Raw genomic sequence first — 57,671 nt, forward strand, 5'->3', positions numbered from 1 at the left:
AGCAATCTCATGGCTACTACATTAAGAACCATCATATTTGTATTACTGTTTGCATTAATTACTCAAATCCAATTTAATTTAGATGCCGATAAAACCGCCATTAGGCAGCTGAAAAACGCTACCGAAATAGCAGTCCACGATTCAGGTTTGGCTGTTGAACAGGAAGCTCTTTCGGAAGGTAAGATTGTTTTCGACCAAAACAAAGCGATGGAAAACTTTAAGGCTAGTTTGGAAAATAACCTAGATTTATCGAGTACTGCAGGATATGTTTATAACCCAACTGATTCCTCCTTTTTCAAACAAGATCTTTATCTTGTTGACTTAGAGTTTATTGATGACAGCAACACAGATAGCTACCCTTTTGTTTATTCTAATTCTAATTATCACATATTAGAAAATATAGAAGGTCCCTCTATTATTGCAGTAATGACTACCGAAAGTCCTCGCTGGTTTAAAGGTAATCTATCCATGATTAGACAAGCAGCGGTTTATCAATATAAAAATAATTAACGTTATCGTTATATGTATGAACTAGTTGAATTTGCGCTAAATATATATTGATTTAACAGTTAAATTGCTATAGAATTAATATATAGCAAAATTACATAAAACTAATGGGAACAACCCAAGAATTATAGATAGAGTCTCTCTATCTATAGTTTCTTGGGTTGTTTTTTTTTTTCTAAATCTAATCTAGGAGAGTGAGGAAATTTAATGACACAACTGCCATTAAAAAAGCCTACCTTTCGAAAGTAGGAGGCAAATGAGATATTTAAGATTCATATATGTAATGCCACTAGTAGTATTCTTTAGCTTGTTTCTTTTCGTTATTCCAAGTGCTTATGCAGCTCCAGGGGATGATGATATTTACAATGTACCTTCAAAAGTAAAAACTAATTGGAATTCCACTGTTGGAGATAAAGAGTTTCCAAATACAACAGGTAGAAGAATTATCTCAGATGTTTACATGAATAAGTATGTTGAGAACGGATATGAGGTAGTCAACAAAGATTTCGGTAAGGGAAAGCAACCCTATATTCATTTTAGTGGTTGGTCAGTAATAATGGGTTATAAAGAACATACTTCAACTAATCAAGATACTTATATCGCAGCAAAGAAAGTTGCAGGGGAACGTGATTTAAACTCAGTAAAGATTTATAAAACAATCCAATGGGAAGCTGATGCAACTGAGGATCTTGAATATAACAACCAAGGGTCCGGTGTTTGGAATGAATGTCCTGCTGGTTCAACAAATAAAAATGTTGACGATTGTAATATGAGATACGCAGATGTTAATTATCAAGCGTACTTACCTTTAGAAGAACTATTTGCCGAAGATGAAAATTCTAAATACCAACTGTTTATTGTAAAAAGAGTTGATGATCACATTGTATATTCTCCTTTAATACTGCCATTTGACTTCACTGATAAGGAATATAGTGGAGGGAAACTTTCATTATCAAGTGGACAAAATACAGATTTACTTAGAATGAATAATACTGGTGTTTTAAGACGAAAAGAACCTAGAGAGTCAGCACCTAGTGTTATTGCAGACTTAGGTGATGACCGTTATTTTAACTTAGGTGAAAAGTACACTACAATCGATTATGAAGAATCACAAACTGCAATTTGGTATGGCGTAACTAGCCCCGTTGATAAAAATAAAAAGAAATGGGCTCAAACATCCTATTGGACCTTCCAAGGATCTCAAGCTATTCTTGACTTCCAAGCAAATAGACCACCAGTTGCTAAGTTTTCCTTTGACCCAAGCAACACGGTCTATAATGATACCTCTGTAGGATTAATAAATGACTCTTCTGATCCAGATGGAGATACATTAACCTATAAATGGGAGAGGAAACCTTATGGGTCGGACGATTCGAACTATGAAGTGTTCTCTACATCTAAAACGCCTAAAACGTTTAAACTGGCTAAAGGAAGATACACTTTCCAACTAACTGTTTCTGATGGGAGATTAGAGTCATCCGTTAGGCATTACCTGTATGTAAACAACAGACCGCCAGAAGCTAAATTTTCGTTTGATCCAAGCAATACAGTATACAACGATTCCTCTATAGGAATAGTTAATACTTCTTCTGACATTGATGGAGATTCCCTTACGTATAAATGGGAAAGGAAGCCTTATGGATCGGATGACTCCAACTATGAAGTCTTTTCAACGGATAAAACACCAGAAAACTTCAAAATGAAGAAGGGAGATTACACCTTCCAATTGACCGTTTCAGATGGGGAAGAAGAGGCATCGGTTAGAAGATACTTATATGTCATAAATAGACCGCCGGTTGCTAAATTCTCTTTTGATCCTAGTAACACCGTCTATAATGATACTTCTATTGGCATCATTAATACTTCCAGTGACGTGGATGGAGACTCTCTTACGTATAAATGGGAAAGGAAACCTTATGGTTCAGATGATTCGAATTACCAAGTATTCTCGACTGACCAAACTCCGGATAAATTCACTTTGGAGAAAGGAAACTATACCTTCCAGCTAACTGTATCGGATGGGGAAGAAGAAGTATCCGTTCGCCACTATTTATATGTCATAAATAGACCGCCGGTTGCAGACTTCACTTGGAATCCTACAGCCATTTATAACAATACAGAGGTCACTTTTATCAACAAATCGAATGATTTAGATAAAGATACACTTTCTTATACTTGGGAATATCAAAAATCGGGAACGGACAGTTGGAATAACTTATCAAAAGAAAAAGATCCACGGAAAGTGTTCGAGGAACGTGGAGACTGGAAAATCCGTTTGACTGTAAATGATGGTGAAGCTTCTACTTCTGTTACAAAAACTCTAACAGTAGATAACAGACCGCCGGTAGCCAAATTCAACTACAGCCCTGACACCATTTATAATGATACGAATGTTCGTTTCCAGAACTTATCTACCGATGAGGATGGGGACACGCTCACCTATAAATGGGAGGCTCAAGAACCAAACTCTACGACTTGGACGGAATTCTCGACATCTAAGGATCCTAATCGTATTTTAAACAAAAAGGGCAGCTGGAAAGTGCGCCTAACTGTCACAGATGTAACGGGAGCTAGTGATAATGTAACCAAGACTATAAATGTAGGAAACAGACCTCCTACAGCTGTCTTTACTTATAGTCCTAAAACTATTTATAATGATACGGTAGTTAAAGCTTCCAATGCTTCAACGGATAAAGACGGAGATCTTTTGACATATAAATGGGAGTATCAAGCACCGAATACAACTACTTGGACGAGCTTTTCGACGGATAAAGAACCCAGCAGAGTACTCCCTCAAAAAGGAGATTGGAAAATTCGTTTAACGGTTACAGATGGGGATGGCGCAAGTGACAGTGTCACTCAAACGGTTAAAGTATTAAATAGGCCGCCAGTTGCTAATTTTACCTACAGTCCACAAGACATATATAACGAAACCAATGTAGTATTTAAAAATACCTCAACAGATGTTGATGGGGATAAACTAACTTATAAGTGGGAGGTTCAAAAACCAAACACAACTACATGGTCTCAGATTTCGACGGAGAAAGATACGAGTAAAGTTCTTGAGATAAAAGGCGATTGGAAGGTTCGTTTAACCGTTATGGATGACAACAAAGCGAGCGATTCGATGACAAAAACAGTGACAGTTGGAAATAGACCGCCAAAAGCGGATTATATCTATAATCCAACAACCGTTTATAATGACACGAATCTTACGTTTACAAACAAATCTAGTGATGAAGATGGAGATACCCTTACGTATAAATGGGAAATGCAGAAACCAAATGAAACCACTTGGACGCAAATCTCCACCGTTAAGGATATTACCAAGGTCCTTAATCAAAAAGGAAGTTGGAAAGTGAAACTAACCGTTACAGATAGTAGTAACGCAAGTGATTCGATTAGTAAAACAATCGAAGTGAAAAACCGACCACCGGTTGCGGATTTCACGTTTAGTCCTTCGACTATCTATAACAACACAAATGTTACATTTAAGAACCAATCAAATGATGTAGACAAAGATCCATTAACATATCAGTGGGAATACCAAGCACCAAATTCCTTTACCTGGAATAGTTTTTCAACTGGTGTAAATCCTTCTAGGGTATTTGATACCATCGGAGAGTGGAAAATTAGATTAATAGTGAAGGACGACAGTGGGGAAACAGCTAGTAAAACAAAATCACTGGTGGTAAAAAACAGAGTACCTGAAGTGACATTATCGTATAATCCTGATGATGTTTTTGAAGGTGATACAGTAAATATCTGTGTTGATGTGAAAGACCCTGATGGACAAAAAATGGATGTAAAGCTTTATATTAATAAAAATTATACGACAAAATCGTTAGTCCTCCAGAAAAATGGAGTAATCTCTGGTAGTACGGTATGTTATGAACAACAAGAAAGCGAAAAAGGTCGGTATGATCTATCGGTTGAAGTGAACGATAGATATGATACGACAGAGGTGGAAACCTGGTTTTACGCCAAACCTTTAATCATAATTGGGCATGTGAACCATGCGGAAGATTGGTTAGAAAAGCACAATGAATTAGGTCATTCTTTAGATAAATTCTATAGCGGCGAAAAGTTTTTCCTGCAGGCAGATGTTTCTAGTTATCCTATTGAGTATGTTAAAACAACACTTATAGCGGAACAAACCGATAACACTCCTGTTAAGATTACAAAGACCTTATCTTCATTATCGGATGTTCTATATGATGGTTTCATCTACGATGAAAAGCATCAAGAGTATCCAACCAATTTAAAGAAAGGTCCCGCTCAGTTTGATTTTGAGGTTAAGTATACCAATGGAGTCATCAAGCAAGATACTGTTGACATTGAGATAATAGATGATGTTTTAAAAGTTTACAAATATCATAGAGTGTATTAAAAGGAAACCTTCTGTTTTTGACAGAAGGTTTTTCTTTTATTATGTTTACACGTAAACAGTAAACACGTAAACATGTAAACGAAAAAACACATCTAAAGGATGTAGGATGTGTCAATTTGCTAATTCATTATCATTTTCAACGGGTAATAGTTGTAATTTAGAGGAAGCTAAGGTTTTCATTTCTTTATAATGAAGCTTTCTATCCTTTTCAATAGTAGTTTGGGCCTTTTCTAATTCTTTTTCTAGAGAGGCAATAATCTTTTCAGATTCCTCATGTTTCATTTTATATATCAAGAGAGCGTCTATTTGTTGTTCGTATCTTTCCGATTCGAATTCTGCCGCAGATTTAACTGCTTTTATCTCCATTTCATGTTCATAGGATAACCTATTAATAGCATCCCAAGAGGTCTCATAAGCCCTCTCCACGGATAAAACTGCTTCTTTTCGAAACCCTGTTAACTTTTCTATGTCCATTCTTCTTTTGAATAGAGGAAAGCAAATTTCAAGCATTTCTCCGTAATCTTCGATATGTCCTTGGGCCTTCAACAGAGAGAGATAAGAATCGATTTCCTTCTTTAACTTAGGTCTTATCCTGTAGCTGGCTGGTTCTTTTGTCATCTAAATTCTCCTTTCTGTTTACTTTTTATTAAATATCTTTGTGTCAAAACAAAAAAAATTATACATTTCGGAACTTTTTTTGAAAAACCTGTTAATTTCTTTGCCTTTCAAACACATAGAAAGTGAAACCTTCTCGTGGATACCTGTAAAACATACAGGTTTTAAGCCCTCTTTAATAAGGAGATATTTTAAATTCTCTAAAAAAGTGCAACAAACAGTAAAGCTATTGCTATATATAGTGAAGGGGTTACTTAAAATGGAATCGATCAGTTAGCAACATATATGAGAGAGGAGAAGAGTTGATTTTAAATCAGCTCTTTTTTTGTTGCTCTTTAGTAAATGAATGTCTGAAAACAGAGTGTTTACTGTTTAAGGTTTGCAAGAAGGAAGTTAACAGTGAAATTAGCATAAACAAAAAATCCAGGGAATCTAGCGTCATAAATAAGCAGATTCCCCGTTACTAGAGTGAAAATCAAATCTATTAATAAATTACTAAAAGGAGAACTTGTAGATGAAAACAGAATTAGATTTTAATTTTACAAAAACAAAAGAGGTTACTGAATTAGGGATCAAATTAAAGGTGAACTGGAGAATGCCAGGAAAATTAGTTGAAAAACTATTGATTGGATTAGGAGAGATGTTGTTAGGGGCAGTAATAGAATACTTGCTTAAAGAAGATGTACAAGGATTTGTACAAGCAGCTATACAAGGATTAATCAATAATATGTAATAAAAAATAAAACCCGCCAGCAAATGCTGGTGGGTTAATTGCTTTAGCTCCTACATTTCGATTAGCGGAATGGGGTATCTGCTACTATTCTTATAGATTGCCTTACCTATTTATCTAAGATCAATAAATAGGTTGATAACCAACACATATCCCAGAAGTTTGTTTTATAGTATAATTATCCCATATTTATAAATTATTATCTGATTATAAGTTATAAGTTATAACTTATAAGTCATAGTAAAAAGAATTCAAAGGATAGTAAAATCTAAAATAATTAAGATTAATTCTCCATTTTGATTAGAAAGGAAAAAATAGAATAATGGTATTACTCATAAATATTTTTCTTACTATACTAGTGAACTATTTGATATTAAAAAAAGAAATCATGACTTTAAAACAAAATTTTATTTTTGTATTTTTATTGGCTCTTTTTCCTACTATTGTATTTTTAATAAATGATCTTACTACTTATAGCAATGAATACTTTTCAATTATAAATGCAGGGCATGCAATTTATTCAATATTCGGGTTGTTTCTACTCTTGGGTTCTTTAATAACTTACATATTTATTTATGTATTTACTGTACTGATTTTATTGCTTCAACGATTCATATATCGAAAATTAATGAAATAAAAAAACTGCCGTTATCCAGTTGGGGATATTGGCTTTACGAGTCATATAAGAATTAATTATAATTTTAACAATGTAGTAAAAGATTTTTATTCCTTTTTAATATAATACTGACATAATTGACACAAAGTGATAGTCTTTCTGCCTTAAAATGAAATTATAACCGAGTTGAAAACTACTTGAAAATGAAACGAAAGATAAAAATATTAAAGGATTGATACTATGTTATTACATAATCATTTGCTTATTAATGGTGAACAAAGCGTAAATTACTATACGAAAAAGTCTTATTTCCATTCAGAAGGGAATTTAGTCGAGATTTATTCTGTAAACAAACAAATTTTCTATTCCAATTCTTCCATCGTGGAAGATGAAGTCATGGCTGCTAAGTTAACAGAAACACCAATAGAACAACTTACAAGTGAATATAAATTAGTTTTGGAAATGGGAACTTATGATGATCTAGCTTCTTCCGAGAATATTAGTGAAAAGAAAGCCTATGAGCTCGTTAAACAAATTGAAATCGAGACAACAATTCATTAATTAAATACACTTATTGAAACAAGTAAATAAAAAAGGTAAAATGAACCTATAGATTTTTTTACATTTTGTTATTTTTTCTTTGGTTATTTACTAAATTTAGAGCCTTTGGGTTCAGTCTAAGCAAACTTGCTTTATTAAAGACTGTCCTAAAGGCTCTTTTTGTGTTTTAAAGAAGAAAAAGAGATAGGAGAGGAATTTGATGTACAAACTTACTTGTTTTGTCCCTATGGAACCCAATGAGTTAGAAAATGCATTAAAAGGATTAAGGTTTACAAAAAAGAAAAATGATTTGGAATGGAATATGGATGGAAGTACCTTTCGTATAGAACCTTTTCAAAATCAATCTAGAGAGTTACTAAAAGGTTACCGGGTATATTTTAACGGAGATATTTCAGGAGGTTACCATTTATTCAACTTATCTATAGGATGTCTGGGGGCACAAGTAACTAATATTGATTGTATCCTGGACTATCCATTCAAGACTTCCCAAGATTGGATAAATGAATTAATGAAGAGGCCTTCTTGTAAAATGATTGATGCCAGAGGATTATTCGTGTTAGGAGATATTTTTTTGACTGTGGTCAATGACTCCTTAATTATTCAGAAGAGAATTAGAAAGAATCAAAAATTAAAATTAAAAGAGACTTTAAAACAAATCGATTTTATTAGGGAAGATCTATCTCCTAAAGAATTCGATTTGTTTTCGTTTGGGGAGGAAGTTATAGCATGAGTATTACATTTTTTACTCAAAAAAACATGTACCGAATAGAACCGTATTGTATATACATGGATGGGCATCAAATAGCTTCTGGCAAAACGACCATCATAAATATACTTCAAGACGAAAATGCCTTAATAGAAATAGAATCTGGAGAGCTACTAACCTATCTACATACAGAACAAGTTAGAATCGTGAATCCAAGAGATGAAAGATACAAAGGGAGAGCAACAGAAAGGAAACATTATATCGTTTCATTCTTTGTGCAATTTGCTGATCAAAAACTAATAAAGGAAATCGAGGTATTAGCAATGGAGGAAAACCATGCTAGAAACTTGGTACAGGAAAGATTTAAGGGCCTTGGTATTAGTGTAAATATAGCTAAGTTACGTAGCATTATAAACTAATCAATGGGAGGAAGAGGAAAGGATGAGAAGAATGAATTTTTTTAGTATTTCTAATCTCGAACACCAAAATGTACTTATTAAAGAAGAGTTTCTTCCTGTTTTATGGAAGGAAGGAACTCTTTCTACATTGGTAGTTAAAGATAATACAAACATGTTAGTGACGAAGGGAAAATTCTCAGGAATTTCGAACAAGAATATTAATTTAAGCTTATATGCAGCTACACTCAATGTTGTAGGAATAGAAGAGGAATTTTTATTATTTTCTACCTCTTTGCCGCAAGCTTATAAGGATTTTAAAGAATGGTGTATTTTTGAGCCATTAAACATTAAACCAGTAAAATAATGGAGAGACCTAGAAGCATTCGCATTATCAAGATCAAGCTAGGTCTCTTTTTTTATTCTCATAGATTAGAGGAGTACTAGATTATAAACTATCAACCAGGATTTATTAGAGGAGATGAATATATGAGTAATCAAAATACTAACTATCATACTTCACTAGAACGGATTTCCAGTGAAGTAGATCCTGTTTTAAGAAAAATACAAAGAATTAATAGAAGGATAGACGCAGAAAGTGGTAGGATACCACATTTGATTACTCTTCTATTTAAAGACATGAAAAAATTATTAAAGATTTTTAAAGGCATTAAGAATGTAAATATTACTGTTATTCCAGTGATCGGGAGTATCCTAGCTGGTTTTTCCACTGGAATATTAACAGAGTGGCCAATTTATTTGAAGGGATTGTTTATATTGGGCGTACTGATCGTGTTATTTGCATTGTTAGTCCCCTCTTATTTGAAAAGAATGTTGATATTTAACGATCCTGCATTTCATCTACCTTCCTACAAAAAGCAACGAAAACAGGAATATGACTTAATAAGTTATGCAGTAGAAAATGACATTTCGTATGCAGGACTCTATGATTATGTGACGGGAGTTCTGACAAAACAAGAGAATGTCTCTCAGACTATTAGTGTTGTTACAGAACAGTATAATCGGGACAAAGCCGAGTTAAAACAGGAGAATCAATTATTAAAAGAACAATTTACTGTTAAGATAGAAAAATCGAAACAGTTCATAAGAGAAATCAGAGATAAGGCAACCGAAACAGACATAATTCTCCGCTACTTAATCGAGTTACAAGCCGATGTGAATGTAATTCTATTTAGAATTGCAAATGGTGTTTATGATATAACAGATCTACGATTTATTTCTGGTTTTACTATTTATGAGGAATTGGGAAAAAAAGAATTGAAAAAGATTTATGACGTTGGTACAACAGGTGCCAGTCCTGAAACAATCAATATAGACAATAATAAGTACAAGGATTATTCCGTAGTAGCTGTTTCTAAAGGAAAGTTAAAAGAACCCAGGACTAACCAACCTCGAAATAATTATAATATTATTTCTTTTCGAATGAAGTTAGGAGTGGACGGAAAAAAAGCCTGGATAATGAACTTTCACATGTACGATGACATTAATCGTAAAGCATGGTATTTGTTAAGAAATAGTGATATCATTAATAATGAAGAAATATTTCGGCTATTCCATGCTTTAAGTCTTATCTTTTATCAACAGAAAGAAGGAGGCGTTCCTAATGTCCACCGTACAAGTAGAAAAGAAGGATACTATGCAAGAAACTAATGCAGTTCAAACGATCCATTTTAAAAGTCAACTTGAACTAAACGAGAAGCGTCGTCAAGAAAGAGATCATAAAGTGGCTCAAATATTTAAAGAACTTGATGGAATGTTGGATGAATTAAACTTAAATAACAAAAGTAACAATTAATGATAGAAGAAACTCGAAACACGAGTTTCTTTTTTTATTTTACCGTATGTTTGAATTGGACTACGTGAATATACTGTTACTCCAGAAGTGATACTAGAGTGTTCAACAAAAAATATAAAAGTATAGCATTTAAAGGATATTGACTACATATACAATAGTTGCTATGCTTTATTTAATAAAAAATTAGACTAATGGGACTCCCCAAACTTAGCGAAGGTTATCTTTGCCATGTTTGGGGAGTCTTTTTTTCTGAAAGAAGGGATAAGAAATGAATAAATTAGAAAGGATTCATTCCATTGATGTCATAAGAGGCTTTGCTATATTAGGTATTGCATTTGCTAATATACTGCCTCTAAGTACTCCGATTTTATATGATAGCTTTCCAAGTAGCCTATGGACATCAAGTCATGACCGGTTAATTGAAAAGTTATTATTTATCTTGGCGGAAGGGAATTTTTACTCTCTGTTTGCCATGTTATTCGGATTCAGCTTTATCATATTTATGGAACGATCTGCAGCAAAGGGGAATAACCCTTACATACTTTTTTCTAAGAGACAGTTTATATTGCTGGGGATAGGAATACTCCATGCTTTATTTATATGGTATGGCGACATATTAATCGTTTATGCATTATTTGGATTTTTATTATTACCGCTTTATAAGGCCCCAAAATGGATTATAAGTTTAATGATAGCCATTGTTTTACTGCCTAATGTCGTAATTCTCTATAACCTTATTGGCTATAACTATGATCCGGCTGAATATCTTGATTACAATTATATAGTTTCGGTTATAATGAATTACCAATCAGGCGGAACAGTAGGATTTCTACAAAATTTATATGATTGGCTAAATACCTACCAGCCAGGAAACTTACCATATCTCTATATGAGCATATTCCCTATGTTCTTAATTGGCGTATTGATTGCTAAGAGTAAATCCATTCTATTGAATATAACTAAAAAACACTATGTGTTTTGGGTAGTATTTGGGCTTGTGGGATTAACTATTAAACTACTCCCAGTTGTTAAGCCGAATTCATTACTATACTTGCAAGCAGCTGAATCTATTGGTAATCCGCTTATGTCTTTATTTTACGGACTGAGTATTTTATTGATGATAACCAAGCTCAAAGGGAGTCTTTCCTTAATTGGCAATATCGGTAGAACTTCTATGAGTAATTACTTACTGCAAAACATAATAGGGTTCGTCATTTTTAAGGTATTCCATTTGTATGGAACATTGCCTCCAACTAAGTTAATAATAATTTCCTTTATAGTGGCTGTGTTCCAAATCTGGTTAAGTTACATTTGGTTACTCTTATTTAAACAAGGCCCAATTGAATTTTTATGGAGAAGATTAACGTATATTAAGATAGACACATTAAGAAATAAAAAATCTATATCTTCATCTTCTCAATAATTCATTAGTTAACATAAAAAGAGATACCAGTTTAGTTCAGGTATCTCTTTTTCTTAATAAGACCTACGATAGTATCTAATGAAAATTAATGCCACAAATGAAATTATTATTCCCCAAATCCCGTAAGGCTCTATTTTATTAAATATTACTGCAGCCTCTCCATAAATATAACTAATATCCATCGTAGTTGAATTACCATCAGGATGTGGTGCTTCTACTTTCATATTAGTTAAATAGCTTAAAATAACAGCTATAATCGATACTACCAGTGCTGATATTGAAATATTTTGTAATTTATCCATAGAATCCTCCTTATATACATATTTTATAACGAACAGTTTCACATTTACAGTGGGAAAACTTAAATTCTTAGGTACCCATAATTATTTAGTTGAATATCACAAATTTAGATAGTAATATTAGTGTATAAATATATTTTTATTTTTAATTTTTCAGCAACCACTTTTGGTTAGCAGGTTACTTAATAAACGCAGCGTCCTTTGGGATCGAAATTAATGGCATTGTTATGCTTATTAAACGATCTCTCTGGGCGCTTTTTTGCGTTTTATAAACAAATTTTATAAATGAGAGGAATGAAGAAGAATGAACACAACTACTAATAAATTATCAATCAATCATGAGGTATTTGAGGATTGTAGAAGGCATATGGAGACAGTTAATGTTTATGAAAGAACTACACGAATGAGTGCAGAGATAATCTTTAAAAATGGAGATCGTCGCATTTATCATGCTAAATCGGACTCAAAAAAATACGCAGTTAAGGAAGTCATTAATTTTGTAAAATCTATTGAAGAAGCAATTGGTGACAAAGTTATGTGGAGGTTTAAAGGAGATAAAAATTATAATATGAGCACAAATTATCAAAAAGACGTAAGTTTATTAGTTCGAATAAAAAGAGATTTCTTAGGTTATTTCTTCGATATTTAATTAGAACCTACAAAAGAGGAAAGAGAAACGTTCATTCTGTTTTAGAATGAACGTTTTTCTAATTACAGAGTACTTAGAATTTAGGAGGAAATTAATAATGAACAATGTAGGAAGTAAAGTAAGCAGCGGTTTCTTTGAAATGTCAGAAAAACAAGGGGATAAGCTATTAAAGTTATTAAGTGTAACAGGTAGTGGAGTATGGTTTGATTCCAATTGCGGAGAAGGAAAAATTCTTCATCAGCTTGCACAGCCTTTCCAGAATGATAATTGTAAGATTACAACGTATGGGATAGAAACAAACACACAGAGAGCTTTAAAGGCACAGGAGATCCTACAGCATTGTATAAATGCTCCCATAGAAAGCATGATTATCCAAAACGAAGCTGTATTGCTACTATTTTTAAATCCTTCAAATAGTATGAATATCAGGGAAGATGACTCTTCTGATCAGAAGGAATGGAACGATTTATATCGCAATACTCGGTACTTATCTAAAAGAGGCATAATGATTTATATTATTCCTTCCTATCGATTTGCAGATAACCAGATTGCCCAATTTCTAGCATCCCATTTTTTCGATGTTGGGATTATGCGATTTTTGGATGAAGACTACGACGATTATAATCATTGTATTTTCATTGGAAGAAAGAAGAGTGGTAAAGATAAGGAAGTTAATAAGGATTTATATAAATTTCTACTTCAAATGGAATCAAAGGTTTTTGTTCAAACAAAGGTGAACTCAATTGCCCATATTATAAGAGCTAATAAAAAATGGGAAGTTCCCGCTGGTATTCAAGAATTAAAGACATTCTACACGAAGCTTGGGAATAAAAGTGATTTTGTAGAAGGAATAAAGAATAGTAAAGTCTTTACCGCTTTTATTAATCGTACCAAGCCAAGACAATTGGTCATTGGAGGAGATCCTATTCTACCCTTAAATCAAGGTCAGCTGTCCCTTTTAATGGCCAGTGGAGCTATTAATGGAGAAATAGGTGAAGGAGATAATTATCATCTTGTACAAGGAATCGAAGTCGTCTCTAAAGTTGTCGAGAGTGAAGTGAAAAATCATGATAATGGCGGAAAAACAACTATTACTAAAACCAAGACCAAAAGGGATGTTTCTGTAAAACTAATCAGTCCTAAAGGGGTAATAAAAAAGTTAGTGTAGTTACTAATCAAAGAGGAATATCAATCTTACTAATATAAAGAATTTGAGAGGATTAGCGGTAAAGCCACTAGTCCTTTTTATATAGGAGGAAAAATAAATGACTAATCAATTAAGTTTATTTATGGATCAGACAACTGAGATAAGAGATATTAGAACAGAGAAACAAGCTACAAATAAGGTTTCTTATGATGTAGGAGAGCTTATAGGAGGTTCGAGAAAAGAGCTTGCAGAGCTGCGAAAAGCATTTGAAGAAAAGCAAAGCTCAGAACTATTAGAGATAATAGAAAAAATTAATCCTATGTTATCTGAAGAACTAATTTCTAAAAAACAATTTTTTAAGTATTTCTCTTTCGAGGCAGAAAAGGAAAAAGGAACTCAACCGGCTATTGCGAAACTAAAGCAATTAATCCTTCATCGTGTTGATAATATACCGGCAAACCAAACAAGAGAAGGGCGTAAATCCTTTATGGAAGCTGCCCAATATTTATTGATTTGTATGGAAGATCTTCGAGTAATTGATGATGTAGCCCCTTTTATTAACCGTCTAGGTAATCAATTACGTACAGAAAGACAACATAAAGACAAATATAATGGTCCTGCTCGCTTAGGTGTTCTTGGATCTAAATTTAGAGACTTCTATTTAAAAGGTGGGTTTCGAAGTAGTTTTAAAACAGCCTTTCTAATAAACAGCTGGGAAGAGTTATTAACTAAAAAGTCTGTTTCTAAACCAAAGAAAAAATCCTCTTCATGGTTAAGGGACTTACCAGAACGTCCTGATAGAAAAGGAGGAAGTCCAAGTAGTATACAAAAACCAGAAGACATAATATCCTTTTTCGGATATAGAGGCGTTCAGTTCGGGAATTATGGTGCGCCACGTTCTCATATAAACGCGGTAGCGTGAAATTGAAGGGCTTATGAATGTATATAAGCCTAACTTCTATTCCAATTTGATAGGTGAAATCCCTATCCAGGAGAAATAACCGATTTTATCCAAAATCTCCTGACTATGATACTCCTATATGCTAGATACCCCCTCTTGGGTAAATGGTGTAGAGCTAGGTAAAGTCGTAATTTGAGGTTGTACCTATAAACAATCAAAATAATGCGGTAGTCCTTAAAAACTGAGCTATGATTACGCAAGGAACTTATGTTTGAAGCGTCGTCACCGAATCTTCTTCTTAATATAGGTCAAAGGAAGAAAACCACGAGAATGGATGAACTATATGAATATGGGAATATGTATGATTCCACGTCTTACTAGTGTCGTAGTTGCTAGTAATGACGAGCCAACATGTTACGGTTAATCAAGGTTGGTGAGTATCGTCGGCGTAAAGTAAGAATCTAAGGCACAGTAAAATAAGGGATAGGAATAGAGGAACGTGGGAAGCTCAATTAATTCAAGGCTTAAGAGGAGCCATTAGAGAAATAATTGAGTGGCAGCGGTCCCGTAGTAGTGAAGAAATGGGGTAACTCTTATGGAGCGAAGGGGACCAGTCGGGTACTTATCCATAACTCACAAGAAAGTTAGTCTAAATGAACCTTTCTACTATAAGTGGAATGTGGGAATTAAACAGTTAACCATTAACTCTCTAAATATAATGTAATGAGGGTGTAATAATGAGGGATAAAAGACTACCTATCAAAAGTGAAACACAACTCAGAGAAAAACTAGATAATCTATATGAAATTAGCAGCAATTCAAACAAACCGTTCTTCAACCTAGTTGAAATTATGAAGGAAGAGCAAACCATTAAAACAGCCATTCACAATATTAAAAGCAACAAGGGCAGTTTTACTCACGGTATTGATAAAAAGGACATAAATCACTTTCTACAAATGGAATATGGGGAGTTAATTAAAATCATTCGTGAAGTGATTGATAATTACAAACCTGCTCCAGTCAGACGTGTTTGGATACCAAAGTCTAACGGTAAGAAAAGACCTCTGGGGATACCGATTATATTAGATAGAATCATTCAAGAATTGGTCAGAATCGTAATCGAGCCTATAGCAGAGGCAAAATTCTTTAAACATAGTTATGGTTTTAGACCTTATCGTTCAGCGGAACATGCAATCGCTAGAGTGATTAACATAATAAGACAAAGCAAAACTTATTATGCAGTTGAAGGTGACATCAAAAGCTACTTTGACAACATTAATCATAACAAACTGATAAACATATTATGGGGCATAGGAATAAGGGATAAACGAATCTTAACGCTTGTAAAAAAGATGCTTAAGGCAGGAATCATGGAAGATGGACATATCCAAAAATCTGATTCCGGAACTCCTCAAGGTGGAATTATTTCTCCCTTGTTAGCCAACATCTATCTCAACTCCTTTGACCGGTTAATTGCAAAAGAATACGAGGAGCACCCGGCTAGATATTCCCTGAAAGACTATAAAAACAAAGGAATTGCAAAAGTTAAGAAACGTCATGAACCTTGCTTCCTCATAAGATACGCTGATGATTGGATAATATTAACTAAAACAAAGAAAAATGCCGAAAGACTATTACTCAAAACTGAGAAGTATTACCAACATGTACTGAAAATCGAACTATCCAAAGAAAAAACATTCATTACTGATTTAAGGGAACAAAGAATGACATTCTTGGGATTCGACATATTTGCAGAGAAGTCAAGATTAAAAAATAGCATAGTAGGTAAAGCGGTACCTAATCCGATAAAATTCCATGCAAAAACTGCTAATGTTAAAAGGAAAATCAGAAACATTAGATTCAATACCAATCCTTGGGATATTGCTAAGGAAATTGAAACTATCAATATGGAACTAATAGGTATCAGCAATTACTACAAAATAGCCAATAGCGCAAAACTGTTCAGCAAACAAGACAGCATGCTATATCACTCTATGTGTAAATCTTTTTCTAAACTATACAAAGGAAGAAACTATCGAGAATGGTTGATTCCTGCCAATAAACTAGACAATAGAACTGATAGGCATAAAGATAGCGCAGCTGAAAGACCTTATATCGAAGTGGACTCGGTGAAAATAGGATTGACGAAGTTATCTTATACAAAATGTATAAAGGCACTAAACTTCAAACCAGAAATGACACCATACACGAAACATGGAAGAATATTATATGAAAAGGAATCTGAACGTAAATTAAAGAGAGCTAGACCTACAATCTACGATGAAAGTTATATGAATAATATTGTACTTCGTAAATTAAAGCATACAGGAACTAGTTCAGATAAATACAACTTTGAATTTGTTTTAAACAGGGACTACGCATGTAACAGGGATAAAGGTAAATGCAAAGCTTGTGGAAGGAACGTAACTTCTACTATTGTGCATTGCCATCATATAAACCCCAAACTTCCAATAGATAAGGTGAACAAATTAAACAATTTGGCTACACTATGCAAAACATGTCACTCTAAAATTCATATGAAAGAATTAGACGAAAAGGACGTAAAAGTTTACAAAAAACTAAGTAAATATAGAGAGATTATAAATAACTAGATGTGAGGATAAGGAGTCCTATTACATTGTGAGGTGTAATATGGATAGTCTTACAGAGACTTAAGACTCGATGGAACGCCGTATGCGGTGAAAGTCGCACGTACGGTGTGGGGCAGGGGAAAAGATGGAGATAACTTCAAAGTCTTACCTATTGCCATTAGACGATGAAAAAGCTATAGAGCATCTGATTCGTTCTTCAGAAGCCATGATGGATTTAGCAGAGGTTTTAGATATTGATTATAAAACACTTTCTCTAGGTGGGAACATTAGGTATGGCATATGGAGCTAGAGGAAGAGGAGGACAAGCTCTTGCACATTATGAAGCTCTTTCGAGAGTTATTAATATGACGAAAAACAAAGGATCACTAGGTGTTCTGGCTCATGAATGGTGGCATGCTCTTGATCATTATATCTATTGTTTAAGCCATGCAGATACCTCTAGAAGGGGATATGCTTCCAATGTAGATACTTTAGGTTCCCACATAGATAAAACGGTTATTAATGCTTATGAGGACCTGATAAAGACTATTAGGAGCGGAAATAGTATTTCTCACTTCGAAAATACCAATAAATCAGGCGTTTCGTATAGGGGCTTAGAGTTTAGAAAGATATATAGAAATTATAATGGAGACCTTTTAGCTTGCATGGAAGAATATACTGAAATGCAAAGAATTGATTTGGAGGATTCTCTTGAGATGGAAAAGTATTATGGGTCAGGTGATTTAACTGATATGGAAAAGAAAATACTAACCAAACAGCAAAGAGATCTAAAAAAGTTTGCTTTATCCTTAGCATGGTTTCATGAAAAAGAAACAGGAGAAAGAGTTGAAAAAATTCCTTATCCATCACATCTCTCTAATTATGTTTCAGCTTCAATGAAGCTAGATAAAGGTAATAAGCTATATTGGGCAGATATTATTGAGCTTACTGCGAGGGCTTTTGAAAGCTTTATCCAGGATAAACTCCTTGCTAATAACCGTGTTAGTGACTACCTTGTAACAGGCACAAAAGACCCTATAGCGTTTCCAGTAGGGGAAGAAAGGACTACAATTAACAAGCAATTTGATTTACTGCTAACGATACTAAAAAAATATGAAATTATCTAATTTCATGTCGAGACGAAGGATGAGCCAAGAGCTAGTCCTTTTTTTTTTAGATACTATGATGAAAAAGGATCATTGATATCGTTCCAAAAATAGAGTTTAGTGTATATAAAAGGTTAAATATGGTAAAATAGTATCGAAACTTTTGAACTATATTCTATTAAAATATCAAACTTTATAGTATAGAAACTGCTAGTGGTATAGGCACCGTTTCTGCATCGATACACAATATTAGATATCAGTAAAAGAGATTGTATTAGAAGATGATTCTGATGAGATTAGAGTTAAGTTTTAAGTTGATGAGGAATAAAAAAAAGCACGAGCAATTATTTAATGGAGGGTTAAGATGAGTAGAGGTTACAGGTTAAATAATTTATTTTCTCTCGCAAAATCAATGAAAAATAAAAAAATAGACTATCAAGTTATTAATAACATCCCCTATAAAAAAGACCTGGAGATATGTGCGATTTTTAAATATGATTATAAAATCATAAAGAAGCGACCCTATACAGATAATTCACAACCCAAAGAATATATATTAGGTCTATTTAAAAGAAAGACACACCAATATTTGACCTTGCCATTAGATTATAAAAAAAGTGATAATTTCGAAAGCTTTGAGCTTCCTAATAGGTTAGGAGAGGATTTATTTAAAGATTTAATGAAATTCTTAGAACTTAACGGCACGGAAAGAAGGGAGTTTAGCCTACACAATTTCTATAGAATATTAGACAAAGCAACTCCCACAAAGGCTGGAAAAGAAAATTTTGATCGATTAGTATGTTCTCATTCCTATCCGACATCAAAAGATAACGAACATAATAAAATCTATTTTAGTCATTTTAGAGACAATGATAAACGTGGCGAGAAACGTAGCCTAGAAAACTATGAAAAAACAGAAAAATTACTTCCCTACGCAAATAAGGTAATAGGAAATAGAAATATCTCCGTCTGTTTTACACCAGAAAAAAAAGAAGAGGCAGTAGAAAAAAAAGAAGCGGATATAAAAATAAAAGTTTATTAAATACTTTAAAGAAGAAAAGTTGCATTTTGGTAAAAACTGAATATAATATAGGTATAAAGTCACTATACTTAGAAGCGATGAAAAATCATCTTTATTTGGGCGCTTGGATGATTTGAAGCTAGTAGCGCAACCGGCTAATTAAACATATGTTTAGTTGGCTTTTTTTGTGGTAAGAATACAAAAAAGAGGATGATACTAGTGGCAGATAAATACACAATTAAGAAAACTTGTTTTAATAATATAGAGGAAAATACATTAGTAGAATTATACTCCCTTTCAAAGGACAGTATAAAGCAGGTTGATAATAAGAGCTTCCACGAAGTAACCATATTAATGTCTGCGATAAGAGAAGAAGCCCCAGCAAGATTAAAGGACATTGAAGATATTGAAGCGGAAGTTACACCAGAAATTGCTACAATACTAAGCTCCAATATGGAAGAAGCCTTATTCATTAATGAAATTGAGTCGCTAATAAACTGACTAGATCATAAAAAGGCACCTTATAAGGAAGGTGCCTTTATCAATTTGCTCTGACTTTCTTCATAAAGTTTTTCAGTTATTTCAGCGCCTTGCTCTTCCCAAATTCTTTTAGATTCTTCTTCATCAAAATATTTCTTCAGGATTTCTAAAGCGTCATTTCTATGCATATAATGTGGTATCTTCTCAATTCTTGTAACTTTCCGTTTAGGTAACTTACTCATAATAAATTCCCGGATAGCTTTTTCAATAAGAATGGATTTATCATCGTCAAATAAGGCAAGTTGTTCGTCGGTTGTTGCTTTTTTAGGAAGTACAGCTGAAATATAGCCAATAGGATTTTTTATAGTATCGTCATATTTAATAGATTGCATCAACTCAACGATATTATTCTTTCCGTAATTAAGCCATTCAGTGATAACTTTTTTATTCAAATTCATTCCTATTTCTAGACCAAGTCGCTGAATATCAATAACATCCTGAGAATAAGTATCTTCTTCTATCTTTATTATCTGGTCAGAAGAACTGTTCGTTTTTATTTTAAACTTTATCTTATGTATAGAGCGTCCTTTTCGGATTGCATCGTAAGTAAAGGATATGTCTGTTTTTTTAGCAAGTTCTGCTTGGGCATGATCAATAACTCTCTGCCTAAAATTAATCCAAACTGGATATTTGTCTTGGAGCCCTAATTTAGCCCGTAATTCTTCAAGCGTAAAGGTTCTCTCTGTTAAACCCTCATAACTTTTTAAAAGCTCATATAGACGAATAGAATAGTTACTACGTAGATGCAGAATATTCCCTAGTTTATACCTAGTGAATTTCTGATTTAACAAAAGGAAGAAAGGTTTTAAATCTGGATCAAAGCGAACTGTTACAGAACCCTCGTTTATATTGTAAGTTGCTTTTGATAACCAAGCTATACGGGTTGGTTTCCCTTCGTGGTTAATAAATAAAAAGGGTTGCATTAATTGGGTTGTTATCTTATCAACTTCTTTATATAAGTTCTTCGACTTTGAACCAATTAAATCCCCGAATTGTTTAATAGAAAAAGTATAGGTTTGGAAATCCTTATCATTGGGATGGATATTAGAAGCTATTACAGATATTATCTTTTGTTCCATTACCCCTAACTTATAGGTTGCTTCTACTATTGAGTTTGCCTTTGATACTAAGTTTGTATCTTTAAAAATAATCTCTCTATTATTTTCCATGACAATTTATACTCCTAGAATATTGGTAGTTTTATTTTATCGTAAGCTAAAACAAACGTAAACTAAAAAATGTTTGTTTTAGGTATTTATAAAATACCGACCCCAAAAGTGTTGTGTTTATTCTTGCTGTTAGTACTCTAATAGTATTCATCGTTCAAACTAATCCTAATAATGAGGGGCTTTATTTTCTGATACTGTGTAAATTGACCCCAAAAGTGTTGTGTTTATCTTTGCTGTTAGTACTCTATATGTACATATCTTCCAAACTAAATTCTCTAAATGAGGTGCTTTACACCCTAAGATGTGTTATTTCACCCCAAAAACGTTGTGTTTTAAACAATATTCATTATGCACCACCCCAAAAATGTTGTGTTTAATCTTTAAGAACACACTTAAATCAGTCAAAATGATATGTTTTGGCCCCAAATTTGTTGTGTTTTAAGAAAATAGAACGTTTACTTTTTACACCCTAAAAATGTTGTGCTTTTACACCCCAAAAATGTTGTGCTTTTACACCCCAAAAATGTTGTGCTTTTACACCCCGAAAGTGTTGTGCTTTCACCCCGAAAGTGTTGTGCTTTCACCCCAAAAGTGTTGTGCTTTTACACCCCGAAAGTGTTGTGCTTTCACCCCAAAAGTGTTGTGCTTTGCCCCAAAAGTGTTGTGCTTTCACCCCAAAAGTGTTGTGCTTTCACACCCCAAAAGTGTTGTGCTTTCACCCCAAAAGTGTTGTGCTTTGCCCCAAAAGTGTTGTGCTTTCACCCCAAAAGTGTTGTGCTTTAATTGCTCAAGCCTTACTGCCCCAACAGTTTGCTAGATCTGTAAACAGGTTAAACAAGTATAAACAAGTTAAATAGATTTATATAAACAAGCACAAACAAAGAGAAGTGTAGTAGTTTAAATAGATTTAATAGATTTACTTCTATTAATTACTTACACCCCAAAAGTGTTGTGTTTATTACAACCTCTATTATTCATAAACATGGATGGTTGACAGACATTGAGATTTAAGGAGAAGTATGCTTTAATAATAAGAACAATAGTATACAAAAAGGGAAGGACCCTACACTGAAAAAACCGAGCTATAGCTACGGTAGTTTTCTTGTGGGGTCCTTTTTATGTATTTTGTTTACTAATGTAAAAAAAACACCTATAATTTACTAACCTATCAGTTTAGGACCTGAGGTTAATAGAAACGACAAGGGGTTTTTTCTTAATTATTACATTCCGTTTATTCTATCACATAAGCATTTAATTTCAAGAAAAAACCTACATATATGTCTTTAATAGGTAATCCCTGGAGGATAGTATGGAATCTGAAAAGTTAAACTTAAAAGGAAAAAATGACAAATTAGAGTATTACAGAACAATTGATACGGGGAATCTTGAGCAAAGAATGAAATTAGTTAAACAGGACGAAAGTAAATTAACTTACTATGTTCCAGAACTAGATAAGGTCGTATATTCAGAAACGGAAGTAAGAAAATTTTCCTTAGATGCTTATGGCGAAAATATCCCTTATATTGACGGAGAGCTTACCATTCTAAATAACTATTTATTTGATTACTGGGGATACTTTATAAACGCTGAGGGCTTAGCTTTATATGCCCACTTAAAAAGATATACTTATGGGAATAAAGATTGGTGTTTTCCTAATTTTGAAATGATCAGTCTTAAAATGGATAAATCAAGACCTACTATACATGCTTACTTAGAAATATTGGAGAGATATGGGTTTGTCTATAAATTCAATGTTATAAACCGATCAAGAGAAAAGGAAGAAGGCCCAATTTTCAAAATCAGAAAGAAAGTACCCTTATTAACTAAGGCATTACTTGAAGGGAATAAGGAATTAGAAATTCCAGATAATGTTTCGGCTCATATTAAGAAAGCTATGAAAAAAGAAAAGGAAGGACTTCCTAAAAAGTTAAGAGCAGAACATGACAAGTATGTAAATGAAATGATTCGAAACAACGAGAAAATAAATCTTGAAAATCAAATGGACTATGAAGAAATATATCGTGTCTGGCAACAATATGGAGAAATTATTAAAAATAATAACAAACCTCTAGCATTAAATGAAGAGGTAGTACTTGACTATGGAAAAGCAGAAATGGATAAACATGAAGCCAATATGTTAAATTATCTACTTACCTATGTGTCTAAGAAGCTTTCCAAACCTTCATTTGATACATGGTTTAAAGGAATTTCTATAAAACTCACGCAAAACAACTGTTATGTACTAGCTCCTAATGAGTTTTGTAAAGATTGGCTGGAGAATAAATATGCAGATCTCATCTCGAATGCTATTCGAGAGTATGATAAATCGATTGACGCTATAGTAATTCAACAATAATTCCGAAGGTGTGTCTAACTGGCACATCTTTTTTATTTTAGTATCTTACTCTGTTTTGTTTGTCAGCTGAATAAAAGTGAGGGAATTGATCATTTAAATAACATAATTGAGTCTTACTTTTCTATGACCCGAATAATATGTAATAAAAAACACTAGGAGAGATTTCTTATGCCAAAAACAAGACAAGATTCCTGGACAGAAAAAGAAGACATACTATTAGCTGATGTTGTACTGCGAAGTATTAGTGAGGGCAGTACGCAGCTTCAAGCATTTGAAGAAGTAGGGAAACAATTATCTCGTACAAGTGCTGCTTGTGGATTTAGATGGAATGCTTACGTAAGAAAGCAATATAAATCGAATATAGAAGCAGCAAAAGTGCAAAGAAAACAACTAAAGCAGGGGAAACCTCTAGTGGAGGAGTTAGTAACAGAACTTTCAAGAGAAGAGGAGCAAGTATTTAAAACAACAAATGCTGATCAATTTGACGGCATCATTCATTATTTAAAAGAAATATATAATAAGTCGAAAATATTCAATCATCAAAGCGAAGTTAGTAATAGCCATGAACAAGATTTACATGACAAAATTAATGAATTAATTAATCAAAATAAGTATTTACAGAAGAAATTACATTCTAAAGAGGAGGCATATAAAGGGTTAGTTGATCTAATGGAACAAGCAAGAAAAATGGTAACAAATAAATAAAATCTTACTTTAAGATGAATTATTTACAATCCATTTCCCAATATAAACTAGTGGTTTTTATGACATGTAAATTCATTTAGTTTATCTATCAATTAGATTACTCTTATACCTTAAAAAGTTTTTAATGCAGGGTGAAAAAATTTTTAACCCTACCTTAAAAATTTTTTAAGGTAGGGTTAAAGAATTTTTAAGGTATCAAATTTCATAGGTTAAAAATTTTTTAAGGTATCAAAACGGCTTATTTTTATAGGTCAAAAATTTTTTAAGGTATGATAAGTTAAAAAATTTTTAAGGTACCATTAAAAAATTTTTAACCGGAATAAATACAAAGATTAATAAATACAATTTATTTAAATATTATATATAGGGAAATCGTCCGTGGATTTATTCTGAAAAGAGCTTGTCCATTTAATATAAACAGGATATAATACCCATATATTAATTTACTTTTTATTTTTTATTTTTTTTGTGCAATCCATTTTAGGGTTAGCAGACAGACAATAATACACTTACAGCCTTTGTGGTTGATGAATAAGAATAGCTGAAATAAATTAGCTGTTTTCTATCATTGACCCCAAAGGCTTTTTTGCGTTTAGTTTTCGTTTAAAACGGTTGATGATGGTAATTAAAACAAAGGTGAGGAAGATTAACATGGCAAAAAGCCAAAACAAAAAGATAGCAATCTATAAAGGACAGGTAATTCATTATGGTTCAAACAAATATCCTACAACTTGAAGAATAACAATATTCGCTTTTATTTAGAATTTTCAAGGTTGTTTGAATCAATACTACTGGTTCAGTGATCATACTAAAAAAGCGACTCATACTTTTACTACATATTGTGAGGGCAATTTAGAAGAGGCTAAAAAATTAGTTGTTGATAGCTTTAAAAACTATTTAGAAAAGAAGCCTTTGGCAGGGATAGTGTTGCAGATGGGGAGATAGTTGGTTATCTAACAGAAATCGAAAGGAAAGAAAGTACAAGGATCAAAGAAATAGAGCAAATATCATTATTTGAAATGACTAACGATGATATCAATAAAATCAAAAAGAAGAAAAATGCAGTTATCAGTGGACAATTAGCATTTGCGCTTCTTTAATCATAAGGGGGAAAAATTTATGACGATTACAATAACCATGGATTGGCTTGTATGCCTATATTACCTAATTGAAAATATATTTTTTGTTTATTGTACGGATTTAAGAATGAAAAATTACTTTTTGCAAAATGAGTTATATCCTAGAGAGTTTTATTGTTTTGAGATGGAAGAGGAAGAATTCTCTACAGATGATGCTGTAACTGCACAGATTGAGGAACCTACAATTTTGTCAAAACCTCTTGTAGTAAAAACGGAACTAAACCAAGAGGCTGAAGCTTTACTAGCGGAATTGCAATTAGAGCTTTCTAGTTTTGAATCAATTCAAGAGAAAGAAGTAGAAGGAAATGTTCTATTCGATAAAAAGATTGATTCTGATTGTATCAGTTTATCAGACTATGATTCAGATAATGGCGATACTTCTGATGTTTCATCAGCAAATTTTGAACAATTAGCATCCGCAAAAATAGGAGATTGTTTAGAAGGTGAACAACATTGGGTGGTGTCGATCATTGGTACAGAAGAAGAATACTTACATGTATCTGATGGCCATCGCGCTTGGATAAACGCTGGAGAGGATGCACAGGGGTTGAAACGAGGTGACTTGTTAGCTGTTGATGTCATCCGCCATGGAAGAAACATTGAAGTATTAAATATTACATTTTTAGATTCAACTATATCGGAAGATTATCTCATTCCGGACGAAGAAATAGAATTCAATAACAGCTATTCAAGAGCTATATAGTTTGTAGGAAGTGACCAATCATGGTCACCTTCTGCTCCAAATATATATCTTTATGTATATTTGGAGCAGATGTTCCTATGGTATTAAATACATAAAAAAATAGACATTGCATCAAAATGAGTCTAAAGATTTATTGTGTATTTTATTTAGTGAGTCAAAAGATGCTTGTTTTTGACAAAATTCGACAAAGTTGAGTTATTTATATGTCTATAATGTATAAAGTAAGCAAGGAAAGAAAACTGCAATAAACAGGAAAGGGGATAGTTGTAGTGACTATTCAGCCAATGCTAACAGAAGAAAATATTAACACCATCATAAATGTACTAAGGGAGAAAAAGTACAACCTTAATAGTTTTCACTTGAAATATAGTGCTCGTGAACAATCACTGTTGTTGGATGGAAAAGGTATTCAAGGGATTAACCAAACTGATGATTATTACGAAGCAATTGAAGATAATTTGGTTTATGCTGATTTCAACTGGATCTCACCAATGTGCGAAGCCTTAAATATTAATTTTACTGCGAATTTAAAGGTACTGCCGGAAGGAGACATGGAACATAATAAGGTTAGACTAGTAGTAACGGTTCCAGTTCCTGTTGAATGCAATGGAAATAAGCATAGAGTACAAGAGGTTCTATATAATCCATTTATGAGGGTTGTTAAGTTTCAATCCTTTGTGAAAGAAGTTGTTTTCTTTGGTAATAACCATATGGTTACCAAAGTGGACTTTATCTTGGAGATCGAAGGGAAGAAAATAGTTCCTCATCTCAAAGATAACCCAGGAATTAATCATCAATGCTTGAATCAATGGATGGCCACTGCAGATAAAATAATTGATTACGGAAAAAAAGATTACAAATATGTAGAGCATTTACAAGTGCTAAATGGGCGTATGGCTAATATATCCTATGAATCTACTACTTCCTTCCGATTTAAAAATGATTCGAAGAAGGAATACTAAATGAATATAAAAAAGCGAGGAATACCTTTACTAATGCTATTAGTGGCAGCTATAGCTTTTCCCATTCAAGCATTCGCAAGCCCTATTAATTTTAATCAAGGATCATCTTTTAGTAGTGATGTTGTAAATTGGACATCGAATATTAATGCATATGCTCCTACAGTTTCCTTCCTTTTCTCTGCTATCTTTGTGTTAATGTTTTTATTTGGAGTTGTAAGGTTAGGTTACTCTATTATCACTAAAACAGGGCAAGTAATGAAGGGATCTACTGGATTACTGATATGGGTGCCAATCGCATTCTTCTTAATTAGAATTTTTCTAATCTTGTTATTTACAATTAACAGCACAAATGTTACACTGATTGCATCAGATGTGATTCGTTTAATTCGTACTACTGGTTATTTTACCGTTTTAGGGATGGTTCTCATAGGATTCGCCATGTTCCTTTTCTTTAAATTTTTAAAACATCCAGAGTTCGGGCGATGGAGTAAAAGATTATGGGTAGCTGCTGGATTATTATTTGTCTTAACAAGCATCATGCCAGTAGTATTTGGAGCAGTGTAAGGAGAAGTACAAGTATGCCAGCTCGATATAAGGTAAATGAATCAGAAGTTAAAATGATATTAGATAATCCACGTAGAAAAGTTGTTAAAAACGGGTGTTACTAATGATATGCCTTTACTAAAAAAGGACAGAATTAAGCGAGCTGCAGATATTTTGAATAATAGGTGATAACATTGCTGAAATTGGTTGTAAATAATACAACAAACCAAGAAAATACAGAGGAAAAACTAACTTGTAGAAACTCTTGTGAATATTATGATGAAATAACCGAAAGCTGCTCGATTAAATCGAATGTAAATGTAGATAGTACATATGAAGTGTTGGGATGCACTCACTTCCTCAGTAAAATAGTTCCTGATGAGAATTATGAGCGACCTAAACCAAAGGCACTTAACAATATTGACGATGACTCCATGTTAAAAGAAGTATTGGAGCAAAAAGCAATATTAGATGCTTCTAAATATCCTATGAAACCGGACTTAGATGCTACCTGGTTTGTCGCCCCATGTGGAACCTACGGTTGCTGGATTATAAACGGATCTGCAAACAAATTTTCTATCGTTAAAGATGTTGATGAGGTAGAAAAAAGATGGCATGCAAATGTATATCGTTCACCAATTCCTCTTCATGACCATAAATCATCATTAGGCCTTGCATCTAGAATTGCCTGGGTAGTAGATGAGGAAGGATATGGTCAATATGCGCTTATATTCAATGGCGATATAACTAAAACCCGTTATCCTAGACCACGCAATTGGAAAAGAAGCTATTGATAAGGTAATGTTGTTGGATTATAATGAAATCAATATCATAAATCAAGGGAAGGACCCTTTTTCATTGAAGCACATGCAGCATGTGTTTTTTTGGAAAAGGGTCTTTTTTTATTAAAAAGGAGAATTATTTATGAGTGCAGATATCTGTGTAGTAGGAGGCAGTAACATTAGCTTCGAAAGTGGATTAAAAGATGTGATAGATATTATGTTTGGAGCAAAATACTCTGTTATATCTAAAAGTGATCTTAAGGTTAATGATGAATCACCTAGATTAATCGTAGTAACCTCAACCCATCTAAAAGAAGCTTCTTCCTTTACTCAGCTAGAAAACCAAAAGAGAGATGGCGCAAAATTAGTGATACTTAAGGACGGTCCTGAATTGCCGGAAGATCTTCACTTATTTACAGGGTTTCTCTCTAAAAATATGAGTGCTTCAGAAATGAAGCAAGCGATAGAAGACATTCTAGAAAACAATGAGTATTTTGTTCATCCAGAAGTGGGTGCTTCCATTTTGATACATTATAACCGTTACCACCAAAACAAAATAGAGAACCAATGCATTTAAAGAACAATAGATACCATTGCCGCTTCCTAAAGCTTAAAAGTTAACCAGAAAAGAGGAGAGAGATTTTGGGGAAAGTGTTAGTTTGTTGCGAAAAGCCTATTCAGATGAATCAATTAGTAGCACCATTTCCACATAAAAAGGTAGGTGATCATATCTTAGTGGAACCATGCAAGACATTTCCTGATTCCGCTGTCTTTATATCTGCAGTTGGTCATATTTTAGAACTTTATAATCCTGGAGACTATGATGAATCTCTTAAGTCGTGGAATATTAAAGACTTACCTATCGTACCTAGAACATTTAAATTAAAGGTTATTCCTAGTAAAAATCGTTCCTTACAAACGTTTCGAAAATTTCTAAAGGATCCATCCATTAAATAAATTGTTAATGCTGGAGATTCAGCCATGGAGGGACAACTGCTCATAGATGAAATTTTATATTACTTAGGAAACAAAAAGCCTGTGAAACGTTTATGGACCTCATCCCTCACGAAAAATGGAGTAGAGACAGCGTTTAAATCCCTGAAGAGTAATAAGGAATACAATCATTTATATCAAGCGGGTATTGCGAGGCAAAGAGCTGATTGGTTAATTGGGATCAATACAACAAGAGCGTTAACGACTTTGATGGGTGAAAAAGGTTTGAATATAACAATGAATGCTGGAAGAGTACAAACCAGTTTAATGGGAATTGTTTATCAAAGAGAATTAGAAATTGAAACATTTGAAAGTGAATCTTATTGGGACTTCTACATTTCTACACAATTTAAGAATGGAACCATAACAGCAAAGTGGTTTAACGATAAGGAAAGTCACATTTTTAATAAGGAAGCTGCCTTATTAGTAAGGGATTTCTGCCAGAATAAAAGCCCAAAGGTTTATTCCATTGAAGAGAAGGAGCACATCGTTAAGCCGCCTCAACTATTTAGTCTATCCACTCTGCAATCAAAGGCTAATCAATTATATAAGTTTTCTTCGGATCGCGTGCTAAAGCTTTTACAATCGTTATATGAGAAGTGGAAGCTCGTTTCTTACCCAAGGACTGATAGTTGTTACTTAACAGCGGAGGAAGCAGCTACACTCCCTGATATTCTACGAAAGCTAAATGAGTTAGAGGATTACAAACCGCTCCTAAATGATGCTATGAAGGATATTACAGATGACAAGAGGTATGTAGATTCTTCTAAGGTTTCGGATCACTTTGCGCTTCTTCCTACAGAGGATGTTAGTAATTACTCATTCATTAGTAGTAAAGAGAGACTGATCTACGATTTAATTGTTAAATCATTAATCGCTGCTCATTATCCAGACCACATATATCAGTCTAGAGAAATGATCCTCTCTATCGATGACCAATTTACATTTAAGGCAAACGGGAAAGTAATCACACAAAATGGTTGGAAACAACTATATAATAAATCCCTTGATGAACAAGAAGACACAGAGTTAGAAATGAAGATGCTTCCTCTTGTACATGAGGGAGAAACAGGAATACTCTTATCTCATTCATTAGAAGAAGGATTTACAAAACCAAAACCTAGATTTACAGATGGAGATCTTATCAAGATAATGAGTAACGCTGGTAATTGGGTCAGGGAAAAAGAGGATTTCAAGAATAAAGAACTAGTGTTAGGAACTGCCGCTACCATACATGAAATTATAAACAAAGTTAAAGATAAATACATATCTGTTCAAGATAATCAGGTTTATTACTACCTGCAGGAAGGGTTTTAATTGAGGCTTTAGGAGCGAATAGTTATTTAACTTCGGTTCTAACTACAGGACGTATGGAAAGGTATCTGGATGATATAAAAAATGGGAAAGCTTCGGTTGATGATTTTTTAAAAAGAACAGAAAAGATGAGTTTGATTGTTCTTAATGAATTAAAGGAGAAATCTAAGACTTGGAACTTCTCTGAGCAATTAATTCAGGATATAGTACCAAAAGAGATAGGACGATGTTTATCTTGTGGTGGAAATTTAATAGAGAGAGATAAATTTTATGGATGCAGTAATTATTCCGCCAATAACTGTACTTTTAGCATTCCCAAACAGAAGGCAGGCGTAACCATCACCAAGGTTAATATAGAGAAACTACTTACAACCGGTACAACATCTCTAATTAAGGGATTCAAAAAGAATGGTAAAGATGGAACCTTGGGATTCTATTAAACAAAGCATTGTCTATAAATTTCAGTAACGAAAAAACAGCATATGAAAGAGGTTGTAACATGGAATCATTCTGACGGCAGCTTTAGTGTTGGGTTATTTTGGGGAACTCTTTTGAGTGTTCCTTTATGGATATCTATATTAGGCTGGCTTAAGATTGTTATCACTTACTTATAACGGCGATAAATCCATATTTAAAACGTGGTTTACCCTACACGGACCATATAAGTTTATGTAGGGGAAACAGGGCGAAGTGAGGGGTTAAATGGGTAAAGCAGGCTATCTTACAAAGAAATATACAAAAGGGAAATTTTATATTTATGTTAGGCAATCCTATAGAGAGAGTAACTCAGTGAAGCATAGATACTTATTCAGTTTTGGCGTAATGCCAGAAGCTCTTAATAAAATGCATAGGATATTAGAGCAAGAAGAGTCATTTCCAGAAACTTTATCAGAATCTCATTTTACCTTAGAGGATGTTTATGATTGGATTTAACGATTGAAACAGGCGTTACCTCTAAGGGGAGAAGTTTTTTAATATAAAGCTAAATAAATGCATTTAAAAACATAGAAAGAAAGGAAAACATATGAATTTACATAAACCAAAATTAAAAATACTTTCCATAGAACATGAATTCCAACATGATCATGAAGATAGTGCAAACCGGTGCCATAACTTAAGGATTAAGGTAAGTGTTATTAATAACAAATTCTTAGAATATATCTTGTTGAAACCAAAATTTAATGGTGGAGACTTCAGCGTAAAACTGAAAGAGCGCGAGAAAAACATTAAATTAAGGATGTACCCATATAATAGTCAATTTGAAAAGATGATTTATACCACACGTACCTTTAATGAATTGCTAGAAGGGACAGTAATAACTTTTAAAAGTGCTTACCATGCAAAATTGTTTTTAGAACAAACAGAAGCTATTCTAACTAAATATCTGACAAGATCTTATGTTCAATTCCAGAAAAATAAGATGTCCAATCCAACTATAGGGGAACAGGATAAACATGGTGTGATAGATGATATTGTAGAGCAGACTTTATTACATCGGATACGTTGAACCAGCAACATATCATTTATAACTTTGAAAAACCACTAGCTTAATTAGGAGTACCGTTTAATGAATAAGAAATATATTAGAAATAAACTTCTTGTATTTATTGTCGCATGTATCTGTCTATTTGTTATAAGATCTTACTTCTTTTCCTTAGGTAAGGTAGATGGGGAGTCCATGTATCCAACTTTAAATGACCATGATTATGTTCTGTTGAATAAGGTTAGTTATAAAATAGGGGAACCAAAACGTTTTGATATCATCATGTTTACCCTTCCGGATAATTCCGTATTAATCAAACGTGTTATAGGTTTACCCGGTGAAATATTAGAATATAAAAATAACCATTTATATGTTAATGGAAGAATAGTTAAGGAGTCTTTTCTAAAGGAAGAAACTGAGGATTTTGAAACTATGAGTATACCAGATGGTGAAATTTTTGTTATGGGTGATAATAGAGATCATAGTACGGATAGTCGAGTATTTGGAACCCTTCCAATTTCGCATATATTAGGGGAAGCATCTTTTAAAATATGGCCAATAACTGGATTATAAATCATAAAATTGGCTGTTATATGTTTACGTTTAAAATGTAAATATGATTATTATTAAACGTTTAATGAAGGCTAATACGATAAGTATTATATGCAGGTTTAGAGCTTAATTGCTACCTTTTTATCTTGTAAGCTTTATTAACTATTGGACGATTAGATTTTTAAGGTTGCCTTTTAGAATATCATGTAAAATTATTTTGGTTTTAAGGTTAATCTATATTTAGATTTTCTGCTAGAATCTGGTATATTAATAATGTAAATGAAAATTTATAATACTCTTTGTATATTTAATTCGAAATCAGGAGCTAATATATGACCAATGAAAACAAAGATAAGACCGAATCATTAGTTGAATCAATGTTGATTAACCAAACATCAACAGAAATCTCAGATGCTTGGAAAACTGTTTCTGTAGGTAAACCTACAACGGAAATCTTGGATGCTTGGAAAACTGCAACCTCTTTAAGGAAACCAATAACAGAAATCTTGGATACTTGGAAAACTGTAACTTCTGTAGGTAAACCTACGACGGATATCTTAGATGCTTGGAAAACTGCAACTTCTGTAAGTGAACCAATGACGGAAATCTTAGATGCTTGGAAGACTGCAACTTCTGTAAGAAAACCAATAACGGAAGTCTTAGAGGCCTGGAAGACTGCAACTTCTGTAAGAAAACCAATAACAGAGATCTTAGATACTTGGAAAACTGCTTCTGTAGGTAAATCTATAACTGGAATCTCAACTGCTTTGAGCACAACATCTAATAAGATTAGCTCCGTTAAATTTTCTAAGAATCTTGTTGTTCCGATACAAACATTAAATCAATTTTATTCTAATGTAGATAATAAATCTGCTAATAAAATTTTTAAAGGTATTTCACCAGATGATTATTCTATTAAATCAAATATTGAGAACAATAAGTTTAATACTATTATTGTAAAAAGCAGTGGTAAAGAAGAAATACCTGTCAAATCATTTGTAAGTACCGTTGGGGCTACGGATCTTTTAGAGAGTATTTCTAAAAATGAAGCTGTTTCGTTTTATTTGCATTTGGCAGATTATCCAATGCTTGGAGGAGAACACGAGGTAGGTCGCAGAATTATAGAGCAACTAGACACTGTAAAAACTATTAGTTTAGAGAAGAATATAAAATTATTTAGGGCAAGACCAAGAGATAAAAAGAAGCGACCAATCCCATATACACAACCAGAAATGTTTTCGGCACCTTTCGGATTATCGAAACAAGGTAGATATAATGTTGTAGGGCAAGGAGAATTATATACTTGTGATAATAAAGAGATTGCTATTAGAGAGTGTGTAAAAGATAAAGATACAACGGTTGATGTAATTGAATGGGAGTTAATCGAGCCAGTAAAAATGATTGATTTAACTAATAAAAAGCATCCACTTGTTGAGTTTTGCACTTATAGCTTGGAAAGCTCCTCTGGCTTAGATTATCTTGTCCCAAACTTTATAGCCCAATGTGCAAAAAGTAAAGGTATAACTGGTATTGTATACCGAAGTAAGTTTAACGATGATGTTTATAATTATGTCTTTTTTGATTATCAATATAATTGGTTCAGATTAGTATCATTATATGAGTTATTGAGTGCATAAAGTAATTAATTTGAAAATCTGATTATGGTGAATTGAAGCGATATAGGTGGAATTAAGATTAACATGCACAAATCGGAAGTCTTCAATATGTAAATAGAAGGGTAATATTTAATGATGACTATTTTGGACGTCTCTTTACAAAGAGAAAGAGCTATTCAGATGAATGATTTGAAAAATGTAGATATTAATTATTCCTTTTTTTATGATGAGACAAATAATCCTAAGAAATTTAAAATTACAAATGAAGGTTTTAATGTAAATGAAAATGATTTTTTCATTCTTGGTGGAATAGTACATAGAAGTGAAAATCACATATCTAATGAAAAAGTAGAACAGTTATTTGCTCAGTTAATAACTCAGAAAAACATGAAAGAAATAAAATTTAAGCAAGCTTCAAATGGGGCTAAAGATTTTTATTCAACTATGAAAGCAAAAAAGATAGGATTAGTTCTAAAATGGATAGAAGACAATAAGATTTGGATACATTATTCATATAGAGATAATTTGTATTATGGCCTAGTGGATTTAATTGATACCTTAGGGGAAGTTTACTTATTACCTAGAGAGATGCTTACACAGCTGAAAACTATATTATATAAATATATCAAAATCGATCAGGAGAACTTTATTTCTATTTTAAGATACTATAACTATCCAAACATTACGGATGTTAATGGTTTTGTTGAAAGTATTTTGAATTGGCTTTCTGATAAAGAATTTGAGGATTGGCAAGAGGATTTTTTAATGGAGTACTTTCGTCAATCCTTAAAATCTGCCAGAAATGATGGTCTTCAATTGTTGGAAAATAATAAAAATCTAGAATTAATATCCTCTTTTGAAGACATATATTTAACTAGAATAATAATATTTAAAAACTCATATCACTATTTTGATGAAGAGGCAACTATTGAAGAAAAGATTAATAGTGTATCAATGTTAATAAATGATATACCGCTTAATAACTATAAATTTTTACATTCACATGAAAATAAATTTACACAGCTCTCTGACATAGTAGCTGGTATATTAAGAACTTGGTTAAGGTATCTTAATAACTCTAGCATTGAAAAGATTAAAGAGGATTTTGAGGCTTGTGGTGAGTTAGAATCAGGTAATACTGTGAGGTTTGTAGGTATACTTGAGAATTCTCTACAAGAAAATAAAGCCTTTCAACATTGGTCCGGTGATTTACACACAGCAGACAAAATAAGCTGTTTCTTTGATCTGGTAAGTTTTAAAAGGAAGGGAATATAAACATAAAAGGGTTTGCTAAAGAAGCAATCCCTTTTATGTTTATATTTTTTAATAAATTAAATAAATTCCATCTATTTAATTGTTCTAAGTCTAATCCCTTGTCAGAGACTATTAATTATATTTGAATTCTTCCATGTATGAGAAGCACTGTTTTTACGTGATAGTCGTTTTTCTAAATAACGAGCTGTTGTTCGATAGCTTGAGTGGCCCAAACTAGGACTTATTGATTCTAATGTTGCTCCGTTCTCCGCACTTATTATTGCATAAGCATGACGCAGGAAGTGAGGCGTTATTGGTGTTCTGCGTATTTTGATAAATGTAATGTCGGCCTTATTAATATGCTTCGTTAAGTAGTTAGACAAGTATTTATAGTTATAAGGGTTTCCGGTAGCAGTTGTAAAAATAGGAGAATCATCGGTAGTATCTAGTTTGAATTCTAATCTTCTTCTTATCCTAAACAATCTAATTTCTTCTATTATATTAGGGTGCAATAGAACCTCTCGTTGTTTCCTTCCTTTCCCCATTACATTCAACCAGTAATCACCATCTTGATAAGTAATATCTGAAATCCGGCTACTACACAATTCTCGAATCCTTAAGCCTGTTGTAGAAAGGACGGCAATAAAACAATGAAGAATTGGGTGTCCTTTAAAGTAGTCAAGTAATTGAAGAACCTCATTTGAGCTAAGGTCTCTATTTGGAATATCTGCATCCCTCACGTTGCTGCTTAACATCTTTTCATGTAAGGGGATTTTTATATATTCATTTATATATAGGTAAGATAAAAAACTTTTAAGGATAATCATTTTTCGGTTTAATGTTGCAGCTGCATAAGGCTTTCCGCCTTTTCCTAAAGGAGCTGTTAACAACCATTCTTGATACTTTCTTAAATTGCTATGAGTTAACGATTGAAATAAGGAAGGAGCATGGCCCAATACTTGATAGCTTAATTTAATTTGGAAAGTAGTTAGGTTTTCTAAAAGTTGTTTATAAATAATTAAAAGATCTCTTAAGTACTCTTGCTTAGTGTTCGTCATTCTGTTCTTTTTTTCATTCATGTCTTTTTTATTATGTACAAATAGATATATCATTTCTAGATCGCTAAATTGGAGGGCATTGGGATTATCTAAAAAATCTGTCTCTACTAATAATCTTGTATATAATTTTTCGTTTAACATAAAGGTTGTTAATTCTTTTGTATTATTGAAATTTTCGAAGTTAATTATACTATTGTTTGTAATTTTGTGATTAGTAGGGTAATTGTTCATAAGTTTATCCTCTTTTTTAAAATTTGAATAAAAGGCATAGTTTTTTATTTTATTTATTTTAAGTTAATAAATATTTAATAAATTTTTGTTATTTAAATATAAAGTTAATACATTTATAATATCTTTAAAGTTAATTAGATAAATTATAATAATCTAGGGATATATAGAAAAACAGTTTATTTGTCTATTATATATAAACTATTATAACTTTTATATTTAATTATAATGTTAATAATAACGTAAAAAATAATATATTTATATAAAAATAAAAAGACAGCAGGTAATCTGCTGTCCAGTAACTTATAAAATTATTTCTTCTGCGTTTTGAAAAACATCCATATCCTTTTCTTCTTGGTACCTTTTAGCATTTATTTCATTGATAAAGTGTATGGTTGTCTGAAAGGTTTTTTTTGTTGGTGTAGGTTCAGTTTCTAACATGTATTTATCATTATCTAATATATTAACACCAATAACTTTAAAATCGAAGTAGCCAATCAAGCTGAAAAGCTCGATTTCACAACCAAATAATTCTTTTTTGCTATTCCTTATAAATTGGAATGATAAGCTTTGATCTATTAATTCCTTAGGGTTAACTCCACGTACTCCATTAAGGGTTAAATCATTTAATTTAATATATTCCTTAAATGGCTTGTTTTCATATAAGGAGCGATAAAGTTCCTCGACTAATAAAACATCGTTGTGTTTTATTTCTGACGTAGGTATAAAATTTACCCCTAATAAGCTTTGGAGTTTCAAAACCTTTACCCAGAAATTAATATTTTCATCGATTGAAGTTAATTCAGTTTTACTATCTGTTGCTTGAGGTAGTGGTTGTTTATTTATTTTTATGTGTCCATTCATACAAGCTTTATATATTTTTAATGCTTCTATCAACTGTTTGATGTCCTTCGTTTTATCAATATCTAATGTAAAGTTAAATTTAATTTGATTATTTATTTCATCGATTAAATAAGAAATTTCTAATACACTATTATCAATACTTTTGAATAGACTTTTATGCATGTGTGGATATGGTTGTCTTTTCATTAAAAACTCCCGCTTAACTTCATCACTTTCTAGGATAACTTTGAAGGGATTTTGAAATGGTTTAGGCACCATATAGAATTCAGAATCTCTTACTTCCAAATCAGAAAAAGGGAGCTTTAGTAATTCATCTATATCAAATTCTTTATTGTTAATTTTTATAATATTATTTTTAGATATAAGTTTAATTTTTGTTTGCGTTCTATACATATATTCTATTAATTCAAAGAAAGTTGATGGTTTTAAATCATCAGGGAGATCAGCTGGCAATTGAACACTAAAACCTGAAAGCTGGAAGTCGCCTCCGGTATTAGGTAAGAGTCCGGCAGCTCCTTCTCCTAAGTCTGTATAAACAAACCCCTCTGGTAATTTTTCATTTAAAGATTGCATTACTTCGGCAGGGATTTTTTGATCTATTTCATTTTGCTTAAAAAATGCTTTTTCAAAATTTGTAAACATAATCACCAATCCTCTTTTAATTCATTAAAAACTAAAATCTTTGAAATTAGGGTGTACTTTTCTATTTCGCTTATTTTACAGTTATGGACAATGTATGAAATCAATTCACTTCTATCTGCTTGATCATTCACTATAATATATTTAATGGCATCATATTCAAAATCCAGCCACAACTCCGGCTTATGGCGTAATCCATCTGAATAAGTATTATAACTTTTGGGATTTAAATGGTCTTGACTAATAACCAGGGGAAGATCTGTATCTATTCCATTTATATTAGGTATAAATCTCCATTCTTTTTCATCGTGGAAATTTCTTTTTTCGTACTTACTTTTGTTCTGAACTGAATATCTCATTTCTCCTTCGATTGGTTTCATATAAAATAATTGATGTAAAATTAGATTGTTATAAACTGTATAGGTACTTCTTTCTTCTTCCGTTTGTGCAGAAAGAGTTTTATTAATAACTTCTTTGAAATCTGATAGTAAATTAGAATGTTGATTAACGTAATGTATCGGTTGAATTCCTCTTTTAATTCCCCATTCTTTACTCAATCCTATCCCGTATAATCCGTAATTTTCCATGTGAGGAGCAAGTTTATTTAAATGGATATCACAAAAACAACTCATGGGAATTGCGATTTTTTCTAGGCTATCAAGTTGTAAATAATCTAGTTTCTCTTCGTAGTATCTTGGAATTATTGCCTTTTTTAAAATAATATCTTCTAGGAATTCTAATTTGTTCATAAATCTAAACAAAACGTTGGCACTTTGTTTAGATGGGATATAAATTTGCTCACTATTAAGACTTGGGTTGTTTTGAAGATTAATTACCTGTATTTTTTCTTTATCTAAGATAGTCATTTGATAATCCTTTCACTGATAATAGTATAACTAGTTACATATATTATACTTTATAAGAGGGTTTTAGATGAATTATTCAAAATTTCTATTTGAAAATACTTAGCTATTGAAGTAAAATAATATTGTATATATTTTATATTTTACTTTTTCTTGCAATCTACTTAGATTAGCAGTCTCAACTAATAAACTCAGCAGCCTTTGGGCTAACATACTCTTATTTACGTTTGTATTTAAAGAGGTGTTAACTCAAAGGCTTTTTTGCGTTCAAAAAAGAATGAGAGGTGAGTATTTTAAGAGGATGTACACTGGATATTGAGCGATATTATTTATTGCAAATAAAATGACTTTTACACAAATAGTTAAAAAGTCCTGTGTTTTTATTACTATTTCGTATTTAAAATTATTAGATGGAATAGTAAAATATACATATATATACATACATAGTTATTAATAAAGGGGAAAAGAGAGGAAATTCAATAATGAAAAAACATCTTACTATACTATTGGTAGTTATTTTAAGTTTTCTAACAATAATACCAATCGGGATTAAAGCGGCTGAGTTAGAAAAAGCACAATGTACTATGACAATTGATGCTGCTAAAAATACACAAGCAAATCCAGCATCTGCATCGGGGGCTTGTAATGACCAAGTTTTTGGATATTATGCTCCAGATTCTAAAACTTATAATCTATTCGGGTTAATTCATGATACTGTTACAAAAAATGGACAAGTATTTACAATGGCTGTAATGGATGATAATCATGTGGAAGCAGACTTAACTGTCTACATTAAAGATAGTAGTAAAGATGAAGAGGGATCTGATACAGATCTACCGACACTTTTTAAAATTAGGGTAACTAAGGATAATGCTGCTGTTCATACAAGCAACAGTGGTAGTTCTAAAACCTACAAGCATTTGAAGTTAAATAACATTGTAGAAGTGGTAGAACAAAAAGGTACTTGGTATAAAATCAAAGATGGTTCAACTTATGGTTGGATTTGGAATCAATATGTTTCAAAGGATTTGACGCCAGAAGTACCAACAGTTCTTTATAGCTTAAGAGTTACAAAGGACAATGCAGCTGTTCATACAAGCAATAGTGGAAGTTCTAAAACGTACAAGCATTTGAACTTGAATGACATTGTAGAAGTGGTAGAGCAAAAAGGTACTTGGTATAAAATTAAAGATGGTTCAACGTATGGTTGGATTTGGAACCAGTACGTATCAACTGATTTAACACCAGAAGTACCAACAGTTCTTTATAACTTAAGAGTGACAAAGGATAGTGCAGCTGTTCATACAAGTAATAGTGGCAGTTCTAAAACGTACAAGCATTTGAACCTGAATGACATTGTAGAAGTAGTAGAGCAAAAAGGTACTTGGTATAAAATTAAAGATGGTTCAACGTATGGTTGGATTTGGAATCAATATGTATCCACTGACTTAACACCAGAAGTACCATCAAAAGTACTTTATGAACTAAGAGTAACTAAGGAAAAAGCTGCTGTTCATACGAGTAATAGTGGTAAATCCAAAACGTATAAACACCTTTATACAAACAATATTGTAGAGGTTGTAGAGAAAAAAGGTACTTGGTATAAAATTAAAGATGGAACAGGTTATGGTTGGATCTGGAACCAATATGTATCCACTAATCTAACACCACAATCATTGTACGATTTAAGAATTGTAAAGGATAAAGCCGCTATACATACAAGTAATAGTGGAAAATCTAAAACATACAAGCATTTGTACAAAAATAATATTGTGGAAGTAGTAGAGAAAAAAGGTACTTGGTATAAGATCAAAGACGGATCAAGTTATGGCTGGGTTTGGAATCAATATGTATCCACTAACCTAACGCAAAATACACTATACAAGATGAAAGTAACAAAAGATAAAGCCGCTGTTCATACAAGTGACAGTGGAAAAGCAAAGACTTATAAGCATTTGGCTAAAAATAAAGTAGTAGAAGTAGTCGAGAAAAAGAACAACTGGTATAAAATCAAAGATGGTAAAAGCTTTGGTTGGATATATGGTAATTATGTAAAGAAATAACAAAAAGGGATAAATCACACTAGTGATTTATCCCTTTTTGTTATGAAAACGTAAAGAGCACGATGATATTGTGAAAATCTGCCGAAAATAATTTATTTTAAAGTAGAGTAGAAAAATACACATATATGCATGCTAAATTAAATTATTCCACTCGAATAAAAAATGAACCATACCAATAGTAAGTGGATATATAAATCTGTTTAAAGCAAAATTCAACCACCATTGAGGATTAATTGCTAAATCCTTACATCTATTCCCCTGGATATTTTCTAGTTTTCACACCAATTTTACCTGAATCTTATTTATCTTAAAACCAAAATCTAATTTGTATACCTTCACCTGAATCTCCCATTTGAACAGGAGTATGTTCTCTTTAACCTAACATTCCTGGGTCTTTCATAAACAATCCCCTCTATACACTAATTTTACTGTTTAATCTTCATTAGTTTGATTTTTATCCAATATAGATACTAAATTACTTACTAATTCATGGATTAGTATAAGCTCTTCCTGGGATCTTGAACTTAAAAGGTTCATATGTGTTGTTAACAAAACGTCCTTATTAATAATTTGTTCCGTTTCACTAATTGGTTTAAATAAATCTTTAGCTTCTATTTCTAATGCTTGCGTTATTTTATTTAATGTTCCAAGAGAAATATTTCTCTCTGCTCTTTCCACACCACCAATATAAGCGGAATGAATGTTGGCGATTTCAGCTAGTTTTTCTTGCGTATACCCTTTATTTAAGCGGAAGTATTTTATTCTTTCTCCGATTACTCTAACAAGATCATTCATTCTATACACCTCCTTATAAGAGTAAAAAAAGTTGGGAACTCTTAACAGTATCATATAAGTTAGTTTTATTAATAAATAATACTTATAAGTTATGTGTTTACCACATTTGGAAGTTTATGATAAAATTAATTATGATTTTATAGTTAAATTTATAGTTAATTTTTACGTTTGTTTAAATGATGTTAAATTGATTTACTAACAAAAATTAGATTTACTCTAGAAGGAGAAAAAATTCCATGGAGGAAAAATACTATTTTAAAAAGGCTCTTTTCGTAAGAATTGTTGCTTTCAATAAAGACAAGGATAAAATTTACTTTTTATGGTATTATTGTTATAAAAGATATCCAGATTTCTATCCGAGTAAATGAGGTGCAAGTTCTATGGAATTTAAGATTGAAAAATTAGATGGATTTAGCTCCCAAATAGGTCATCTTGTCTCGCAAATGAACTATGCTAGAAAAACGACTTTAGAAGCCGTAAATGGCTTAACGACTGCCGAATTAGACTATTTACCGAGCAAGGATAGTAATAGTATCGGTGCCCTTTTATTGCATATGGCTGCTGTTGAAAAGGGGTTTCAAATAGAGATTTTTGATGGTCGGAAACCGAACGGACAAGAAATGGAAGAATGGGGTGCACCATACAGTCTTGGAGATAAAGGCAGGACACATATCAAAGGACATCCCTTAGAGTTTTATATAGCCAAACTAGAAGAAGTTAGAAATAGAACTTTTAAAGAATTCGCTAATCTAGATGATGTTTGGTTGTACGAAAACAGAATATGGGATAACCACCAATCTAACAACTATTTTATTTGGTTTCACGTATTTGAAGATGAAATTAACCATAGAGGTCAAATAAGAATAATTAGAAAAATGTTGTCTCAGAATTCCTTAAATGAATAACAATTAAAGCCGTTCCTTAACAGAATGGCTTTTCTATATCTCTCGTAAGAAATTCACAGTTATATTATTTGAGTTTTGACAAGAACTGAGGAGCATTTGGTTTATCTGTTCTTTTTCAGCCAACTTCTTGCTTTGTTGAAGGAAGCTGAACCAATAAAGGTAATTATCCAAATATTTTGTAGCCACTCCTTGAAATCTATCCATCCACCCCTTTAATCGTTTATGGTAGTTGTTCACGTTCTGCAAGTGGTAGATGCCTTTTTTGACATATCCCTCTTTGCTCAGATTGATGGGTTCGTGTTTTAGTGACTTGATAAGAGCGAATTTTTTGTAGTTGGTAGCTGTATCTGTGCACAACAAAGAAGACGGGTCAATATAACTTCCAATAACCGCGTCAATTTCTTCAGCTCTTACTCGACCAGTTCCAGCCTTCTGAGCAATGACCTGCCCACTTCGGTCCTGAGCGACCACAACAGCAATTTTAAGATTACTAATACCTCTCTTTTTATCTCTACCTCCACGTTTCTTAGGTTCCCTGTCCAAAGTTCTCCTCCCCTTTAGAGACTCTTTAAAAAAGGTTTCGTCGCTTTCGATAATCCCTTTCAACATTTGATATCCAATTGAACGCAGGGCGAAAAGGATTTTATGCCTCCAGTAAAATGCAGTAGAGATATGGATTTTTAACCTCTTTGCGATTTTCGGTAGAGTGTATCCTTCTACCATCATTTGAAAGTATTTAGCCCACTTACCAAGATATCGTGTCCCAGAAATCGGTGTATTAGAGAGGTCATTGAAGGACTTCCCGCAGTCACGACAGAGATACCTTTGTCTATCTCTGTACTTCCCATTACGCTTAACTTTCACACTTCCACAATGAATGCAACCTAAGCCCTCTTTAAAACGGGTTTCTCTAATTATTGTAAACGCATCTTTCATATCTGCATCATTATTATCTATGAAATCTTCTTTTAAAAGGTTAAAAAGTTGAATTTGCTCATCTTTAGTTAAATCCGAAAAATGGGCATAGATATCTTTCATCATAGAAAAACCGCCTCCTGAAAGAGTATTTTATCACCTCTTATAAAGATGGTCAAAATAGCAACAATCTATGCGAAAACAGCCTTTAAAAAAGAAGAAAGAGAAATTGGGTTTAGAAAAAAGGTAAGAGTGAGGAAGACAGTTTATTTTCTACATGAGTTTAAAGATGGTTATCGTGTCGAGGTAAATAGATTTTTCTATTCTAATGTAGTGGAGGTAAGTCTTATGTTAGGAGGAGGTAAATCTCAAGTCAAACAGTTTACAGCCGTTAGTGAAGCCTTACCAAATCCAACAAAGGAAGAATTAGAATCACTGGTGAAGGAATATTGTACGAATGCAGCTACCCTTATTAATGAGGCAATCAAAAAAAGAGAAACCGAAGATTCATGATGTAATATAAAGTTAAGTGCTTATTTTATAAAAGTTACCTATTTTATTAGCGTGTTTATAAAAACGGTCTTCAAATGATATAATATACCCAAATATGATTATTAAGGGTGAACTAAATGGATGATAAACAGTACAGTAAAGAGCTGTCTACGAAGGAAGCGGCTGAACTGTTAAATGTTAAGGTAACAACAATTCATAAATATGTTAAGGAAGGCAAACTTACTCCTTCGAATGAGGCGAGTTGGCATATAGATAATAGAAAATACTTTTATGAAGCAGATCTACTTCGTCTTAAGAAAGAATTAGAAAAGCCAGGTTATACAACTGGTGATGTCGCAAAGATATTAAATTTACATACTGTCACTATTTCTCAATATGTAGCTAAAGGATTATTAAAAGCAGAAAAACACATATATAAAGGAAGAGAACTTAATTTCATAAGTAAAGAAGAATTTGATCGTTTCTCTAAAAAGTATCTAGGTAAAAAGCGTGCAGAAAAAAAGGAGTTTTATGATAAGGATTTAGAAACTGCATGGTTTCAACGCTTTGCTAACCAGGATGGTATGGAGGCAAGGATTTTAATAGAAGATTATGAACCTGTGCTGGTAACTAAATCAGGTTTAAGGATAACAATAAATGAAATAGAGGGTAACGGTTACTTACCACAAACACTTATTGTGGACCATGGTTATGTATCTAAAAAGGGATATGCTACATTCGCATTTTCTTATCAGGACAAGATTGACTACCCTCTCTATGATTTTATTGAAATTTGTTATAGTCACCTGGGGCCAAAAAATATGAAATTAGGATTAGAAGAGTCTATATTAACTTTAGAAATAAAGCCATATGTATTTCCAGACAATTTGCTTAACGAAAAAATCGTTGACCTCTTAAATCTTCACCTTAAAGAGGGAAGTATTACTCCATCTCGTAAAGGTATATATATTGATAGTGATCATGAGATATTAACTTTTGCGGTACCCTCTTCTCTCAAGAAGAAAGTGAAACAAGCTTCTGATGAAAAAAATATAACGATGGAAGAACTTTTAGCAGACATTGTTTCTAATTATTTTAATGATGGAAATTAAGAAGGGGTGTACGAAATGGGAAAAATCTTTCCGTTTAAACCAAAGTACCAAGTTGTAGAATTTGGTGATCCGAAAGAGAAAAGAGATGCTCGAACAAAGGAATTACTACAAGAGTATGAAGAATTAAAAGAGAGGATAGAGAAGAGAAAAGCGAAATTTTTCATGTTCAAATAGATGAAGTAAGAAAAATATGGTAAGATGTATTGGTAATATTATTTTAAATTTCAATTTTTTAGCGATCCGTATGGATTAGCAGACTAACTAATAAACAAGAAGCCTTTGGGCCTAAAAAACAAATTTTGTATTTCATTTCGATGTATGCAAATTTTGTTTAGGCCTGAAGGCTTCTTTTTGTTTTTAAAAGGGGGCAAAAAAGAGATGGATTTAGAGAGTTGATTATTAATTAAAGTGTACAGAGAGGCTTGAGGGATAAACAAAGAGAAAGAGGAAAAGGATCTGGATGTAGTTAAGATAATTAAATAAAAAATGGATGAGAACACCTCGAATACAACTTTTAGGTAAGTTTTAGTGGTATATTGGTGTTCTTTTATTTTTCTATATAGGAGTGGGACTTTAATGAGAAATTTTAAAAATGTAATTATCGCCATATGTATGATTGTTTTGCTAAGTGGCTGTTCTTCTAGTGATCTAATGGATTATACAGATAGGAAAACATATGAAGTTGCAAAGGATTCAGCAAGTGAGAGTGGCTCATTCCTTGAAAATCTGATAAATGGCACAGAAGAAACACAAGAATCTACAATAGAAGAGATGCGAACGATGACCGTTGAACGGGTTATTGATGGTGATACCGTTGTATTTCAAGATGGATCGAAAGCCCGCCTTTTATCCATTAACACTCCAGAGATTACAAAAGGGAAAAATGAACCTTACGGACAAGACGCACAAGCATTTCTTTCACAGCTTGTGGAAGGGAAAGAGATACAAATTAAGAGTGATCCTAAGGCTGGTGAAACCGATAAATATGGAAGATTACTAGTCCATGCTTTTGTCGGTGGTAAGAGTATACAGTATTTACTTATAGCAGAAGGATTAGCTAAAGTTGCTTATCTTTATAATGATTATGAATATACGGATTTATATAAAGAAGCAGAGGAATTAGCGAAAAATAATAGCCTTAATATCTGGAGTATTTCAGGATATGCCGACAGTGAAGAGAATGTCTTTAATACAAATGTAGTAAAAGAATCAATCCTGGATGAAGCATCTACTACTGTAAAAAGTGTTCTAGATTACCTTAATCATGCTAAAAATCTTATGAAGAATTAGGAAATGGTAAGACAGCCGCTCAGTTTAGAATGAGGAGATTGTATAGATAAAATATGGATTTACAGATATTAGGGGAACGGAGATAATACATACGAAGTTAGGAGAGGAACAATATTGGAAGAGATCTTAGATCGCATAGAGAATGTTAGAAATGAGATGATTAATATAGGATTAAGCGAAGGTTTTAGGTCAGATAAAACACTTAAATTAAGTAAAAAATTAGATGATCTGATCCTGCAATATCAGAAATTAAATATAGGGGAAAAGCAAATCTCTTAAGTTCAAAGAGAAAAATATAAAACTAGTTGGTAGTTAACGTAAAATATAGTAAAATAGAAAAGTATTTTACTTTTTCATTTTTACTTTTTTTTGCAATCTTTTTAGATTAGCAGGTTAACTAATAAACGTAGCAGCCTTTGGGCTAATAGACTCTTTATTTACTTTGCGTAAATATCGGGTTTATTATCTCAAAGGCTTTTTTGCGTTTATTGACAATTAAGCATAAAGAGGTGATAAGTTTGTTGGAAAATTTAGTTATTGCGGGTTGTATTGGCGGTTTTATGGGTTTGTTAACTCACGCGAAAAGAAACAATACTATTAAAAAACCAAGAAACCATAAAACAACTTTTAACCCAGGTGTACTCTTAGACATTGGATTTGGTGCAGTTGTTGCAGTTGTTGCGATTTTATTTGCAGATCCTAATGGAATGGAGCGTATCTTTTTAACAGCAATTTTAGGCGGATATGCAGGGGAAAATGCAATTAATATGGTCGAGAAAGATAAAACATTAAAGAACAGCGAAGTTGTAAATTCACTTGTTTTAGAGGAGAACGAAGAATTACCACCAGCTAATAAAAAAAAGAAAGAACAATAAAAATTGCTCCTTCTTCATATTTAGCAAAAGGTCATTTGTGGTATAATATTAATAATTATATAGAACGTTGAGGCAAAAAGAGAAAGGAGAAATGACCATGGTGCGCTTAAGGGATGTATTAACTGCTGAAGAAAAGCAAAGAGTAGATGAATTGAAATTGCTTATTCTTGATGCTTTTAGTGATAAGGAAAGATATGTTTTAGGACAAGAAGTTAGAGAAATATTTGATACAGCGAAGGCTAGATATTATGAAATGTTAAATGCTTCAGAAGAACAATCTGCAACAGTTGAATTTACAGCGAAGCGAAAAGAGTCTCTTGCATTTAAAATCAGTAATTTAAGAAATAGAAGAAGGTTATCTAAACTTTCTAAGGTTGCATCTTTATAGAAAAGTAGGCTTTATTCCAAGATAAATGGAATAGAGCCTTTTTAATATCTAAATAAAGAAAGTAAAGGATAAAGAGTTGATCTTTGTCCTTTTGTTTTTGGAAATTACTCATAATTTTTGCACCTATAAGAACCTAAAATGAAAAAGGTGGATAGCATAGTAAAGGAAGTCTTACCAATGCCTAAAAATAAGAAGGAACAATAATTGCTTCTTCTTTAATTAGATTTAGTATTGGCTCAAATGTAGTATAATGTAAATAACAAATAAGGCCGAAGTTACTTTAAGGATCATGGAAGGAGAACATTGACCTATGCGATTATTGGATGTATTGACTGATGAAGAAAAACAAAAAGTTGATGAATTAAAATTGTTGCTTATGGATGCTTTTGGAGACAAACAAAGAGCTATCATAGTCTCTGATATTAATGAGATATTGGATTCAGCTAGAGCTCGTTATTATGAGATGCTAAAAGCCTCAGAAGAACAATCGGCTACAGTTGAATTTACAGCGAAGCGAAAAGAATCTCTTGCATTTAAAATCAGTAATTTAATAAATAGAAGAAGGTTATCTAAACTTTCTAAGGTTGCATCTTTATAAAAAAGTAGGCTTTATTCCAAGTTAATAGGAGTAGAGCCTTTTAATATCAAAATAAAAAAAGTAAAGGATAAAGAGTTGATCTTTGTCCTTTTGTTTTGGGAGAATGACTCATAATTTTTGCACCTATAAGAACTTAAAATTTCCATAGACATCAGGTTGACATTAAAAGAAGTTTAAATACAGGGATACAGTATCTGTTGCTCAGGGAGAATAAATCAAAAAACATAATTAAACCATTATAGTATTACTATATTATATGTCTGAAAAGTTTGAATTTATTAAATGCTTGGATTCTATGATTTTAGAATATGGTATAATTGTATAATATATATAGAAAGTGAATGAGACTATGCTATATAATATCAGGACGCGTCAATTCGTAGATTGTTATTACCGTAGAGTGGGTAAAAATGAAGTAGGAGAATATATTCCTCCAAATTGGGTATTCAATTTTAAAAATGATTTTAATAAAGATTGTGAAGTCTTTTCATTAGAGACAAAAGAATACCCTGGAATAGCTCAAGGTATAGTTGCCTTAAGAGTGTATAAGGGGGAATATAGAGTACAACTAGTTTCAGCTGAATCTTCTAAGGAAAATAAGCTTTACAGGATTGGATTAGAGAGGTATGGAGTTAACGATTTTAGAATATATAAAGGTGTAGGAAATAATCTTGTTGCCTTTGCTTGCCAGTATAGTTTAGAGAATGGTTGCGATGGTTATATGCATTTAACATCTAAGACAGAAACAATTAATTTTTACACATCAAATGAGCTTGGTGGCGAATTATTCGAAGAGAAAAGTCAATTAATCATTTTTGATGAGAACATTGGTCAGAGACTAGCAAAAAGGTATTTTCCTGGAGGTGCTATACAATGGGTAAAATAGCTCGTGATTTATCAGATTATAGTGTTTTGCGGAATCTTCATGTTGGAAACAATAATGAAGAGGTGAGGAATGATATGCTTAAGGAATTTGATAAGGCAGATAAATATTTTCCAGATGGCATCTTTGTAGATCCAAAGGAAACTAATGAACCTAAAATTCGATTCAGAGCATTGTCTAAATATTGTGCTGAACATGGGAAAAAGCCAAAGGATCTTACAGATGAAGAAAGAGAAAAATTTATTATTCGTGATTAGTTACAGTAAACAAATGAGTAGAGTTGAAATAATTAAAAAACGGTTGATTAAGGATGAAAATAATAGGGATTTAGGTTAGTACCTTATTCCTTCTTTACAATATCCCGTTACATTGATAAACTTAACTTAATTTAGATAACACTAAAGGGAGAGCCCCTAGATGTAGAACATGCCACAGGTATGTTCTCTTCTAGGGGCTTTTTTATTTTTAAAAGGAGTGATTTTAATCATGTCAGAAATTAAAAATGAAAGAGTGATTATGGAGGATACTTATTGTACCAATGTGGTGTTAAGGTGGTTAACTACTGATTTAGCGCTAACGAATAAACGATTTAAGGGATATGATCGCAACACCTTATTTAGCCTTTTGCCATTAGGAAAAAACGAAGTAACGATGCCTTTGAAATCTATTGCGAGCGTTTCTACCTCTACAAAATTCCACTTAAAACGCTTTGCGATTGGTTTAGTTTTTACCTTGATTGGTATACCAGAGTTATTTAATTTTAATTTATTTGGTCTTTTATTTTTGGTGTTAGGAATCGTGCCGCTATTTAATTCTTATACATCTACCTTAATTGTAACCAATAATGCTGGCCATTCTATCCCTATTCAAATCTCTATCCTAGAAAAAGGGAACCTTCAGGAGTTTGCGAACAAGGTAAACGACACTATCGCCGAGGAAGTAGCGTAAGGGAGAAGGAAAAGTGAATATGGAGGCATACTTATTAGAGGCAGACCCTAAATCGGTTGCACACGAGCACGACAAGAGGTTTCTCAGAAATATATTGAAAAAAGAAAAGTTCATCTCGGTACCTTGCTCTAATCGTTCTATTATGAGGGGGGAAGCTTTAGGGGAAGTAATAATTGAAGTTTCATCCGACACAGAGCTCAGAGAAATCGTTCAAATGGTAAAGATAATGAAGAAACGAAAAAGTCCGTTACGCCCTTTATTTCAGACGATTGCTGCAGGGATAGTGGAGTGACTTTAGTAAAGGGATTTAATAATCAAATATAAATAAAGGGAGAGCCCCTAAGGAGATATAGTAATCCTATGTCTTCTTAGGGGTTTTTATATTTAAGGAGGAAATATGAAGAAAATAGCTGCTATTTGTTTAAGTGTTGGGGTAATTGGAACAACGCATGTAAGTGCAGAAGAACAAAGTCAAACGGTATCCGATCACTTACAAAGTAATCAAGACAGCATTCAGGAACAAGTCACAAAGATGGATAAAGAGATAAACGCTTATAAAAATGAACGAGTTATTCTGGAACGACAATTGAACCAGTATGATAAGGCGTTGGAGCAGAATCAACTTACCATAAAAAAAGAACAGGAACGATTAGAATCTATTTCTTCTCGGTTAGAAACGATTAACAAACAAATGAAGGAAATAGATCCAGATGGTCAGTTAAGTAAAATGGTCCATCAAGATCTAATCCTTGGAATTCCTGCCATTACGACAGTTAATAAACAACAATATTTATTGGATAACGTTCAACAGGTAAGTCAATTACTTACGCTGCAAGAAGAGCTAAATGAAGCTACGTCGGAACTGGAAAGTAACCAAGTGGAATTAGAAGGCATGGTTTCACAGCTACAAGAACAACAAAGTGAAAAGGAACAATTGGTGGAGCAGCTGAAACAAAAAGAAGCAGCTTCCAAGGAACAAAAGCAACAACTCCTAGAAAAAAACAAGAAAATAGAGAAAGAAAAGAACCTAATAGAAGAGGCAATCAGCAATGAAGAGGAGAGAGCAGAACAGGGAAGTGCATTCTTTGGTCAAAGTAATATCCCTTCTAATACTACTGTTATTAGTCCATCTATAGATACAAGCGTTACTGGAGTTCCATCACAGTATATGAAGTACTATCTGTACGGAGAAAAAGAATATGGTGTACCTTGGTACTATCTGGCTGCCATTCATTCCATAGAGACAAGCTTCTCCACTAGTCCTACTATGACTTCTTCGGTTGGAGCAATTGGTAGCATGCAATTCATTCCAAGTACTTGGGTTGGGTACAAGTATGAATCGAGCGGAGGTTTGGTTGGAGAGGATGTAGATATTACTGACCTAGAAACAATCAAAAAGGGAAATGGTTATGGTGTGGATGCAGATAATGACGGCAAAGCAGACCCTTATAGCGTTGCAGATGGAGTAGCTGCAGCTGCTAACTATTTATCTAGTAATGGATTTGCCACAGATCCGAGAAAAGCTATCTGGCATTATAACCATGCAGACTGGTATGTGGAAAAAGTAATCAACTTAGCTGAAAACTTCAAAAATGGTACCCAAATCTCTAAGGATGGAGATGTTCAACTGAAATCCGGTGGGGAGTATGACGTTACTACTGTAGGTAACCGGTGGATTGGAAACTCCGTTTATGTATTTGGTGGTGGTCGCAATCAAGAGGATGTAAAGAACGGTAGATTTGATTGCTCTAGCTTCGTTTATTGGGCGTATAATCAAATAGGGGTTCAGTTAGGAGAACAAAGCTCAGTAAGTACGGAGACATTAAAAAATAGGGGTACTGCTGTTGAAGAGAAGGAAATGCAGCCAGGTGATTTAGTCTTTTTTGATACATATAAAAAGGATGGGCATGTCGGTATTTATATAGGTGATGGTAAATTCATTGGTGCTCAAAGTTCCAATGGGGTAGCTATAGAGGATATGACTACAGGCTATTGGAAAGAAAAATTTAATCACCGAGTTCAGCGAGTTACTAATATTTAATGATTCAAGAATCAGTTCCTATTCATGGTATAATAAGAGGGTAGAAGCTCGTCACTTCTAACCAAAAGTTATTAGCGAAACTCAATAAAAGGAAGGGGAGTAATATCCTCTTCTTTTTGTTATTTTAAACCTTTTTTACATTGTGACTCCAGGTGCGATATAACTATACATAAATGTTATAACTTTGGGAATAATATAAGAGTAGCAAGTTTAAATCCATTTGCTTGCTATCACCTTACATGCAAGTGGTTGGGGCACTCTTGTTTACTGGGATTCCAAGAGTGACCCAACCATAAGCCATTAAAACCTATGTCTTTAAAGGTTTGACTTTTAATTTTCATCATTCTCAGAATCCACAATAGAAATGGCTTTATACCAGCCCTTAGCAATCTCCATATCTCCTGTTCTCCTAGATTCTCTCTCCACATACTTTCTTAAAGTTATAACATAATCCGGATCTATTTCAGCGAATTTACGTACATATAGAATTTGTTCTTCTAATTTATAAATGCAGCCTAACGCAATATAAACGGAACCAAAGGTAATGTTTTCTTTTGTACCTAACCGATCTAATATTCTTAGCCCTAATTTAAGCATAAATATCCTTCTTTCTATAGTTTTATCGCATCGCATTAACTTAACGAACATAATACGCTGTTCTTGCTTCATTTACAACCAGCTGTTGAAAGTTAATACCAACTAAGGTTTTTCACAGTGTCAGGGATAATGTCGAATAACTTTTTTTGATTATACTGACATAAGTAACAATTGCACTATTTTTAACCCTATATAATTACTCTATTAAAGCTTAGGAGAGATGAATAGATGGATAGAAAAAAGAAATTTATGATGGGATTAACACTTACAGGAATACTGACTATTGGAGGATTGGTTAATCCAATTACTTTGGAAAACACACGTGTAGAAGCAGCTTCTAATGTTGATACAAGTGGAAGTATACCCAAGAAGGAAAATGAGATTTTAAGATACTTGAATAATTCCATGTTGGATTACTATCAAGAGGAAAAACAAACAGTAAAGACAGAAATAGAGAGCCTTATTCTAGTAGAGGAAGTCACAAAGAAAAGTCAGCTATTTAAAATAACGGAACAAAGATATGAAGCGTTACAAGTGTATAAAGAGGAAAAAAAGAAGAATGCTACACAAGCGAAGCAAACGTATAATAAAAAATTAAGTAATATAGATACGGAACAAACGAACATAGAGAAGAATTTTGAAAAGAAGATCGCACAATTAAATGATTCTCAATCGAAACAATTAGCCTCTATAGGGAAATCGATGGAATACAATATCTCTTCCATGCAAAAAGAAGAATCTAAAAGAATAGAAATGAATGCTGGAACAGATGAGATTATGAATAATATTACTTTAATCAATAAAGCTGTTGTTAAATACAAAACACAGGCCATTCGATTACATTTTGATAACGATATAAAAGGGAAGGAAACAGAGATTAAATTACTAGGTTTAACAACTAGTTTCGAAAAGGACAAATGGAATTCTCAATTTAAAAGGGGATCGATTTCTAAAACAGTTCTTAATTACAAAATTAGCAATTTAGAGTCAAAAGAAAAAACAGAGAAGAATAGATTAAACGGTGTCATATCCACTATGGAAAAAGCAAAAAACAATCAACTTCAAAACCTATTTGAACAAAAAGATAAAACGGTAAAAGAATTACAAAAACTTATAAAATAACAGGTAATGTTATAATGGATACATATTTTAAAAGTGAATGAGATAACCCAAAAGGGAAACAATTTTGACTAAACAAAACACTCTCTAGACAGAGAGTGTTTTGTTTATAAGTAAAGGAATAGCTCTACTCTTGTGTTGAAGAGTAATTCCTCGTATTAAGTATAACAGGGATTTCCTAATTAAAGGGAAGTCCTTTTTATGTCGCTAGGGTTGTAGCATAATCATAAACGTTTTTGGAAAAATTACTTTAAAGGGAGGTAAAGAGAGTGAAAAAATCAACTATAATAACCGTAATAAAATCAACCATCTTGCTTCCAAATATAACCAACACCCCATATTGTTTCTAAATGTTTATCAATAGGAAATCCTGTTTCTCTAATTTTATCTCTAATGTTTCTAATGTATGAGCGAAGAGTTTGTTGACTAATAGGATTGTGTGTCCAAATACTTTTTATTAAGGAACTGGGGGTTAGAACTTTATTAGGATTATTAATCAGCAATTCTATAATTTTAATTTCAATTTGAGAAAGTGGTATCAGTTTTTTATTATAAGTCAATTCATGCTTACTTTTCTCTAATTGTAAATGATTAAATGTATAGACTTCACTCTTCACTTTAGGTAGAGTACGGAATAATGAGTTTATCCTAGCTAATAATTCTTCTTCATAAATTGGTTCTTTTAAACAAATATCCGCACCATTTTTAAGGATACTAACCAGTGAATCATTAGTATTATTACTAATTACTACTAAAAAGACAGAAGAAACAACTCTAATTTCCTTACATATGTCTTCCACTTTTAGTTTTAGTGAGGAGTTATCTATTAATACCATAGTAATGTTTTGACTAATAATAGAATTAATCATATCTTTAGGATTTACGGGTTCAATGCAATCAAATCCGTATCTCTTTAGGAGTTTAAACCAATAATACCCTTTGTCTCCTCCTATGATTAAGATTTTTTTCATCATAATTCTCCTAGCGTTTTTTTCATCATTTTATAAAAAAATTGTGTAGAAATTTTGCATTTAATTAAACAAAATCCTATTAAATATGCATTTTTTATGTAGTTTATTTAAATATCTTATGGGAAGTATAATATTGTTACTAAAACTATTGAGGAGGTAATAATATGAATATGACTTACGAAGAATGTGTAAAAGCTTGTTTAGAATGTATGGAGGCATGCAATTACTGTTTTGATGCTTGTTTAAAAGAGGATGACGTTAAAATGATGGTCGATTGCATCAGGCTAGATAGAGAGTGTGCAGACATTTGTAGCTTAGCCGCTAAGGCTATCCAGTCTAATAGTCCAGTAATGAAGGAAATATGTTTGTTATGTGCAGAGATTTGTGAAAAATGTGGAGAAGAATGTAAAAAACACAGTCATCATGAACACTGCCAAAAATGTGCAGAGTCTTGTTTTAAATGCGCAGAGATTTGCCGAAAAATGGTTTCTTAAGCTGATTTATCAATAGAACAAATCCAATAAGTTATTTACCAAATAAATAACTTATTGGATTTTTGTTTTTTCAGTTGTTCCGTTATTGTTATTATTTAGTATTATAAGGATGTTCTTAATTTAGGATAAAAAATTCTGCATAATTTATGCATTTTTTCTTAGTAAAATAGGGAAAAATACATAGGGAGGAGCAGAAGCTGAATTCTAATCAATATTTCCCATCATTTTTCAGATGTTTTTATGAGAAAAAGCATTCTAATTATTGAACCAGAAAAAGGAGAGGAAAAATGAAGAAAAAAACTTTTATGAAAAGCAGTCTTATCTTGACTCTATTGGTCTTATTATTAGCTGCTTGTTCTAACAATAACAACGATAATAGCTCAAACTCAAGTGAAGAAGAAGGTATGGATATGTCTTCTCAAGATATGGAAGGTATGGATATGTCAGGATCAGGAGAAGTGCCTGAAGGTTTAAAAGTCGCTGAAAATCCTAAGTATGATGTAGGAAGTAATGCTATCATCAATGCAGACCATATGGAAGGCATGGACGGTGCTGAGGCAACTATTGTAGGTGCTTATGATACATTTGTTTATACGATATCGTACACACCTACAACAGGTGGAGAGAAAGTAACAGACCATAAATGGGTGATTCAAGAAGAAATTGAAGATGCTGGGGATGAAGCAATTGAGCCAGGTACAGAAGTAATAATCAATGCAGCTCATATGGAAGGCATGAATGGGGCAAAGGCTACAATTGATTCTGCAGAGAAAACAACGGTTTATATGGTCGATTACACTCCAACTACAGGGGGAGAAAAAGTAACGAACCATCAATGGGTTACTGAAAGTGAATTATCTCCAGTAGAATAATAAAAAAGGCTATCTTAAGTGCTGCACCCCAAAAGTTAGAGTTGAAATCTAACTTTTGGGGGTGTTTTTTTATGGCTAAATATAGTGGGAATTTCAAACTGAAAATTGTACAAGAGTATTTGCAAAGTGCTTTAAGTTATGACCGATTGGCGCAAAAATACAGTATTCCATCTTCTTCGCCAATTAAGAATTGGGTAAGTGCTTATAAAGCTTTTGGCGAGGAAGGGTTACAACGGAAAATAGTTAATGAGGAATACCCTGTTCATTCAAATTGGATGTATTACACTTTATGAAACAAACAGGTGCTTCTTTTCAAGAGACAGCGATTCAATTTAGGATAAATAATCCGAGTTTAATCGCCAATTGGAACAGTAAATTAGAAAAAGAAGGAATAGAGGGCCTGCAACAAAAAGCAAAGGGGCGCCCGTCTATGTCTAAAAAACCAAAAACAACAGCGAATAAACAGAATAAACCAATGTCACGTGAGGAACAGTTAGAACGTGAAAATGAAATGCTTCGTTTAGAGGTTGCCTATTTAAAAAAGTTGAAGGCTTTTCGAGAGAATCCGGATGCCTTCCTCGAAAAGCACAAGCAGCCATCGCCTTCGAACTTAAAGAAGAAGGATTCCGATTAAAAGATGTCTTAACACAAGTGAAAATTCCAGAGGCAACGTATCAATATCAAATCAAACAGATGAAACAAAAGAATCCAAATGAAACGTGGGAAACGCTGATTTTAGAGACGTTTGAGAAGCATGAAGGCAGATATGGTTACCGTCGTATTCATGCGGAATTGAAAACGCAAGGTTACCCCGTTAACCATAAGAAAGTACAACGTATCATGAAGAAACTAGGTTTGAAATGCGAAAAATTCGTGCGTAAATCACGCTACAAATCGTATAAAGGTACGGTTGGGAAAGTGGCGAAAAATCGTTTGAACCGTCGTTTCCACACACCACATACCCTTCAAAAAGTTGTGACCGACGTAACGGAATTCAAATGTACAAATGATGAGAAGTTGTATTTAAGCCCTATCATGGATTTATATAACGGCGAAATTATTGGGTTTAGTATGTCT

Annotated in this window: 63 protein-coding genes, 1 pseudogene and 1 riboswitch (1 of these 65 only partly in view); of the genes and pseudogenes, 54 read left to right on the forward strand and 10 right to left on the reverse strand. The window is 32.8% G+C overall.

Annotated features, from left to right (window positions below; all coding sequences use genetic code 11):
* Nucleotides 1-9 precede the first annotated feature (9 nt).
* Together L8T27_RS27675 and L8T27_RS27680 are read left to right on the forward strand one after the other, a co-directional pair.
* Nucleotides 10-510: a peptidase M23 gene (locus L8T27_RS27675; RefSeq protein ID WP_127739924.1), complete on the forward strand. Its 501-nt coding sequence runs from the start codon at nt 10-12 to the stop codon at nt 508-510.
* A gap of 253 nt (nt 511-763) precedes the next feature.
* A complete protein-coding gene (locus L8T27_RS27680) occupies nt 764-4,897 on the forward strand; it encodes a PKD domain-containing protein (protein ID WP_127739922.1) in 4,134 nt (1,377 codons plus the stop codon).
* Nucleotides 4,898-5,008: 111 nt separating this feature from the next.
* On the opposite strand, the gene L8T27_RS27685 is transcribed toward L8T27_RS27680, so the two are convergent.
* Nucleotides 5,009-5,515 (reverse strand): hypothetical protein, encoded by a 507-nt coding sequence (locus L8T27_RS27685; protein ID WP_127739920.1) that lies wholly within the window; start codon nt 5,513-5,515, stop codon nt 5,009-5,011.
* 511 nt (nt 5,516-6,026) lie between these two features.
* On the opposite strand from L8T27_RS27685, the gene L8T27_RS27690 reads away from it, so the two are divergent.
* From L8T27_RS27690 to L8T27_RS27725, 8 genes are all read left to right on the forward strand, one after another.
* Complete coding sequence (locus tag L8T27_RS27690) at nt 6,027-6,245, forward strand: hypothetical protein (protein WP_127739918.1); 219 nt, start codon at nt 6,027-6,029, stop codon at nt 6,243-6,245.
* Between the two features lie 853 nt (nt 6,246-7,098).
* On the forward strand, nt 7,099-7,419 hold the full coding sequence (locus L8T27_RS27695; RefSeq protein WP_127739916.1) for a hypothetical protein: 321 nt from the start codon (nt 7,099-7,101) through the stop codon (nt 7,417-7,419).
* Between the two features lie 199 nt (nt 7,420-7,618).
* Entirely contained in the window at nt 7,619-8,149 is a 531-nt protein-coding gene (locus L8T27_RS27700; protein ID WP_127739914.1) for a hypothetical protein, read from the forward strand.
* Nucleotides 8,146-8,544, forward strand: a complete 399-nt coding sequence (locus L8T27_RS27705; protein ID WP_127739912.1) for a hypothetical protein — start codon at nt 8,146-8,148, stop codon at nt 8,542-8,544. Before L8T27_RS27700 ends, L8T27_RS27705 begins: the two co-directional genes overlap by 4 nt.
* Before the next feature lie 22 nt (nt 8,545-8,566).
* Nucleotides 8,567-8,887 (forward strand): hypothetical protein, encoded by a 321-nt coding sequence (locus tag L8T27_RS27710; protein ID WP_127739910.1) that lies wholly within the window; start codon nt 8,567-8,569, stop codon nt 8,885-8,887.
* Between the two features lie 122 nt (nt 8,888-9,009).
* Complete coding sequence (locus L8T27_RS27715; protein ID WP_127739908.1) at nt 9,010-10,191, forward strand: hypothetical protein; 1,182 nt, start codon at nt 9,010-9,012, stop codon at nt 10,189-10,191.
* Nucleotides 10,178-10,336 carry a hypothetical protein gene (locus L8T27_RS27720; RefSeq protein ID WP_237944431.1) on the forward strand — a complete coding sequence of 53 codons (159 nt, stop codon included), beginning with the start codon at nt 10,178-10,180 and terminating at the stop codon, nt 10,334-10,336. The genes L8T27_RS27715 and L8T27_RS27720 overlap by 14 nt, the downstream gene beginning before the upstream one ends.
* A gap of 268 nt (nt 10,337-10,604) precedes the next feature.
* On the forward strand, nt 10,605-11,759 hold the full coding sequence (locus L8T27_RS27725; protein WP_127739904.1) for a DUF418 domain-containing protein: 1,155 nt from the start codon (nt 10,605-10,607) through the stop codon (nt 11,757-11,759).
* 53 nt (nt 11,760-11,812) lie between these two features.
* On the opposite strand, the gene L8T27_RS27730 is transcribed toward L8T27_RS27725, so the two are convergent.
* Complete coding sequence (locus tag L8T27_RS27730; RefSeq protein WP_127739902.1) at nt 11,813-12,061, reverse strand: hypothetical protein; 249 nt, start codon at nt 12,059-12,061, stop codon at nt 11,813-11,815.
* A 301-nt stretch (nt 12,062-12,362) separates the two neighbouring features.
* Here L8T27_RS27730 and L8T27_RS27735 point away from each other — a divergent pair, with 301 nt between their 5' ends.
* From L8T27_RS27735 to L8T27_RS27770, 8 genes are all read left to right on the forward strand, one after another.
* The gene (locus tag L8T27_RS27735; protein WP_127739900.1) at nt 12,363-12,707 is read left to right on the forward strand and encodes a DUF6018 family natural product bioysynthesis protein; all 345 of its coding nucleotides are present in this window, start codon (nt 12,363-12,365) and stop codon (nt 12,705-12,707) included.
* Nucleotides 12,708-12,804: 97 nt separating this feature from the next.
* Complete coding sequence (locus L8T27_RS27740; protein WP_235856657.1) at nt 12,805-13,875, forward strand: DUF6094 domain-containing protein; 1,071 nt, start codon at nt 12,805-12,807, stop codon at nt 13,873-13,875.
* A 97-nt stretch (nt 13,876-13,972) separates the two neighbouring features.
* Nucleotides 13,973-14,776 carry a hypothetical protein gene (locus L8T27_RS27745; protein ID WP_127739898.1) on the forward strand — a complete coding sequence of 268 codons (804 nt, stop codon included), beginning with the start codon at nt 13,973-13,975 and terminating at the stop codon, nt 14,774-14,776.
* 716 nt (nt 14,777-15,492) lie between these two features.
* Nucleotides 15,493-17,367, forward strand: coding sequence for a group II intron reverse transcriptase/maturase (gene ltrA / locus L8T27_RS27750; protein ID WP_127739896.1), 1,875 nt, complete (start codon nt 15,493-15,495; stop codon nt 17,365-17,367).
* A 124-nt stretch (nt 17,368-17,491) separates the two neighbouring features.
* A complete protein-coding gene (locus tag L8T27_RS27755) occupies nt 17,492-17,656 on the forward strand; it encodes a hypothetical protein (RefSeq protein ID WP_164849720.1) in 165 nt (54 codons plus the stop codon).
* On the forward strand, nt 17,640-18,473 hold the full coding sequence (locus tag L8T27_RS27760; RefSeq protein ID WP_127739895.1) for an LPD1 domain-containing protein: 834 nt from the start codon (nt 17,640-17,642) through the stop codon (nt 18,471-18,473). Before L8T27_RS27755 ends, L8T27_RS27760 begins: the two co-directional genes overlap by 17 nt.
* Before the next feature lie 343 nt (nt 18,474-18,816).
* The gene (locus tag L8T27_RS27765; protein ID WP_127739894.1) at nt 18,817-19,494 is read left to right on the forward strand and encodes a DUF6037 family protein; all 678 of its coding nucleotides are present in this window, start codon (nt 18,817-18,819) and stop codon (nt 19,492-19,494) included.
* A gap of 61 nt (nt 19,495-19,555) precedes the next feature.
* Nucleotides 19,556-19,639, forward strand: a riboswitch (cyclic di-GMP riboswitch).
* Nucleotides 19,640-19,692: 53 nt separating this feature from the next.
* Nucleotides 19,693-19,974 (forward strand): hypothetical protein, encoded by a 282-nt coding sequence (locus L8T27_RS27770; protein ID WP_127739893.1) that lies wholly within the window; start codon nt 19,693-19,695, stop codon nt 19,972-19,974.
* Nucleotides 19,975-19,994: 20 nt separating this feature from the next.
* Here the strand turns inward: L8T27_RS27770 and L8T27_RS27775 are convergent, their stop codons facing one another.
* Nucleotides 19,995-21,182, reverse strand: coding sequence for a replication initiation protein (locus L8T27_RS27775; protein ID WP_127739892.1), 1,188 nt, complete (start codon nt 21,180-21,182; stop codon nt 19,995-19,997).
* Between the two features lie 1,309 nt (nt 21,183-22,491).
* On the opposite strand from L8T27_RS27775, the gene L8T27_RS27780 reads away from it, so the two are divergent.
* From L8T27_RS27780 to L8T27_RS27850, 15 genes are all read left to right on the forward strand, one after another.
* A complete protein-coding gene (locus tag L8T27_RS27780; protein ID WP_127739891.1) occupies nt 22,492-23,538 on the forward strand; it encodes a DnaA N-terminal domain-containing protein in 1,047 nt (348 codons plus the stop codon).
* Between the two features lie 168 nt (nt 23,539-23,706).
* Entirely contained in the window at nt 23,707-24,243 is a 537-nt protein-coding gene (locus L8T27_RS28860; protein ID WP_127739890.1) for an RsfA family transcriptional regulator, read from the forward strand.
* Nucleotides 24,244-25,362: 1,119 nt separating this feature from the next.
* Entirely contained in the window at nt 25,363-26,085 is a 723-nt protein-coding gene (locus tag L8T27_RS27790) for a hypothetical protein (protein WP_127739889.1), read from the forward strand.
* Between the two features lie 269 nt (nt 26,086-26,354).
* Nucleotides 26,355-27,047, forward strand: a complete 693-nt coding sequence (locus L8T27_RS27795; protein WP_127739888.1) for a hypothetical protein — start codon at nt 26,355-26,357, stop codon at nt 27,045-27,047.
* The gene (locus L8T27_RS27800; RefSeq protein WP_127739887.1) at nt 27,048-27,611 is read left to right on the forward strand and encodes a hypothetical protein; all 564 of its coding nucleotides are present in this window, start codon (nt 27,048-27,050) and stop codon (nt 27,609-27,611) included.
* A 173-nt stretch (nt 27,612-27,784) separates the two neighbouring features.
* A complete protein-coding gene (locus L8T27_RS27805; RefSeq protein WP_127739886.1) occupies nt 27,785-28,384 on the forward strand; it encodes a hypothetical protein in 600 nt (199 codons plus the stop codon).
* 130 nt (nt 28,385-28,514) lie between these two features.
* Entirely contained in the window at nt 28,515-28,949 is a 435-nt protein-coding gene (locus tag L8T27_RS27810; RefSeq protein ID WP_127739885.1) for a hypothetical protein, read from the forward strand.
* A 65-nt stretch (nt 28,950-29,014) separates the two neighbouring features.
* On the forward strand, nt 29,015-29,329 hold the full coding sequence (locus L8T27_RS27815; protein ID WP_127739884.1) for a hypothetical protein: 315 nt from the start codon (nt 29,015-29,017) through the stop codon (nt 29,327-29,329).
* 24 nt (nt 29,330-29,353) lie between these two features.
* Entirely contained in the window at nt 29,354-30,682 is a 1,329-nt protein-coding gene (locus L8T27_RS27820) for a DNA topoisomerase (protein WP_127739883.1), read from the forward strand.
* 53 nt (nt 30,683-30,735) lie between these two features.
* Nucleotides 30,736-31,119, forward strand: a complete 384-nt coding sequence (locus L8T27_RS27825) for a topoisomerase C-terminal repeat-containing protein (RefSeq protein WP_127739882.1) — start codon at nt 30,736-30,738, stop codon at nt 31,117-31,119.
* A 262-nt stretch (nt 31,120-31,381) separates the two neighbouring features.
* Nucleotides 31,382-31,612 carry a hypothetical protein gene (locus L8T27_RS27830; protein WP_127739881.1) on the forward strand — a complete coding sequence of 77 codons (231 nt, stop codon included), beginning with the start codon at nt 31,382-31,384 and terminating at the stop codon, nt 31,610-31,612.
* Between the two features lie 91 nt (nt 31,613-31,703).
* Nucleotides 31,704-32,186: a hypothetical protein gene (locus tag L8T27_RS27835; protein WP_127739880.1), complete on the forward strand. Its 483-nt coding sequence runs from the start codon at nt 31,704-31,706 to the stop codon at nt 32,184-32,186.
* A gap of 60 nt (nt 32,187-32,246) precedes the next feature.
* Nucleotides 32,247-32,735 (forward strand): signal peptidase I, encoded by a 489-nt coding sequence (gene lepB, locus L8T27_RS27840; protein WP_127739879.1) that lies wholly within the window; start codon nt 32,247-32,249, stop codon nt 32,733-32,735.
* Nucleotides 32,736-33,046: 311 nt separating this feature from the next.
* Nucleotides 33,047-34,351 (forward strand): RES family NAD+ phosphorylase, encoded by a 1,305-nt coding sequence (locus L8T27_RS27845; RefSeq protein WP_127739878.1) that lies wholly within the window; start codon nt 33,047-33,049, stop codon nt 34,349-34,351.
* Nucleotides 34,352-34,462: 111 nt separating this feature from the next.
* The gene (locus L8T27_RS27850) at nt 34,463-35,605 is read left to right on the forward strand and encodes a DUF3800 domain-containing protein (RefSeq protein ID WP_127739877.1); all 1,143 of its coding nucleotides are present in this window, start codon (nt 34,463-34,465) and stop codon (nt 35,603-35,605) included.
* Between the two features lie 101 nt (nt 35,606-35,706).
* On the opposite strand, the gene L8T27_RS27855 is transcribed toward L8T27_RS27850, so the two are convergent.
* The 3 genes from L8T27_RS27855 to L8T27_RS27865 form a co-directional block, all read right to left on the reverse strand.
* On the reverse strand, nt 35,707-36,873 hold the full coding sequence (locus L8T27_RS27855) for a tyrosine-type recombinase/integrase (RefSeq protein WP_127739876.1): 1,167 nt from the start codon (nt 36,871-36,873) through the stop codon (nt 35,707-35,709).
* Nucleotides 36,874-37,173: 300 nt separating this feature from the next.
* Entirely contained in the window at nt 37,174-38,376 is a 1,203-nt protein-coding gene (locus tag L8T27_RS27860) for an abortive infection system toxin AbiGii family protein (protein ID WP_127739875.1), read from the reverse strand.
* A gap of 2 nt (nt 38,377-38,378) precedes the next feature.
* Nucleotides 38,379-39,239 carry an abortive infection system antitoxin AbiGi family protein gene (locus L8T27_RS27865; RefSeq protein WP_127739874.1) on the reverse strand — a complete coding sequence of 287 codons (861 nt, stop codon included), beginning with the start codon at nt 39,237-39,239 and terminating at the stop codon, nt 38,379-38,381.
* Nucleotides 39,240-39,718: 479 nt separating this feature from the next.
* Here L8T27_RS27865 and L8T27_RS27870 point away from each other — a divergent pair, with 479 nt between their 5' ends.
* Entirely contained in the window at nt 39,719-41,299 is a 1,581-nt protein-coding gene (locus L8T27_RS27870; protein ID WP_127739873.1) for an SH3 domain-containing protein, read from the forward strand.
* 432 nt (nt 41,300-41,731) lie between these two features.
* Here the strand turns inward: L8T27_RS27870 and L8T27_RS27875 are convergent, their stop codons facing one another.
* Nucleotides 41,732-42,094: a helix-turn-helix domain-containing protein gene (locus L8T27_RS27875; RefSeq protein ID WP_127739872.1), complete on the reverse strand. Its 363-nt coding sequence runs from the start codon at nt 42,092-42,094 to the stop codon at nt 41,732-41,734.
* A 380-nt stretch (nt 42,095-42,474) separates the two neighbouring features.
* Between L8T27_RS27875 and L8T27_RS27880 the strand changes: the two genes are divergently transcribed.
* Complete coding sequence (locus L8T27_RS27880) at nt 42,475-42,999, forward strand: DinB family protein (RefSeq protein WP_127739871.1); 525 nt, start codon at nt 42,475-42,477, stop codon at nt 42,997-42,999.
* Nucleotides 43,000-43,032: 33 nt separating this feature from the next.
* Here the strand turns inward: L8T27_RS27880 and L8T27_RS27885 are convergent, their stop codons facing one another.
* Nucleotides 43,033-44,040 carry an IS1595 family transposase gene (locus L8T27_RS27885; RefSeq protein WP_127739870.1) on the reverse strand — a complete coding sequence of 336 codons (1,008 nt, stop codon included), beginning with the start codon at nt 44,038-44,040 and terminating at the stop codon, nt 43,033-43,035.
* A gap of 222 nt (nt 44,041-44,262) precedes the next feature.
* On the opposite strand from L8T27_RS27885, the gene L8T27_RS27890 reads away from it, so the two are divergent.
* From L8T27_RS27890 to L8T27_RS27950, 13 genes are all read left to right on the forward strand, one after another.
* Nucleotides 44,263-44,427: a hypothetical protein gene (locus tag L8T27_RS27890; protein ID WP_164849719.1), complete on the forward strand. Its 165-nt coding sequence runs from the start codon at nt 44,263-44,265 to the stop codon at nt 44,425-44,427.
* 116 nt (nt 44,428-44,543) lie between these two features.
* Nucleotides 44,544-45,518, forward strand: coding sequence for a helix-turn-helix domain-containing protein (locus L8T27_RS27895; RefSeq protein WP_127739869.1), 975 nt, complete (start codon nt 44,544-44,546; stop codon nt 45,516-45,518).
* 15 nt (nt 45,519-45,533) lie between these two features.
* On the forward strand, nt 45,534-45,692 hold the full coding sequence (locus L8T27_RS27900; RefSeq protein ID WP_164849718.1) for a hypothetical protein: 159 nt from the start codon (nt 45,534-45,536) through the stop codon (nt 45,690-45,692).
* 402 nt (nt 45,693-46,094) lie between these two features.
* Complete coding sequence (locus L8T27_RS27905) at nt 46,095-46,808, forward strand: thermonuclease family protein (RefSeq protein WP_127739868.1); 714 nt, start codon at nt 46,095-46,097, stop codon at nt 46,806-46,808.
* A gap of 114 nt (nt 46,809-46,922) precedes the next feature.
* On the forward strand, nt 46,923-47,087 hold the full coding sequence (locus tag L8T27_RS27910) for an aspartyl-phosphate phosphatase Spo0E family protein (RefSeq protein ID WP_127739867.1): 165 nt from the start codon (nt 46,923-46,925) through the stop codon (nt 47,085-47,087).
* Between the two features lie 242 nt (nt 47,088-47,329).
* On the forward strand, nt 47,330-47,683 hold the full coding sequence (locus tag L8T27_RS27915; RefSeq protein ID WP_225314823.1) for a DUF4257 domain-containing protein: 354 nt from the start codon (nt 47,330-47,332) through the stop codon (nt 47,681-47,683).
* Between the two features lie 97 nt (nt 47,684-47,780).
* Nucleotides 47,781-48,071, forward strand: a complete 291-nt coding sequence (locus tag L8T27_RS27920; protein WP_127739865.1) for a hypothetical protein — start codon at nt 47,781-47,783, stop codon at nt 48,069-48,071.
* 310 nt (nt 48,072-48,381) lie between these two features.
* Complete coding sequence (locus L8T27_RS27925) at nt 48,382-48,669, forward strand: hypothetical protein (protein WP_127739864.1); 288 nt, start codon at nt 48,382-48,384, stop codon at nt 48,667-48,669.
* 349 nt (nt 48,670-49,018) lie between these two features.
* Entirely contained in the window at nt 49,019-49,555 is a 537-nt protein-coding gene (locus tag L8T27_RS27930; protein WP_150911138.1) for a hypothetical protein, read from the forward strand.
* Nucleotides 49,543-49,809, forward strand: coding sequence for a hypothetical protein (locus L8T27_RS27935; RefSeq protein WP_225314822.1), 267 nt, complete (start codon nt 49,543-49,545; stop codon nt 49,807-49,809). Before L8T27_RS27930 ends, L8T27_RS27935 begins: the two co-directional genes overlap by 13 nt.
* Before the next feature lie 229 nt (nt 49,810-50,038).
* Nucleotides 50,039-50,500: a hypothetical protein gene (locus L8T27_RS27940; RefSeq protein WP_127739862.1), complete on the forward strand. Its 462-nt coding sequence runs from the start codon at nt 50,039-50,041 to the stop codon at nt 50,498-50,500.
* Nucleotides 50,501-50,513: 13 nt separating this feature from the next.
* On the forward strand, nt 50,514-50,792 hold the full coding sequence (locus L8T27_RS27945) for a hypothetical protein (protein ID WP_127739861.1): 279 nt from the start codon (nt 50,514-50,516) through the stop codon (nt 50,790-50,792).
* 105 nt (nt 50,793-50,897) lie between these two features.
* Nucleotides 50,898-52,541, forward strand: a complete 1,644-nt coding sequence (locus L8T27_RS27950) for a C40 family peptidase (protein WP_164849717.1) — start codon at nt 50,898-50,900, stop codon at nt 52,539-52,541.
* A gap of 330 nt (nt 52,542-52,871) precedes the next feature.
* On the opposite strand, the gene L8T27_RS27955 is transcribed toward L8T27_RS27950, so the two are convergent.
* Nucleotides 52,872-53,138, reverse strand: a complete 267-nt coding sequence (locus L8T27_RS27955; RefSeq protein WP_127739860.1) for a hypothetical protein — start codon at nt 53,136-53,138, stop codon at nt 52,872-52,874.
* Nucleotides 53,139-53,366: 228 nt separating this feature from the next.
* Between L8T27_RS27955 and L8T27_RS27960 the strand changes: the two genes are divergently transcribed.
* Complete coding sequence (locus L8T27_RS27960) at nt 53,367-54,260, forward strand: hypothetical protein (RefSeq protein ID WP_127739859.1); 894 nt, start codon at nt 53,367-53,369, stop codon at nt 54,258-54,260.
* A gap of 299 nt (nt 54,261-54,559) precedes the next feature.
* Here L8T27_RS27960 and L8T27_RS27965 read toward each other — a convergent pair whose 3' ends face one another.
* Nucleotides 54,560-55,231, reverse strand: coding sequence for a response regulator transcription factor (locus L8T27_RS27965; protein WP_127739858.1), 672 nt, complete (start codon nt 55,229-55,231; stop codon nt 54,560-54,562).
* Nucleotides 55,232-55,392: 161 nt separating this feature from the next.
* Here L8T27_RS27965 and L8T27_RS27970 point away from each other — a divergent pair, with 161 nt between their 5' ends.
* The 5 genes and pseudogenes from L8T27_RS27970 to L8T27_RS27990 form a co-directional block, all read left to right on the forward strand.
* Entirely contained in the window at nt 55,393-55,722 is a 330-nt protein-coding gene (locus tag L8T27_RS27970; RefSeq protein WP_127739857.1) for a four-helix bundle copper-binding protein, read from the forward strand.
* 287 nt (nt 55,723-56,009) lie between these two features.
* Nucleotides 56,010-56,594, forward strand: a complete 585-nt coding sequence (locus tag L8T27_RS27975; RefSeq protein ID WP_127739856.1) for a YdhK family protein — start codon at nt 56,010-56,012, stop codon at nt 56,592-56,594.
* A 71-nt stretch (nt 56,595-56,665) separates the two neighbouring features.
* Nucleotides 56,666-56,887 (forward strand): helix-turn-helix domain-containing protein, encoded by a 222-nt coding sequence (locus L8T27_RS27980; protein ID WP_127739855.1) that lies wholly within the window; start codon nt 56,666-56,668, stop codon nt 56,885-56,887.
* On the forward strand, nt 56,884-57,228 hold the full coding sequence (locus tag L8T27_RS27985; RefSeq protein WP_127739854.1) for a helix-turn-helix domain-containing protein: 345 nt from the start codon (nt 56,884-56,886) through the stop codon (nt 57,226-57,228). The genes L8T27_RS27980 and L8T27_RS27985 overlap by 4 nt, the downstream gene beginning before the upstream one ends.
* Nucleotides 57,189-57,671: pseudogene (locus tag L8T27_RS27990) on the forward strand (IS3 family transposase) (its annotated part continues 384 nt past the right edge of the window); the annotation flags it as partial. The gene L8T27_RS27985 and the pseudogene L8T27_RS27990, both read left to right, overlap by 40 nt.

The sequence above is a fragment of the Niallia sp. Man26 genome, assembly GCF_022049065.2.
Taxonomy (GTDB): Bacteria; Bacillota; Bacilli; order Bacillales; family Cytobacillaceae; genus Niallia.

What these genes read in the sequence shown, in the direction of transcription:
- L8T27_RS27675 (WP_127739924.1), top strand. Translation starts at nt 10, where the DNA reads ATGGCTACTACATTAAGAACCATCATATTTGTATTACTGTTTGCATTA.
- L8T27_RS27680 (WP_127739922.1), top strand. Translation starts at nt 764, where the DNA reads ATGAGATATTTAAGATTCATATATGTAATGCCACTAGTAGTATTCTTT.
- L8T27_RS27685 (WP_127739920.1), bottom strand. Translation starts at nt 5,515, where the DNA reads ATGACAAAAGAACCAGCCAGCTACAGGATAAGACCTAAGTTAAAGAAG.
- L8T27_RS27690 (WP_127739918.1), top strand. Translation starts at nt 6,027, where the DNA reads ATGAAAACAGAATTAGATTTTAATTTTACAAAAACAAAAGAGGTTACT.
- L8T27_RS27695 (WP_127739916.1), top strand. Translation starts at nt 7,099, where the DNA reads ATGTTATTACATAATCATTTGCTTATTAATGGTGAACAAAGCGTAAAT.
- L8T27_RS27700 (WP_127739914.1), top strand. Translation starts at nt 7,619, where the DNA reads ATGTACAAACTTACTTGTTTTGTCCCTATGGAACCCAATGAGTTAGAA.
- L8T27_RS27705 (WP_127739912.1), top strand. Translation starts at nt 8,146, where the DNA reads ATGAGTATTACATTTTTTACTCAAAAAAACATGTACCGAATAGAACCG.
- L8T27_RS27710 (WP_127739910.1), top strand. Translation starts at nt 8,567, where the DNA reads ATGAGAAGAATGAATTTTTTTAGTATTTCTAATCTCGAACACCAAAAT.
- L8T27_RS27715 (WP_127739908.1), top strand. Translation starts at nt 9,010, where the DNA reads ATGAGTAATCAAAATACTAACTATCATACTTCACTAGAACGGATTTCC.
- L8T27_RS27720 (WP_237944431.1), top strand. Translation starts at nt 10,178, where the DNA reads ATGCAAGAAACTAATGCAGTTCAAACGATCCATTTTAAAAGTCAACTT.
- L8T27_RS27725 (WP_127739904.1), top strand. Translation starts at nt 10,605, where the DNA reads ATGAATAAATTAGAAAGGATTCATTCCATTGATGTCATAAGAGGCTTT.
- L8T27_RS27730 (WP_127739902.1), bottom strand. Translation starts at nt 12,061, where the DNA reads ATGGATAAATTACAAAATATTTCAATATCAGCACTGGTAGTATCGATT.
- L8T27_RS27735 (WP_127739900.1), top strand. Translation starts at nt 12,363, where the DNA reads ATGAACACAACTACTAATAAATTATCAATCAATCATGAGGTATTTGAG.
- L8T27_RS27740 (WP_235856657.1), top strand. Translation starts at nt 12,805, where the DNA reads ATGAACAATGTAGGAAGTAAAGTAAGCAGCGGTTTCTTTGAAATGTCA.
- L8T27_RS27745 (WP_127739898.1), top strand. Translation starts at nt 13,973, where the DNA reads ATGACTAATCAATTAAGTTTATTTATGGATCAGACAACTGAGATAAGA.
- ltrA (WP_127739896.1), top strand. Translation starts at nt 15,493, where the DNA reads ATGAGGGATAAAAGACTACCTATCAAAAGTGAAACACAACTCAGAGAA.
- L8T27_RS27755 (WP_164849720.1), top strand. Translation starts at nt 17,492, where the DNA reads ATGGAGATAACTTCAAAGTCTTACCTATTGCCATTAGACGATGAAAAA.
- L8T27_RS27760 (WP_127739895.1), top strand. Translation starts at nt 17,640, where the DNA reads ATGGCATATGGAGCTAGAGGAAGAGGAGGACAAGCTCTTGCACATTAT.
- L8T27_RS27765 (WP_127739894.1), top strand. Translation starts at nt 18,817, where the DNA reads ATGAGTAGAGGTTACAGGTTAAATAATTTATTTTCTCTCGCAAAATCA.
- L8T27_RS27775 (WP_127739892.1), bottom strand. Translation starts at nt 21,182, where the DNA reads ATGGAAAATAATAGAGAGATTATTTTTAAAGATACAAACTTAGTATCA.
- L8T27_RS27780 (WP_127739891.1), top strand. Translation starts at nt 22,492, where the DNA reads ATGGAATCTGAAAAGTTAAACTTAAAAGGAAAAAATGACAAATTAGAG.
- L8T27_RS28860 (WP_127739890.1), top strand. Translation starts at nt 23,707, where the DNA reads ATGCCAAAAACAAGACAAGATTCCTGGACAGAAAAAGAAGACATACTA.
- L8T27_RS27790 (WP_127739889.1), top strand. Translation starts at nt 25,363, where the DNA reads ATGACGATTACAATAACCATGGATTGGCTTGTATGCCTATATTACCTA.
- L8T27_RS27800 (WP_127739887.1), top strand. Translation starts at nt 27,048, where the DNA reads ATGAATATAAAAAAGCGAGGAATACCTTTACTAATGCTATTAGTGGCA.
- L8T27_RS27810 (WP_127739885.1), top strand. Translation starts at nt 28,515, where the DNA reads ATGAGTGCAGATATCTGTGTAGTAGGAGGCAGTAACATTAGCTTCGAA.
- L8T27_RS27820 (WP_127739883.1), top strand. Translation starts at nt 29,354, where the DNA reads ATGGAGGGACAACTGCTCATAGATGAAATTTTATATTACTTAGGAAAC.
- L8T27_RS27825 (WP_127739882.1), top strand. Translation starts at nt 30,736, where the DNA reads ATGGAAAGGTATCTGGATGATATAAAAAATGGGAAAGCTTCGGTTGAT.
- L8T27_RS27830 (WP_127739881.1), top strand. Translation starts at nt 31,382, where the DNA reads ATGGGTAAAGCAGGCTATCTTACAAAGAAATATACAAAAGGGAAATTT.
- L8T27_RS27835 (WP_127739880.1), top strand. Translation starts at nt 31,704, where the DNA reads ATGAATTTACATAAACCAAAATTAAAAATACTTTCCATAGAACATGAA.
- lepB (WP_127739879.1), top strand. Translation starts at nt 32,247, where the DNA reads ATGAATAAGAAATATATTAGAAATAAACTTCTTGTATTTATTGTCGCA.
- L8T27_RS27845 (WP_127739878.1), top strand. Translation starts at nt 33,047, where the DNA reads ATGACCAATGAAAACAAAGATAAGACCGAATCATTAGTTGAATCAATG.
- L8T27_RS27850 (WP_127739877.1), top strand. Translation starts at nt 34,463, where the DNA reads ATGATGACTATTTTGGACGTCTCTTTACAAAGAGAAAGAGCTATTCAG.
- L8T27_RS27855 (WP_127739876.1), bottom strand. Translation starts at nt 36,873, where the DNA reads ATGAACAATTACCCTACTAATCACAAAATTACAAACAATAGTATAATT.
- L8T27_RS27860 (WP_127739875.1), bottom strand. Translation starts at nt 38,376, where the DNA reads ATGTTTACAAATTTTGAAAAAGCATTTTTTAAGCAAAATGAAATAGAT.
- L8T27_RS27865 (WP_127739874.1), bottom strand. Translation starts at nt 39,239, where the DNA reads ATGACTATCTTAGATAAAGAAAAAATACAGGTAATTAATCTTCAAAAC.
- L8T27_RS27870 (WP_127739873.1), top strand. Translation starts at nt 39,719, where the DNA reads ATGAAAAAACATCTTACTATACTATTGGTAGTTATTTTAAGTTTTCTA.
- L8T27_RS27875 (WP_127739872.1), bottom strand. Translation starts at nt 42,094, where the DNA reads ATGAATGATCTTGTTAGAGTAATCGGAGAAAGAATAAAATACTTCCGC.
- L8T27_RS27880 (WP_127739871.1), top strand. Translation starts at nt 42,475, where the DNA reads ATGGAATTTAAGATTGAAAAATTAGATGGATTTAGCTCCCAAATAGGT.
- L8T27_RS27885 (WP_127739870.1), bottom strand. Translation starts at nt 44,040, where the DNA reads ATGATGAAAGATATCTATGCCCATTTTTCGGATTTAACTAAAGATGAG.
- L8T27_RS27890 (WP_164849719.1), top strand. Translation starts at nt 44,263, where the DNA reads ATGTTAGGAGGAGGTAAATCTCAAGTCAAACAGTTTACAGCCGTTAGT.
- L8T27_RS27895 (WP_127739869.1), top strand. Translation starts at nt 44,544, where the DNA reads ATGGATGATAAACAGTACAGTAAAGAGCTGTCTACGAAGGAAGCGGCT.
- L8T27_RS27900 (WP_164849718.1), top strand. Translation starts at nt 45,534, where the DNA reads ATGGGAAAAATCTTTCCGTTTAAACCAAAGTACCAAGTTGTAGAATTT.
- L8T27_RS27905 (WP_127739868.1), top strand. Translation starts at nt 46,095, where the DNA reads ATGAGAAATTTTAAAAATGTAATTATCGCCATATGTATGATTGTTTTG.
- L8T27_RS27920 (WP_127739865.1), top strand. Translation starts at nt 47,781, where the DNA reads ATGGTGCGCTTAAGGGATGTATTAACTGCTGAAGAAAAGCAAAGAGTA.
- L8T27_RS27925 (WP_127739864.1), top strand. Translation starts at nt 48,382, where the DNA reads ATGCGATTATTGGATGTATTGACTGATGAAGAAAAACAAAAAGTTGAT.
- L8T27_RS27930 (WP_150911138.1), top strand. Translation starts at nt 49,019, where the DNA reads ATGCTATATAATATCAGGACGCGTCAATTCGTAGATTGTTATTACCGT.
- L8T27_RS27935 (WP_225314822.1), top strand. Translation starts at nt 49,543, where the DNA reads ATGGGTAAAATAGCTCGTGATTTATCAGATTATAGTGTTTTGCGGAAT.
- L8T27_RS27940 (WP_127739862.1), top strand. Translation starts at nt 50,039, where the DNA reads ATGTCAGAAATTAAAAATGAAAGAGTGATTATGGAGGATACTTATTGT.
- L8T27_RS27950 (WP_164849717.1), top strand. Translation starts at nt 50,898, where the DNA reads ATGAAGAAAATAGCTGCTATTTGTTTAAGTGTTGGGGTAATTGGAACA.
- L8T27_RS27955 (WP_127739860.1), bottom strand. Translation starts at nt 53,138, where the DNA reads ATGCTTAAATTAGGGCTAAGAATATTAGATCGGTTAGGTACAAAAGAA.
- L8T27_RS27960 (WP_127739859.1), top strand. Translation starts at nt 53,367, where the DNA reads ATGGATAGAAAAAAGAAATTTATGATGGGATTAACACTTACAGGAATA.
- L8T27_RS27965 (WP_127739858.1), bottom strand. Translation starts at nt 55,231, where the DNA reads ATGATGAAAAAAATCTTAATCATAGGAGGAGACAAAGGGTATTATTGG.
- L8T27_RS27970 (WP_127739857.1), top strand. Translation starts at nt 55,393, where the DNA reads ATGAATATGACTTACGAAGAATGTGTAAAAGCTTGTTTAGAATGTATG.
- L8T27_RS27975 (WP_127739856.1), top strand. Translation starts at nt 56,010, where the DNA reads ATGAAGAAAAAAACTTTTATGAAAAGCAGTCTTATCTTGACTCTATTG.
- L8T27_RS27980 (WP_127739855.1), top strand. Translation starts at nt 56,666, where the DNA reads ATGGCTAAATATAGTGGGAATTTCAAACTGAAAATTGTACAAGAGTAT.
- L8T27_RS27985 (WP_127739854.1), top strand. Translation starts at nt 56,884, where the DNA reads ATGAAACAAACAGGTGCTTCTTTTCAAGAGACAGCGATTCAATTTAGG.